The sequence below is a fragment of the Desulfobotulus mexicanus genome (assembly GCF_006175995.1).
Classification (GTDB): Bacteria; Desulfobacterota; Desulfobacteria; order Desulfobacterales; family ASO4-4; genus Desulfobotulus; species Desulfobotulus mexicanus.
Genome location: NZ_VDMB01000017.1, coordinates 1 through 57,671, shown reverse-complemented (window position 1 = coordinate 57,671; position 57,671 = coordinate 1). Strand labels below are relative to the sequence as shown.

46 protein-coding genes and 4 tRNA genes (1 of these 50 running past the window's edge) are annotated in these 57,671 nt (G+C 49.1%); 38 read left to right on the top strand and 12 right to left on the bottom strand.

Features of this window, described 5'->3' with window-relative positions; genetic code table 11:
• The 5 genes from FIM25_RS12480 to FIM25_RS12455 all read left to right on the top strand — a co-directional run.
• Nucleotides 1–629, top strand: partial view of a protein adenylyltransferase SelO gene (locus FIM25_RS12480; RefSeq protein ID WP_139449827.1) — the final stretch only. The gene continues 841 nt to the left of window position 1, outside the view; the window shows 629 of its 1,470 coding nt (coding positions 842–1,470); its start codon lies beyond the left edge, outside the window; its stop codon occupies nucleotides 627–629.
• Between the two features lie 426 nt (nucleotides 630–1,055).
• Nucleotides 1,056–2,060, top strand: coding sequence for a methyltransferase (locus FIM25_RS12470; RefSeq protein ID WP_139449824.1), 1,005 nt, complete (start codon nucleotides 1,056–1,058; stop codon nucleotides 2,058–2,060).
• 87 nt (nucleotides 2,061–2,147) lie between these two features.
• Nucleotides 2,148–2,585: a nucleoside deaminase gene (locus FIM25_RS12465; RefSeq protein ID WP_139449822.1), complete on the top strand. Its 438-nt coding sequence runs from the start codon at nucleotides 2,148–2,150 to the stop codon at nucleotides 2,583–2,585.
• 129 nt (nucleotides 2,586–2,714) lie between these two features.
• Nucleotides 2,715–4,562, top strand: a complete 1,848-nt coding sequence (locus FIM25_RS12460; RefSeq protein ID WP_179953349.1) for a bacteriohemerythrin — start codon at nucleotides 2,715–2,717, stop codon at nucleotides 4,560–4,562.
• A gap of 234 nt (nucleotides 4,563–4,796) precedes the next feature.
• Nucleotides 4,797–5,849: a linear amide C-N hydrolase gene (locus FIM25_RS12455; RefSeq protein WP_139449818.1), complete on the top strand. Its 1,053-nt coding sequence runs from the start codon at nucleotides 4,797–4,799 to the stop codon at nucleotides 5,847–5,849.
• Between the two features lie 2 nt (nucleotides 5,850–5,851).
• On the opposite strand, the gene FIM25_RS12450 is transcribed toward FIM25_RS12455, so the two are convergent.
• From FIM25_RS12450 to FIM25_RS12440, 3 genes are all read right to left on the bottom strand, one after another.
• Nucleotides 5,852–9,154: an amino acid adenylation domain-containing protein gene (locus tag FIM25_RS12450; protein WP_246052181.1), complete on the bottom strand. Its 3,303-nt coding sequence runs from the start codon at nucleotides 9,152–9,154 to the stop codon at nucleotides 5,852–5,854.
• Between the two features lie 219 nt (nucleotides 9,155–9,373).
• The gene (locus tag FIM25_RS12445; RefSeq protein WP_139449813.1) at nucleotides 9,374–9,811 is read right to left on the bottom strand and encodes a transposase; all 438 of its coding nucleotides are present in this window, start codon (nucleotides 9,809–9,811) and stop codon (nucleotides 9,374–9,376) included.
• A 186-nt stretch (nucleotides 9,812–9,997) separates the two neighbouring features.
• On the bottom strand, nucleotides 9,998–10,993 hold the full coding sequence (locus FIM25_RS12440) for an IS701 family transposase (RefSeq protein ID WP_139446294.1): 996 nt from the start codon (nucleotides 10,991–10,993) through the stop codon (nucleotides 9,998–10,000).
• A gap of 70 nt (nucleotides 10,994–11,063) precedes the next feature.
• Between FIM25_RS12440 and FIM25_RS12435 the strand changes: the two genes are divergently transcribed.
• Nucleotides 11,064–12,011, top strand: coding sequence for an FGGY-family carbohydrate kinase (locus FIM25_RS12435; RefSeq protein WP_139449811.1), 948 nt, complete (start codon nucleotides 11,064–11,066; stop codon nucleotides 12,009–12,011).
• An 81-nt stretch (nucleotides 12,012–12,092) separates the two neighbouring features.
• On the opposite strand, the gene FIM25_RS12430 is transcribed toward FIM25_RS12435, so the two are convergent.
• The 3 genes from FIM25_RS12430 to FIM25_RS12420 form a co-directional block, all read right to left on the bottom strand.
• A tRNA-Gly gene (locus FIM25_RS12430) sits at nucleotides 12,093–12,167 on the bottom strand.
• A 32-nt stretch (nucleotides 12,168–12,199) separates the two neighbouring features.
• Nucleotides 12,200–12,274, bottom strand: a tRNA-Gly gene (locus FIM25_RS12425).
• A 40-nt stretch (nucleotides 12,275–12,314) separates the two neighbouring features.
• Nucleotides 12,315–12,391: transfer RNA gene (locus FIM25_RS12420), tRNA-Arg, on the bottom strand.
• Nucleotides 12,392–12,679: 288 nt separating this feature from the next.
• Here FIM25_RS12420 and FIM25_RS12415 point away from each other — a divergent pair.
• From FIM25_RS12415 to FIM25_RS12340, 16 genes are all read left to right on the top strand, one after another.
• On the top strand, nucleotides 12,680–13,618 hold the full coding sequence (locus FIM25_RS12415) for a sigma-70 family RNA polymerase sigma factor (RefSeq protein ID WP_139449810.1): 939 nt from the start codon (nucleotides 12,680–12,682) through the stop codon (nucleotides 13,616–13,618).
• A 101-nt stretch (nucleotides 13,619–13,719) separates the two neighbouring features.
• The gene (locus FIM25_RS12410) at nucleotides 13,720–15,702 is read left to right on the top strand and encodes a tetratricopeptide repeat protein (RefSeq protein ID WP_179953348.1); all 1,983 of its coding nucleotides are present in this window, start codon (nucleotides 13,720–13,722) and stop codon (nucleotides 15,700–15,702) included.
• Entirely contained in the window at nucleotides 15,699–16,469 is a 771-nt protein-coding gene (locus FIM25_RS12405) for an outer membrane lipoprotein LolB (RefSeq protein ID WP_139449806.1), read from the top strand. Before FIM25_RS12410 ends, FIM25_RS12405 begins: the two co-directional genes overlap by 4 nt.
• Nucleotides 16,470–16,700: 231 nt before the next feature.
• Nucleotides 16,701–17,528: an Mrp/NBP35 family ATP-binding protein gene (locus tag FIM25_RS12400; protein ID WP_139449804.1), complete on the top strand. Its 828-nt coding sequence runs from the start codon at nucleotides 16,701–16,703 to the stop codon at nucleotides 17,526–17,528.
• A gap of 57 nt (nucleotides 17,529–17,585) precedes the next feature.
• Nucleotides 17,586–17,891: a transcriptional regulator gene (locus tag FIM25_RS12395; RefSeq protein WP_139449801.1), complete on the top strand. Its 306-nt coding sequence runs from the start codon at nucleotides 17,586–17,588 to the stop codon at nucleotides 17,889–17,891.
• Nucleotides 17,888–20,083, top strand: a complete 2,196-nt coding sequence (locus FIM25_RS12390; protein WP_139449799.1) for a hypothetical protein — start codon at nucleotides 17,888–17,890, stop codon at nucleotides 20,081–20,083. Before FIM25_RS12395 ends, FIM25_RS12390 begins: the two co-directional genes overlap by 4 nt.
• A 66-nt stretch (nucleotides 20,084–20,149) precedes the next feature.
• Nucleotides 20,150–20,929, top strand: coding sequence for a substrate-binding periplasmic protein (locus FIM25_RS12385; RefSeq protein WP_179953347.1), 780 nt, complete (start codon nucleotides 20,150–20,152; stop codon nucleotides 20,927–20,929).
• Entirely contained in the window at nucleotides 20,926–22,926 is a 2,001-nt protein-coding gene (locus FIM25_RS12380; protein WP_139449795.1) for a PAS domain-containing sensor histidine kinase, read from the top strand. The genes FIM25_RS12385 and FIM25_RS12380 overlap by 4 nt, the downstream gene beginning before the upstream one ends.
• Nucleotides 22,923–23,678 carry an IclR family transcriptional regulator gene (locus FIM25_RS12375; protein ID WP_139449793.1) on the top strand — a complete coding sequence of 252 codons (756 nt, stop codon included), beginning with the start codon at nucleotides 22,923–22,925 and terminating at the stop codon, nucleotides 23,676–23,678. The genes FIM25_RS12380 and FIM25_RS12375 overlap by 4 nt, the downstream gene beginning before the upstream one ends.
• Before the next feature lie 370 nt (nucleotides 23,679–24,048).
• A complete protein-coding gene (gene parE / locus FIM25_RS12370) occupies nucleotides 24,049–25,989 on the top strand; it encodes a DNA topoisomerase IV subunit B (RefSeq protein ID WP_139449789.1) in 1,941 nt (646 codons plus the stop codon).
• On the top strand, nucleotides 25,986–28,265 hold the full coding sequence (parC, locus tag FIM25_RS12365; RefSeq protein ID WP_139449787.1) for a DNA topoisomerase IV subunit A: 2,280 nt from the start codon (nucleotides 25,986–25,988) through the stop codon (nucleotides 28,263–28,265). Before parE ends, parC begins: the two co-directional genes overlap by 4 nt.
• A gap of 54 nt (nucleotides 28,266–28,319) precedes the next feature.
• The gene (locus tag FIM25_RS12360) at nucleotides 28,320–30,512 is read left to right on the top strand and encodes a DUF4388 domain-containing protein (RefSeq protein ID WP_139449784.1); all 2,193 of its coding nucleotides are present in this window, start codon (nucleotides 28,320–28,322) and stop codon (nucleotides 30,510–30,512) included.
• Between the two features lie 201 nt (nucleotides 30,513–30,713).
• A complete protein-coding gene (locus tag FIM25_RS12355) occupies nucleotides 30,714–32,735 on the top strand; it encodes a DNA translocase FtsK (RefSeq protein WP_139449781.1) in 2,022 nt (673 codons plus the stop codon).
• Complete coding sequence (locus FIM25_RS12350; protein WP_139449779.1) at nucleotides 32,735–33,784, top strand: Smr/MutS family protein; 1,050 nt, start codon at nucleotides 32,735–32,737, stop codon at nucleotides 33,782–33,784. Before FIM25_RS12355 ends, FIM25_RS12350 begins: the two co-directional genes overlap by 1 nt.
• 91 nt (nucleotides 33,785–33,875) lie before the next feature.
• Nucleotides 33,876–34,493 (top strand): tyrosine-type recombinase/integrase, encoded by a 618-nt coding sequence (locus FIM25_RS12345; protein ID WP_139449777.1) that lies wholly within the window; start codon nucleotides 33,876–33,878, stop codon nucleotides 34,491–34,493.
• 322 nt (nucleotides 34,494–34,815) lie between these two features.
• Nucleotides 34,816–36,267 (top strand): SGNH/GDSL hydrolase family protein, encoded by a 1,452-nt coding sequence (locus FIM25_RS12340; protein WP_139449775.1) that lies wholly within the window; start codon nucleotides 34,816–34,818, stop codon nucleotides 36,265–36,267.
• A gap of 133 nt (nucleotides 36,268–36,400) precedes the next feature.
• On the opposite strand, the gene FIM25_RS12335 is transcribed toward FIM25_RS12340, so the two are convergent.
• The 3 genes from FIM25_RS12335 to FIM25_RS12325 form a co-directional block, all read right to left on the bottom strand.
• A tRNA-Gly gene (locus tag FIM25_RS12335) sits at nucleotides 36,401–36,475 on the bottom strand.
• Nucleotides 36,476–36,565: 90 nt separating this feature from the next.
• On the bottom strand, nucleotides 36,566–36,772 hold the full coding sequence (locus FIM25_RS12330) for an FmdB family zinc ribbon protein (RefSeq protein WP_139449773.1): 207 nt from the start codon (nucleotides 36,770–36,772) through the stop codon (nucleotides 36,566–36,568).
• Between the two features lie 74 nt (nucleotides 36,773–36,846).
• Complete coding sequence (locus FIM25_RS12325; protein ID WP_139449771.1) at nucleotides 36,847–37,461, bottom strand: CDP-alcohol phosphatidyltransferase family protein; 615 nt, start codon at nucleotides 37,459–37,461, stop codon at nucleotides 36,847–36,849.
• 319 nt (nucleotides 37,462–37,780) lie between these two features.
• Here FIM25_RS12325 and FIM25_RS12320 point away from each other — a divergent pair, with 319 nt between their 5' ends.
• The 8 genes from FIM25_RS12320 to FIM25_RS12285 all read left to right on the top strand — a co-directional run bounded on the left by FIM25_RS12320 (nucleotide 37,781) and on the right by FIM25_RS12285 (nucleotide 44,583).
• Nucleotides 37,781–38,770 carry a DUF2804 domain-containing protein gene (locus FIM25_RS12320; protein ID WP_139449769.1) on the top strand — a complete coding sequence of 330 codons (990 nt, stop codon included), beginning with the start codon at nucleotides 37,781–37,783 and terminating at the stop codon, nucleotides 38,768–38,770.
• Between the two features lie 128 nt (nucleotides 38,771–38,898).
• Nucleotides 38,899–39,339: a 30S ribosomal protein S6 gene (rpsF, locus tag FIM25_RS12315; RefSeq protein ID WP_179953346.1), complete on the top strand. Its 441-nt coding sequence runs from the start codon at nucleotides 38,899–38,901 to the stop codon at nucleotides 39,337–39,339.
• Between the two features lie 5 nt (nucleotides 39,340–39,344).
• The gene (rpsR, locus tag FIM25_RS12310; protein WP_139449765.1) at nucleotides 39,345–39,611 is read left to right on the top strand and encodes a 30S ribosomal protein S18; all 267 of its coding nucleotides are present in this window, start codon (nucleotides 39,345–39,347) and stop codon (nucleotides 39,609–39,611) included.
• A 23-nt stretch (nucleotides 39,612–39,634) separates the two neighbouring features.
• Entirely contained in the window at nucleotides 39,635–40,597 is a 963-nt protein-coding gene (locus FIM25_RS12305; RefSeq protein ID WP_139449763.1) for a DUF2232 domain-containing protein, read from the top strand.
• A 32-nt stretch (nucleotides 40,598–40,629) separates the two neighbouring features.
• A complete protein-coding gene (gene rplI / locus FIM25_RS12300) occupies nucleotides 40,630–41,076 on the top strand; it encodes a 50S ribosomal protein L9 (protein WP_139449761.1) in 447 nt (148 codons plus the stop codon).
• Between the two features lie 101 nt (nucleotides 41,077–41,177).
• A complete protein-coding gene (gene dnaB, locus FIM25_RS12295; RefSeq protein ID WP_139449759.1) occupies nucleotides 41,178–42,548 on the top strand; it encodes a replicative DNA helicase in 1,371 nt (456 codons plus the stop codon).
• Between the two features lie 13 nt (nucleotides 42,549–42,561).
• On the top strand, nucleotides 42,562–44,229 hold the full coding sequence (gene hflX / locus FIM25_RS12290) for a GTPase HflX (protein ID WP_139449757.1): 1,668 nt from the start codon (nucleotides 42,562–42,564) through the stop codon (nucleotides 44,227–44,229).
• Nucleotides 44,230–44,379: 150 nt separating this feature from the next.
• Nucleotides 44,380–44,583, top strand: a complete 204-nt coding sequence (locus FIM25_RS12285; protein WP_139449755.1) for a hypothetical protein — start codon at nucleotides 44,380–44,382, stop codon at nucleotides 44,581–44,583.
• A 69-nt stretch (nucleotides 44,584–44,652) separates the two neighbouring features.
• Here the strand turns inward: FIM25_RS12285 and FIM25_RS12280 are convergent, their stop codons facing one another.
• Complete coding sequence (locus FIM25_RS12280; RefSeq protein ID WP_139449753.1) at nucleotides 44,653–45,051, bottom strand: nuclear transport factor 2 family protein; 399 nt, start codon at nucleotides 45,049–45,051, stop codon at nucleotides 44,653–44,655.
• Between the two features lie 6 nt (nucleotides 45,052–45,057).
• Complete coding sequence (locus FIM25_RS12275) at nucleotides 45,058–46,533, bottom strand: methyl-accepting chemotaxis protein (RefSeq protein ID WP_139449750.1); 1,476 nt, start codon at nucleotides 46,531–46,533, stop codon at nucleotides 45,058–45,060.
• A 384-nt stretch (nucleotides 46,534–46,917) separates the two neighbouring features.
• Here FIM25_RS12275 and FIM25_RS12270 point away from each other — a divergent pair, with 384 nt between their 5' ends.
• From FIM25_RS12270 to FIM25_RS12245, 6 genes are all read left to right on the top strand, one after another.
• On the top strand, nucleotides 46,918–48,489 hold the full coding sequence (locus FIM25_RS12270; protein ID WP_139449748.1) for a PilZ domain-containing protein: 1,572 nt from the start codon (nucleotides 46,918–46,920) through the stop codon (nucleotides 48,487–48,489).
• Nucleotides 48,490–48,547: 58 nt separating this feature from the next.
• The gene (locus FIM25_RS12265) at nucleotides 48,548–49,987 is read left to right on the top strand and encodes a PP2C family protein-serine/threonine phosphatase (RefSeq protein WP_139449746.1); all 1,440 of its coding nucleotides are present in this window, start codon (nucleotides 48,548–48,550) and stop codon (nucleotides 49,985–49,987) included.
• A gap of 11 nt (nucleotides 49,988–49,998) precedes the next feature.
• Entirely contained in the window at nucleotides 49,999–50,550 is a 552-nt protein-coding gene (locus FIM25_RS12260) for an ATP-binding protein (RefSeq protein WP_179953345.1), read from the top strand.
• 69 nt (nucleotides 50,551–50,619) lie between these two features.
• Nucleotides 50,620–50,967 carry an STAS domain-containing protein gene (locus FIM25_RS12255; RefSeq protein WP_139449742.1) on the top strand — a complete coding sequence of 116 codons (348 nt, stop codon included), beginning with the start codon at nucleotides 50,620–50,622 and terminating at the stop codon, nucleotides 50,965–50,967.
• A 9-nt stretch (nucleotides 50,968–50,976) separates the two neighbouring features.
• A complete protein-coding gene (locus tag FIM25_RS12250; RefSeq protein ID WP_139449740.1) occupies nucleotides 50,977–53,544 on the top strand; it encodes a hybrid sensor histidine kinase/response regulator in 2,568 nt (855 codons plus the stop codon).
• Nucleotides 53,545–53,764: 220 nt separating this feature from the next.
• A complete protein-coding gene (locus tag FIM25_RS12245) occupies nucleotides 53,765–54,019 on the top strand; it encodes a hypothetical protein (protein ID WP_139449738.1) in 255 nt (84 codons plus the stop codon).
• Between the two features lie 89 nt (nucleotides 54,020–54,108).
• On the opposite strand, the gene ilvC is transcribed toward FIM25_RS12245, so the two are convergent.
• Nucleotides 54,109–55,575, bottom strand: a complete 1,467-nt coding sequence (ilvC, locus tag FIM25_RS12240; RefSeq protein WP_139449736.1) for a ketol-acid reductoisomerase — start codon at nucleotides 55,573–55,575, stop codon at nucleotides 54,109–54,111.
• A gap of 151 nt (nucleotides 55,576–55,726) precedes the next feature.
• Between ilvC and ilvY the strand changes: the two genes are divergently transcribed.
• Together ilvY and FIM25_RS12230 are read left to right on the top strand one after the other, a co-directional pair.
• A complete protein-coding gene (gene ilvY, locus FIM25_RS12235; RefSeq protein ID WP_139449734.1) occupies nucleotides 55,727–56,605 on the top strand; it encodes an HTH-type transcriptional activator IlvY in 879 nt (292 codons plus the stop codon).
• A 166-nt stretch (nucleotides 56,606–56,771) separates the two neighbouring features.
• The coding region (locus tag FIM25_RS12230; protein ID WP_139449731.1) for a transposase at nucleotides 56,772–57,671 on the top strand (900 nt) is incomplete at its 3' end.

Sequence of the window (57,671 nt, the reverse complement as noted above, 5' to 3'; positions counted from 1 at the left end):
AGGCAGGAAGATACGCCTATGCAAGGCAGCCGCAGATTGTCCACTGGAATCTGCTGCGTTTTGCGGAAAGTCTTCTGCCGCTTTTTTCTGATGAAGAACTGGAGCAGGCCAATGCTGTTCTCGGGGCCTTTCCCGATGTCTTCCAGCGCCACTGGCTTTTTGCTATGGGTCAGAAGCTCGGATTTTTTAAGGCAAGGGAAGGGGATGAAAAGCTGATTCAGTCTTTATTAAAGCTTATGCATACTCAGGGAGCTGATTTCACTTTAAGTTTCCGTAAGCTCTGCGATATTGCAGAAGACCCTGCAAGGGTATCCGGGTTCACGGCCCTTTTCAGGGAACCTGAGGCCTGCGGTCCATGGCTGGGGGACTGGCTGAATCGCCTGGATGCCGAAGACGGCGATGGCGTTCAGCGTGCCGCAGCCATGCGGAAGGTGAATCCTCTTTTCATTCCCCGTAACCACAGGGTGGAGGAAGTTATCCGGGCCGCAGAGGACAGGGGTGACTTCAAGCCCTTTGAAACCCTGCTCTATGTGCTGTCCCGGCCCTTTGATCCTCAGCCGGGTTTTGAAAATTATGCTGATCCACCGCAGCCCCATGAGCTTGTGCATCGGACTTTTTGCGGAACCTGAGGTGATGTGGGCGAATCATCTGCCCCTATGGATGGTTTTTACGACCCCTGTTTTGTAGGGGCACCCTTTACGGGTGCCCGCCACAATCGTAAAATATAGCCATTTAATTTCAATAATTTGTAACTGTTCAGCACGCTTTTTCATATCATACCTGCAAGACAGATGCACAGGCTCCAGGCTATTTGCCCGTGACGCAATCCGGCACTCAAGCTGAAAAGCTCAAGCCCTTTACGGGAGCAAAAGTGTTTAGGGATCTTGAGTGCCGGATTCGGGAGCTTCTTGCCGAAACGATTGCAATGTCACTTTCAAATAGACTCGGAGCCTTGCAACAGTACGAAGCTGCTGCAATGACAGCATTGGCAGTTCGAAATAAATTGTGCTGAATAATTACGAATCAAATCAAATGATTGAGAAAGGAGAACCATCATGACGGAATCTTCCTGGAATCCCGGCACTCTTCTGCGCCTTTCGGGCTCCTACTGGCAGGTCTGCACCCTGCATACGGGGGTGAAGCTGGAAATTTTTACCCTTCTTTCCAAAGGCCCTGCAAGTGCCAGAGATCTCTGCCATGCCATGAAGGGGGATCTCAGGGGAGTTGTGGCCCTGCTGGATGCCCTTTCTGCCATGGAGCTTCTTGAAAAAAAAGACAGCCTTTATGCCAACACCCCGGCTGCGGAGGCCTTTCTGGTGAAGGATGCCCCCGCCTATGTGGGTTACATGATTCTGCACCACCACTTTCTCATGGATTCCTGGAACCGCATGTCCGAGTCGGTTCTTTCGGGAAAACCCGTTGACAGCAGCCTTGACGGTGTTACGGAAGAAGCAGAGCGGGAAAGTTTTCTCATGGGGATGTTCAACATCGCTTCTGCCACCGCACCGGGCGTTGCAAAGGCCCTTGATCTTTCCGGATGCCGCCGTCTTCTGGATTTTGGCGGAGGGCCGGGAACCTTTGCCATTCATTTCTGTATGGAAAACAAGGATCTGACGGCAGATGTCTATGATCTGCCCACCACAAGACCCTTTGCGGAAAAAATCATTGCCCGCTATGGCCTTGAAGGGCGCATGGCTTTTAAAGATTTCAATTTTCACACGGACAGTGTGGCAGAACCGGAAGCTTTTGATGCTGTATGGATTTCCCACATTCTCCATGGGGAGAATCCGGAAGATGCCCAAAGGCTTGTTGTAAAGGCCATGTCAGCTTTAAAACCCGGAGGCCGCATTTTCATCCATGATTTCATCCTTGAAGATCTGCGCACAGCCCCGCTCTTTGCAGCTCTCTTCAGCATCAATATGTTAGTGGCAACGGATGGCGGACAATCCTATTCCGAGTCAGAAATCCGGGAGATGCTTGAAAACGCAGGGGCTTCTGAGATCCGTCGCCTGCCTTATAAAGGCCCCACAGAATCAGGTATTCTCATGGGCATAAAATGATCCGTTGCCCCCTTTTGAGGCATGGATTTTCTGGAAGACCCGACTCTTATAAAACCTGCCCTCTAATGGGTATAATGAAGGAAAAATATGGATAAATTTATGCAGGCAGCCTTCGATGAGGCTAAAAAAGGTCTGGAAGAGGGCGGAATTCCAATCGGTGCTGTTCTTGTGGTAAACGGAGAAATAAAAGGAAGGGGGTATAATCAGAGAGTACAGAAAGAAAGTGCTGTGTTACATGCGGAAATTGATTGTATTGAAAAAGCAGGAAGGCTTACTGCCAGAGATTATAAAAATTCTGTTTTGTACACAACCCTGTCCCCTTGTGATATGTGCAGCGGTGCAGCATTGCTGTATAAGATTCCAAAGATAGTTATAGGAGAAAATATCAATTTCAAAGGCGCAGAAGACTACCTTCAATCAAGGGGCATTGAGGTTGAAGTTTTAAATGATGAAAGCTGTATTTTGCAGATGAAAGATTTTATAAAAAAAAATTCTGCACTCTGGAACGAGGATATCGGCGAATAAAAAGCATATTCTCCCCCCTGTATCAGGCACTCTGCCACCTGTGCAGGCGTTGGTTTGGATGATTTTTTCGCAAAGGGACCGATGGCGGTTCTGTTTTTGTATAACCCTTCATGTCTGAGGCGGGTATTCATGGTTGCATCGCTGGTTAAAAAAAGTCTGGATGTTAAAATTGCAGGATCGCTCCTGCTGGTGGTGATTCTGGCCCTGATTTTTATGCTGTGGGCCTTTCGCAGTGTCCAGATCCATGACAGCACCCGCATTGCCGAAGCCATGGCAGCGCAGGTTCAGGCCATGGATTCCGTTTCTGTGAATGCGGATACCAGAGCCTTACTGGAAGGGCTTCAGAAGGATATCCGTGCCATTCCCCATACCCTTTCCCACGGGATGCTGGGGCGGATGGTTCTTGCTGCTGCAGCCAGCCTGCTCTTTGTCATGCTTGCCATGGGCTTTCTTTTCAATCGTATTTTTCTTACACCCGTCAGAGAACTGAATGCCAGCCTTCGCAAGGCCATCAAAGGAAAAGAGCGGGACCTCACCGTTCGAATGGGGCTTGTGAGAGAGGATGAAATCGGCAGCCTTTCGGCGGGATTTGATCTTTTTGTGGCCACCCTTGATGAAATCATCATGAGTGTCGGAGGAAAAACCCAGAGTATTGCTGCTGCATCCTCAGAGGTTGCCATGGTGTCTGCTGAAATGGAGGGGGAGGCATCGGACCTGCACCGCCGTTCCAATTCCGTGGCTGCGGCAGCAGAAGAAATGAACACCAGTATGCATACGGTGGCTGCGGCCAGCGAGGAAGCTTCCACCAATATTGCCATGGTGGCAGAAGCCGCTGCCCAGATGCAGGTCAATATTTCAGGAGTGGCGGGGAACTGCAGGGAAGCCCTTGAAATATCGACCCAGGCCAGAAATCAGGTGGATGTGGTTTCCGATAAGGTCGGCACGCTGGGTGCAGCGGCTCAGGAAATTGGCAATGTAACGGAGCTGATAACGGAAATTGCGGAGCAGACCAATCTTCTGGCCCTCAATGCCACCATAGAGGCGGCGCGTGCTGGCGAATACGGCAAGGGCTTTGCCGTTGTTGCCGGAGAAATCAAGAAGCTGGCGGATCAGACGGCGGATGCCACCCGCATTATCCGTGAAAAGATAGGGGGCATCCAGTCATCCACCCGTGAGACCGTAGAGGAGGTAGGAACCATCTCTCAGGTGATTTCTCAGGTGGATCAGATAGTCCACGAGATTGTTCTTTCCGTGGATGAGCAGTCATCAAGGGCATCGGAGGTGGCTGAAAACATTGATCAGGCTTCCATCGGTATCCGGGAAGTGAATGAGAATGTTGCCCAGAGCTCCCTTGTGGCATCGGAAATTGCAAGGGACATTGCAACCGTGGATACGGTGGCCGCAGAAATGTCCGGCCGGTCCAGCCATATGAGTATCAGCGCAAAGGATCTGGATCTTCTGGCTTCAAATCTCAGGGAAATGATCGCCGTTTTCAGGGTATCCAATAAAGAGAAGGCCGGAGGTCTTGACTCCGGACTGAAGGCGTCGGACATACCGGAGCTGATGCCATGGAGTTCACGCCTTGCCACATCCATCAAGACCATTGATGACCAGCACAGAGAACTTGTGCGCCTGATCAATCTTCTTCACAAGGCAATGCGGCTTCAAAAGGGGACCGCTGAGCTGGGAGGTATTCTCAAACAGCTTGCAGACTACACCGTAACCCATTTTGCCTATGAGGAAGAGCTTTTTGCCAGATACGGATACCCGGAAAGCCGGTCCCACAGTAAGGTTCACAGGGATCTTGTGGCAAGGGTTGTGGGGATTCAGAAGGATTTTGAGAGCGGAAAGGCGACGGTCACCATGGATCTCATGGATTTTCTCAAAGACTGGCTCAATACCCATATCTTAAAGACCGACATGGCCTATGTTCCCTTTCTCAAGGAAAAGATGGGTAAAACGGAGCTTAGGCTCTGATTGCTGACGGAAGGCCGTATTATACTCTGCGTGGTCATTCTTGATACATGGGGCAGTCTTGAAACGATACAGAAAACCCATTAATGTTTCACGGTTGACCGCTTGGAGTATATTATAAATCTGAGGAGCTTTCCTTTTACCCATTATCGAGCTTTTTTGAGTGTATGGCGCGCGGCAATTCCGCTGCCCTCCAATTGTGCCAGTGGGCTTTCCCCTTATGAAAGGAAAAATGCAATGAGAAAAATGATGAATCTGTGGGCTGCTTTGATGATCTTCAGCTCCCTTGCCCTTGCTGCTGATGCCTACGCCTGTACGCGGGTTGTATACATCGGACCCGAACAGACGGTCCTCACTGGAAGAACCATGGATTTTTCCATTGATATTCCTCCCAATTTGTGGCTCTTTCCCAGAGGCATGGAGCGGAGTGGTCAGGTGGGGCCGAATTCCCTCAAGTGGGTGTCCCGCTACGGCAGCATTGCTACCAGTTCATGGGATATTTCAACGCCGGACGGCATGAATGAAAAAGGACTGGTTGCCAATATGCTCTGGCTGGTTCAGTCTGAATACCCCCCTTTTGATAAGAAAGGAAGAAAAACAGGGCTGACCATTGCGGCATGGGCGCAGTATGTGCTCGATAATTTTGCCACGGTAAAGGAAGCCGTTGCATCTCTGGGGAAAGAGGCGTTTGTTGTTGTCACCGACTTTATTCCCGGAACGGACAAGTTTACCACGGTACATCTTTCCATATCCGATGCCTCTGGCGACAGTGCCATTCTTGAATATGTCGAGGGCAGACTGGTGATTCACCACGATTCCTCACATCAGGTAATGACCAATGATCCGCTGTTCAAGGATCAGCTGGCAATCAAAGGCTATTGGGAGAATATTCCCGGCACCATCTTCCTTCCCGGCAGCAACCGGGCAGCAGACCGTTTTGTGCGGGCGTCGTACTATATCAATGCAATCCCGCAAACCAGCAATCCTCACCTTGCCGTGGCCAGTGTGTTCAGCGTTATCCGTAATGTTTCGGTTCCCTATGGCATATCCACGGAAGGACAGCCCCATATTTCAAGTACCCGCTGGCGGGTTGTGGCGGATCAGAAACGCCTGATTTATTTTTTTGAAAACGTACTGACGCCAAACATTCTCTGGGTGGACATGAATCAGGTGGATTTTACGGCTGGAAAACCCGTCAGGAAGCTCCCTCTGGACGCAGGGCAGGTTTATGCCGGGAATGCCCTTGGGCATTTTATTGTATCCGAACCCTTTGAATTTCAGGGGCTGTGATTTTACACCGCCACAAAAAGCCTTTCCGCCTGATCATTCTTCCCTGAGGCTATTTCCAGCAGCATGAACCCAAGATCCGGGTCTTTTCGGATGAGACTGCGCATGTCTTCAAGGGATACGGAGAAGGCAAAGACAGGTTCTATGGCTTCCACCGTACTGCCTGCTCCGGGATTTCTGCCCGGTGGCAGGGCCTCTTCCCCTGTGCAGGCTCCGGGACCGGCTACCCGAACGGTGCCGATCCAGCCGCTGCGGTTGTGTCGGTAGGTTTCCACAATACCATCCATGACAAATCGCAGGGCATCTATGGGCTGGCCTTCGGTCTGAAGCCGATCTTCTCCGCCAAAGGATTCCGGTTTCATGCGGCAGGCCAGTGTAAAGAGACTTTCTTCCTTCAGGGAAGAGAAGGGGGCAAGTGCTTGCAGCATGCGTATGCGGTCTTTCAGGGCATGGCGGATAAAGCCCCTGAGATCATCTGGGCCCGGTGTTTTCCAGGTAAAGCCCAGAAGGGAAAGAATGTCTGCGGTGCGGTCCGCACGGATTTCTGCGGCAGTCTGGGCTGGATTCTGCAGCCAGTCCTGCCATCCCGAATGGAGCAGCAGGCGTTCCACGTATTCTTCAAAGCCCTTATGTCCCGCATGATCTGCCACAAAGGAAATGAAATCCCTAAAGGATGTGGCCTGGCAGGAAAGTTCCAGAGCCGGGTCGGCAAGGGCTGTGGAGAGTTGGAGCAGAAGGGGATTCTGGATGTGGAAGGTCTGGCCGGAAAGTCCCGGTCTGCCCATGAGAAGTACGATGGCCTTTGCCGCCTGATCCACAAAGGTCATGTTGCGGGTATCCATCATGTCCGGTGCGGCTCCAAGGTTCACATAGGCCCTCACCTGCTGGTAAAAGGCGTTGTCTTCCACATTGCGCTGCAGGGCCCCGGTAAGGGAATCGCAGGTAATGTTGCCTGCCCTGTAAATTCGGACGGCAAGCCCTTCCTTCCGGGCCCCATGCAGGAGTTTTTCCGCCTCAAATTTGGATTTTACATAGAAGTTATCGGCCCTTTGTCCCTTATCCAGATCCAGTTCAGAAAACAGCATGCGGCTGCGGCCTTCCACCTTGCCCGCTGCTATGGAAGTGGTGGAGACATGGTGCAGCTCCTTGTCCTTGCCTGTTTTGGCAAAATCCATGATATGGCGGACACTGTCCACATTGGCTTCCGCAAATTCCTCCCATGCACCATAATGGCGGGTGAGGGCAGCGGAATGCAGTATGGCATCCACGTCCATGGCAAGGGCCGTAAAGGAGGCTTCGTCCATGCCGAAATATCCTTTCTCCAGATCCGCAGGCAGCACCCTCAGTCTGTCTCCGGCAAGAAGGCTGATATCCTCCTGAAAACGCTGGTGATAGATGGAGGCAAGGCGTTTTCTTCCCTCTTCCGTAGATCCGGCCCTTATCAGGGCTGTGATGCGGGCGGATGTTTCCGAGAGGAGTTCTTTGAGAAGATCCACTCCCAGGGTACCCGTGGCCCCCGTGAGAAGCAGATGTTCCGGAAAACGGACGGTACGGGTATCCAGCATGGAGATGCGGCTTCTGGCTTCTGCGTAGCCTTGCTGTTCAGGGGCAAAGGCCGGGTCTTCGGGCAGGGGCCGGATCATCTCCTGAAGGCGCAGCAGACGGCTGGCCCTGCCASCGCTGACTTCCCTGAAACGTTTTGTCTGTTCTGCAAAGGACGGATGGGCAAAGATGTCCGATGCGGAAATGTCGAAATATTCGCTTAAACCCGCCAGAAGGGCGATGGCGCTGAGGGAATCTCCGCCGATTTCAAAGAAGGAATCAAGGGGGCTGAAGTTTCTGTGGCCCAGCACCTCTTCCCAGCAGGCAAGAATTTTTTTCTCCTTTTCCGTGCGGGCTTCAAGGGGCCCTGCGGTGGACGACGGKTCAGCCAGTTCCGGAGCAGGCAGTTTTTTGCGGTCAATCTTGCCGTTGACATTGAGGGGCATGGAATCAAGGCGCACAAAATGAACGGGAATCATGTATTCCGGCAGTACGGAGCGGAGATAGSYTTTCACGGTTTCGGAAGCCAGATTTTCCTTTGCCGTGAAATAAGCCACCAGCACCTTGTTGCCGGAACCTTCCTCCCGGGCTATGACCACACTTTCCAGCARTCCTTCCACCTCCTGCATGCGTCGGGCGATTTCGGCAGGCTCAATGCGGAATCCCCGGATTTTTACCTGAAAATCCAGCCGGTCCATGAATTCCACCACACCACTGCTGAGCCATCGGCCCCGGTCTCCGGTGCGGTACATGCGTTCTCCCGCTRCAAAGGGGTCCGGAACAAAGCMTTTTTCCGTAAGCTCCGGCCGGTTGTGGTAGCCCCTTGCCACACCGGCTCCTGCCACGCAGATTTCTCCGGGCATGCCGATGGGTGCCAGTCTGCCCCGGCTGTCCAGTATATACACCCGGTAGTTGGCCACGGGTGAGCCCACGGGTGGTCTTTCCATGACGGCGGGTACATCATAGCTGAGGCAGGCCATGGTGGTTTCGCTGGGGCCGTATTCATTGGTGAGCCTGTAGGSACCGATRCGGTAGCGGCTGAGGCGGTCGCCACCCACCACAAGGGTTTTCAGGGAGCGGCCCTCAACCATGCGCATGAACTGTTCCGCAAACTGGGTGGGGAAATGGGCATGGCTGATGTTTTCTGTCATGAAGTAGGCATCCAGTTCCGGCGGAGAAAGGCGGAGCTGTTCCGGGATGATGTGCAGGGTGCCACCAGCGGTGAGGGGGGCAAAAATCTGCACCACGGATACATCAAAGCTGAAGGCGGCAAAGGCGGCGGTGCTGGAATCTTTGCCTATGCCGTGGTGGGTGGCATACCAGTGGATGAAATTGACCATGGAATGGTGCTCTATGGCCACTCCCTTGGGTTGACCCGTTGAACCGGAGGTAAAGATGAGGTAGGCCAGCTGATGACCGCCCGCAGCCCTGCCGGGGTCCCTTGCTCCTTTTTCCATACCCGGCTGATCCATGGCCATACTTTCACCCGTAAAGCCAAAGGCCTGCAGGCTTTCCGAAGAACCCAGAAGAAAATCCGCCGCCGTATCTTCAAGGATAAAGTTTTTTCTTTCTTCAGGATACGCCGGATCAATGGCCACATAGGCGGCTCCGGCCCGGAGTGCGGCCAGCATGGCTGCCACGGCCCAGACGGATCGGTCCGCAGCCACAGCAACGATGCTGTTGGCTGGCAGGCCCTTTTCCAAAAGTTTTGCTGCCGCCGCATTGGCCCTCTTGTCAAGCTCTGCATAGGAACCCAAATCCTCCATCAAATTAATCCACACCCCTCCTGTGGTGTTTCGGGAGGCTTTTTTCAGCCCTCAACGGGGCGGTGAGGATTCAAAAATAATTATTTATGAGGAATAATTCTCAAATATGAGACGCAACACTCAGAAAAAATCAATACACAGATTTTTTTGGCGTAGCTATCCCTTTTGAGTYAACAATCTAAAAACTATTCTTCTGCCTTGGTACTGAGTCAGGCTGGTCTAAGCCTTTAAAAGGCTTAGTCTTTTTCTTATTTCCATCATCCAACCCACAGATCTTTTACATCGTATGATCAAGGCAGATGCCTTTTCATAGACATGGGCCGGGATATGAATCAGGTTAAAACGAATGATTTTCATCTTCTTCGTGAGCCAATTTTCCCCCAGAGCCAGCTTTTTCATGGCCACATGAAGATTCATCGATAGAATCATAATCCACCACCAGGCAGCATTTTCGCCCAGGTTGGAAGAGGGCAGGCGACCACCTGCAAAATCTTCTTTCATGGCTCGATGAATCTCTTCGCTTTCCCCACAGCGCTTGTAAAGCCACTGAATCAGTTTTTCTCCTTCCCAATCCATATTGGTTACAATACCGAAAATCTTATAATTTTTGCCATCCATTATTGTCGTTGGAAAAGGGTATTCTTTTTCTTCTTCCATGCCAGGGAATTCTCCTTGTTCCACGATAATTTCACGGGTTACAAGATATCGATACTCTCTACCATTCTTTTTATTGGCAATTTTATTGGGAACGAAACAGACCTCTGCCCATTCTTTGCCATTCCCGTCTTTACCCTTGTTTTCGGATTCGTACAGAGGCTTCCAGCCATTTTTAGGAATTAGGAGTTACGCAGTTGCCTCAAAAGTCCAAGCTGGGTGCTCCATATATTTCCTGACAGCATCCCTGATAATTCTGTATTTGAGTTCAAAACAGCTGAGGCCTGTCTTGAAACTGAAGACCGAAAAACGCAAGAATGTCCTTATTGCAAGTCCGATATGATTTCTTTGAGCTTTGGCAGCTCTTACATGAGAGCGTTCCACTCCACAGAACTGTTTAAGGTTACGATGATACTCTTCGATTTTCCATGAAAATTCAGACAGTTGAAGTCGCTTAAGATCATCCATATCAAGATGGTTTGTTGCCCAGTATTCAATTGTTCCATCTTTGCCTGTAATCCCAAAAAGCTTAATAAAACCGAACCCTTTAAGGTGAACCACTTTTCCTGTTTCAGTGGCGTGTACAGATGAAACAGGCACATTGGTTTTACCGTCAGGATTCACCAGGCGGTTGGATTTGAGCCGGGTCAGCCAATACCATCCATATTTTCGAATCACTTTGAGATTCTCAAGACCGGAATACCAACTGTCAAATAAAACGTATGATGGCTCAAATCCTTGATTTTTAGCTTTTAAAAGCATATCGGAGAAGTGATCATTTTTAGTTTTACCATCCTGTTCTTTATTATAAATCCTATAATCACAGGGGATGATACGATCACCGTCCGTCCATAAAAGCGTAATCAAATTAATGCCTTTTACAACGGCGTGGTGCTTTCCTGACCAATGCCTGGATACCAGCTCAATATGTTGAGCGTACAGTTTGTCCAGTGTTGAGTCGTCAAGAACCAGCACACCCTTTTTCAAAATAACGTGCTGAATTGCTTCATTACGAAGAGCCGATGCTGAAGGCGTAAGCCTGTGAAGAAGTCGATTGATGGAATCATGCGCAGGAGCATTTTTTTGCTCCTGTAAAACTCTCTCAACCTCTGTGCAGGTAAAAATTTTGGGACTTGCTGTCAAAAAAGCCATGTAATCATATTCAGAAAATTTTGGTGGATTCATAATCTTTAAACCTTAAATGGAACCGGTAAAAACATCAACTGCGTAACTCCTAAAATTAAAACTTTTTTTCATGCAAAAACCTAACCGGACACTACTGAATATACACGATAAAAAATGGGACCACGAACTTCTGTCCATCCTTGATATTCCTTCATCCATGCTGCCCAAAATCGTTCCGTCCTCGGGGGTATGCGGCCACAGCCTTCCGGAAACCTTATTCGGTCACATGCTGCCCATTGCAGGTATGGCAGGTGATCAGCAGGCAGCTCTTTTCGGTCAGGGCTGTCATACTCCGGGCATGGCCAAAAACACCTACGGTACTGGCTGTTTCATGCTTATGAACACAGGGGAAAAAGTCGTTGAAAGCAAAAGCGGCCTGCTTACCACCATTGCCTGGGAAATCGATGGCAAGGTACAGTATGCCCTCGAAGGTTCAGTTTTTGTGGCAGGCTCCGCCATTCAGTGGCTGAGGGATGGCCTGCGCATGTTCAGAAATGCCAAGGATTCCGAGAACTATGCCAAAAAAGTCGGGGATACCTCAGGCGTTTATGTGGTCCCTGCCTTTGTGGGTCTGGGAACGCCCCACTGGGATGCGGAAGCAAGGGGTGCTGTTTTTGGCCTCACACGGGGATGCAGCAAGGAGCATTTTATCAGGGCTACCCTGGAATCCCTTGCCTACCAGAGCCGGGATGTACTTCTGGCCATGGAAAAGGATGCTGGCATCTCCATTCCTGTACTTAAAGTGGACGGCGGAGCTGCGGAAAACAGCTTTCTCATGCAGTTTCAAAGTGATATTCTAGGAATTTGCGTAGAAAGACCTGCCTGCATAGAAACAACAGCCATGGGCGCTGCCCACTTGGCAGGCCTTGCGCTGGGATTCTGGAAAAACCCGGAAGACATTCACGAACAGGGAAAACGCCAGTGCTTTCTGCCCTCCATGGCAGATGAAGATGCAGCCAGACGATGCAGAGGGTGGGAAAAAGCAGTTAAAGCTGCCCGGATTTTCCGGCATGGTTAAAATATAAACAGCTGAAATATAATGAAGATCAGAAAATATAAAAAAGGCCACCTTTTTAAAGATGGCCCTTTATTATCATAATGGAGCGGGAAACGGGATTTGAACCCGCGACTTCAACCTTGGCAAGGTTGCACTCTACCACTGAGTTATTCCCGCATAAGGGGGGGGTAAAATAAAAAACAATTAAGTGGAGCGGGAAACGGGATTTGAACCCGCGACTTCAACCTTGGCAAGGTTGCACTCTACCACTGAGTTATTCCCGCCCATTTTAAAGGCTTTCAGAAGCTTTCTTTAAAAGGCACTTGGCGCGCCAGGGAAGATTCGAACTCCCGACCTACGGATTAGAAGTCCGTTGCTCTATCCAGCTGAGCTACTGGCGCTTAACGAAAAGACCTTTTAGCAGAGGGTTTCCACCTTGTCCAGAAAAAAGAGCCTGAATACAAAAAAAAGGTGATTTTTGAGGAATAACAAGTTACTCAAAAATTATAAAAACAAAATGATTGTTCATGAAAATACCCCTGCAAGGTTTACATCTTTATTCAGGCATGGGATGATATACTTTCCGGGAAAGCCCGAGGCTTTTGCCCCTTTATGAACCTGGATGACAGTCATCCCGGCAGCCCCGGAACGCATCAGCAAAGCTTAACCGACCATCTGGAAGTGCCACAATGACAGAAGATAAAAAAACACAAAAAAACACCACAAAAAAAAATCTGCCCGTTCCACGACAGGAAACAACCAGGGCCCTTGCCAAAATAGATCCTCTTCAGAGTTATCTTTCTGAAATCAGCCGCTATAAACTGCTGACCAGAGAAGAAGAGGTTGAGCTGGGACGCAGGGTACAGGAAGACAATGATCCCGAGGCCGCCTACATGCTCACCACAGCCAACCTGAGGCTTGTGGTTAAAATTGCCATGGAATTTCAACGGGTATGGATGCAGAACCTTCTGGATTTGATTCAGGAAGGTAACATCGGCCTGATGCAGGCAGTTCGTAAATTTGACCCATATAAAGGCGTCAAGTTTTCCTATTATGCATCCTTCTGGATCAAGGCCTATATTCTCAAATTCATCATGGATAACTGGCGTCTTGTCAAAATCGGAACGACCCAGGGCCAGCGCAAACTTTTCTTCAAACTGAAAAAAGAAAAACAGAACCTCATTGATCAGGGTTTTGACCCCAAACCCAAACTGCTGGCTGAACGTCTGGGGGTTTCCCAGAAGGAAGTCATTGACATGGATCAGCGCCTGGACTCATGGGATCTCTCACTGGATGCTCCGGTAAGGGATGACTCGGATACAGACCGCATGTCCTTTCTCGGATCCGATGCTGTTTCTGCAGAAGATGAGGTCGCACGCAAACAGATTGAAAACATGCTCCATGAAAAAATTGCTTCCTTCACATCCCAGCTGAACAAAAGAGAGCTTGAAATTTTTGAAAAACGGATTTTTTCCGATGAACCTGTCACCCTTCAGGAAATTGGTGAAACCTATGGTATTTCAAGGGAAAGGGTCCGACAGATTGAAACGGGAATCATCAAAAAAATGCAGGTCTATTTTCAAAAAGAACTTCCTGATTTTGATATCTACACATCGGACCTTTCCTGAAATACCTCAGTTATTCTGTTCCGGAAAGAAAAAAGGTCTGCGGTTATTAACCGCAGATCCCACACAATCAAAACCAAACTCCCATGAAAGCAAAGAGCTGTATGCAGACTTCTTCCTCAGCCCCAATCTTTGATCTGCAAACAAAATTTTCCATTAAAGGCAGCCTTTACCTTTGTCTGATAACACTCCTGCTATTCCTGCTGTCAGCCTGCGCATCCAGATCTCCCGGCCAGCAGGCGACAGAACCTGCCGCCCCGGTTTCACTAAACGAAACAGTGACCATCATCACTCCTGCACCCAGAGCATCGGAATCTCCCTACTATTATTACACAGAGGCGCAGATCCGACTGAACCGGAACCGACCTCTGGAGGCCATAGGATTTCTCAGGCAGGCAGCTGCACTGGACTCTGAATCCGCCTTTCTCCAGCGGGAACTGGCTGCCATCCTTGTACGCACAGGACAGCCCCAGGCTGCCCTGCAGGCCATCAGAAAGTCTCTGGAGCTGGACCCTGACGATCCGGAAACCCTTATCGTCCTTGCGGGCATACAGCAGATGCTGGAACAGGATATCAAAGAACTCATTCCCATCTATGAAAAAGTCATTGCGCTTGATCCGGACAGGGAGCGCATTTATCTGATTCTCGGAAATCTTTATCTGGCACAGAAGGAAACTGCAAAGGCTGAAACCGTTTACAGAAATCTCATTACACGGCATCCGGATAATTATGCAGGATATTATTATCTGGGCCAGCTCCTTGTACTCCTAGGAAGAGAAGATGAGGCCCTTGAAAGTTTTGATACTGTCATTGAAAAAGCCCCGAATCTTCTGGAGCCCTATCTGGAGCGTATCAAGATCCTGAGCCAGCGCCTGACCCGCTCCCTTTCCGTAGAAATCAAAAAAGGTGATACTCTGGATGCCCTCCTGGCAAAACATTCCGGCAGACCGACACCAGCCCTTCGCATACAGGTCATGGCTCTCAATCCCCAGCTTGAAGATACCAACCATCTGGAAAAGGGTAAGAAAATTCTTCTGCCCCCGAGAGAAAACAACCCCGAGGTCACGGCCATACAGCAGGCCTACACGGATCTTCTGACAATGAACCCGGAATCCGTTGAAATACGAATGGACTATGCCCTCTTTCTGTATCAGACCGGCAGGAATGATGCAGCCATGGAAGTCATGGCTCTCCTTAATCTGGATGAGACACGGGAAGAGGTGATCAGAAGAATTTTTTCCGTTTTTGCGGAAAACAAAAGATATAAAGATGCCATTTTTCTTCTGGAAGGACTCCGTAGCCAGGAACCTGAAAACGGAGAAATCAGCTATGCACTGGGTCTTGTACATGAAGAAATGGGAAACAGGGAAAAAGCCCGCAGCTTCTATGCTTCCATTGATCCTGCTAATCCCGTCTTCCGTAAAGCTGTCATTCACCTTGCCTACATTGACAGCCAGAGCGGCAACACAGACAAAGGTATCGAAATACTGGAAAAAGCCCATTCCATCAACCCAGATGATGCCACCCTGCGGCTCTACCTCGGAGCCTTTTATGAGGAGGCGGATCGCCTTGAAGATGCGGCCGATATTTTTATAGACAGCCTTGAAAAAGACCCGGAAGATCACCATATCCGCTACAGGCTGGGCGTTGTCCTTGACAGGATGGATAAAAAAGAGGAAGCCATGGAACAAATGGCAATCCTCATCGAACAAAACCCGGACCATGCCAATGCCCTGAACTATCTGGGCTACACCCTGACGGAGATGGAAATACGTCTGGATGAGGCCGAAGCCATGATCCGCAGGGCCATGGAGCTGAAACCCGGAGACGGTTATATCACAGACAGTATGGGATGGGTCTACTTCAAGCAGGGAAAGCCGGAGAAGGCCCTTCCCTACCTCGAAAAAGCCGCCCGGCTCCTACCGGAAGATCCGGTTATTCTGGATCACCTGGGCGACGCCTACCGCAGCCTCGGAAAAATTAATGCCGCTGTGGAGGCCTATAAAAAATCCCTTCAATTTAAGGATGATCCCGAAGTACGGGAAAAAATGGAAGCCCTTTCCCAAAAAACAGAGACACTTCCATGAAAAACCCTGATCTGCCTTCCCCTGCGGGATATCGTACCATCCGAACCATTGCAGCAATGACTTTCCTAATATGTATTACAGCATGCAGCATGCACAGGCCTGCTGCCATGGACCCTGAGAATCTTCCGGAAATCCTCAGGGCGGAACATAATATCCCTGAAAACTTCAAAGGACGGGCCATACTAACACTGCCTGATTCTCTGCCACCGGGGGGCAGCCTTCAGCTGGCCTATGCCGTATCCCTTAACAGGGGACTCCGCATGGCAGTACTTACACCCATGGGAGCACCTTTTCTGGAAATGACCGCAGCACCCGGCCATGTACATATCCGGGATATGGAATCGGGAAAACTGCAAAGGGCAAACTCCCTTGAAGCACTCACCCGCAGATTGCTGGGCATCCATCTGGATATGAACGAACTTTCCCTTCTGCTGTCAGGAGAAGTTCCCCTGCCTGAGTGGACAGCCGTAGTTTCAGAAGGCCCTTCCACCTTCCTCCTGATGAATGGCCGCCGCGCCCAGGCACGCCTTTTTCTGGATACCAGAGGGGATCTCCTGCGACTGGAACGACTGCAAAGAAACCATGTGGTCTATACCCTCACCTCCCTGCATACGAAACCCCGCATCTGGCAGATTGAAAACAAAGAGCACAGCCTGCGACTGCGCATCCGCCATGTTGAATCAGCATCACCCATGGACACCTCCCTTTTCCGCCTCAGTCTTTTACCCCCTTCATCTTTGAAAAAACTACAGCAAGCAAGCTTATGAGCATTATCTCAAAATTATTCTGTTGACGCTTTTAATGGGAGGCAATAAAACCCTTTCTGCCATGCATGCTTTTCTGCCATGGCAGATTAAGGCAGGAGAGTGCAAAAAATCTCTGTGCCATTTTATCGGCTTCTGAGGCACACCACAGCTGCTGCACGTGAGGATCGCTGGATTTTTCAGTCAAATCTGACCGAGATACTTAAAAATATAAGAAACGCAGGAGGAAACACCATGATTCACGAAAAAATGCCTGACCAGAAAAAAAAGAATCACGCCGAAGAAAAAGACGCCATGATGAAAGCATCCCTTGGCAGAATCCGCCATAAGCTTCTGGTCATGAGTGGTAAGGGCGGCGTTGGCAAAAGCTCAGTCGCCACCAACCTCGCCGTCTCCCTGGCAGAAAAAGGATTTAAAACCGGACTGATGGATGTGGATCTCCATGGCCCGAGCATTGCTCAGATGATGGGACTATCAGGGCTTCTGGATGTTTCCGAAACCAAGCAGCTCATTCCCGCCAATGGTGGCAAAAATCTCGGAGTTATTTCCATGCAGTCCCTGATGCAGGACAAGGATCAGGCTGTAATCTGGCGCGGTCCTGCCAAGTCCGGCATGATTCAGCAGTTCATTACTTCAGTGGAATGGGGAGATCTGGATTTTCTGATCATTGATGCCCCTCCGGGTACAGGAGATGAACCCCTGACCGTTGTACAGAGTGTGCCCGATGCCAAAGCCATTGTTGTTACAACGCCCCAGGAAGTGGCCCTTGCTGATGTACGCAAATCCATCAATTTCTGCAAAACCGTAAATCTGAAAATTGCAGGCCTTGTGGAAAATATGGGGCCCTTTGACTGCCCCCACTGCAATAAACGCATTGCCCTGTTCAAAACCGGTGGTGGTGAAACCACTGCAATGGCAACTGGTATTGCTTTTCTCGGCACTCTGCCCTACGATGCAAAGGTTGTGGATGCCTGTGATGAAGGAACTCCCATTGCACGCAAAGATTCCGGTTTTACAAGGGATCTGCAAAAGGTTATCCAGAAACTGATGGAACAGCTTTGAATCCGTGCGGGTCGTCCTTAAGACGGCCCGCCCCCCTGTAAAAACGGACAGATCAATATGGAAAACCACACCCCGAGGCAGAAAATCCGATCTCTGCTTCTCTCCCAACCCCATAACCTTCGGGATCTTTCCCTTGAACTCAGGCTGCCGGAAAAAGAAATTCTAAAAGAACTGCCCCATGTGGAAAAAAGTCTGAAGCCCATGAAGCTCAAGCTCAGCCAGATTCCTGCCCGGTGTCAGGGATGCGGATACACCTTTTCGGACAGAAAGCGCTTCTCAAAACCCGGCAAATGCCCGGACTGCCGTCAGACCTTTATAGAAGCAGCTTTTTTTTATATTGACCCAAAGGGAAAAGCGCCATGAAGTGCCTGAGACTCTCCTTCATAATTACAGGCATTATGCTTTTATCTGCCTGTGCCCACAGTCCCCTGCCCAAAAATGATCTCAGCCCGAACCGTCTTGCCCTGGACAACCTTCACCCCCTTCCCGCAGATATCCCCCTGCATCCTGAAGATATTCCCGGCAATGACAATGCCGCAAGGGCAGCCCTTTTCCATATCTCCGATGCCTCACCTGCAAGCTATGCATGGCGCATACTTTACAGAATCCCTGATTTTGAACAGCACCCCCTTTACAATGAACTGCTCGCCCGTCTTCTGCTCAGCCGGGATGAAGCAGAGGCTGCCCTGCATGTGGCAGATACACGCCTGGACTTAGAAGCCAGATTCAGGATCTACAAGGCCTGCCACAGCTATCTTGTGGATGTCGGTCAGGAAAAAAAAGCCGATACGCTTTTTTACAGACTGAAACAAAGCTTCCCTCGCAAGGAAAGAAACAGCATTTACTTTACGCTTCATATGATGGATTTTTACCAGATTAAGGGCCGGTACAAAGCTGCTGTAAAATATTTCAAAAAGGCGGAAAAACAAGTGAAACAGGGTATTGTACCGGATAAAAACCATCTGGATATCTTTCATAATCTCCGGCAGACCGCCCAGGTGGCAATACAGGAAAAGGATTATGAAACAGCCCTGAGCATTGCCTCTGCCATGGAAAGCATGATTGATTTTACACCTCTCTCCAGGCCTCTGCCCGGAACTGAAGAAGCTCAGGATATGAGCCATACCGTTTTCCTGGCCCGCGAAGACTGGTCCCAGCCAGGCACAGGACGCTCCATTGCAAAAATCTATATTCTCAGGATTTATTCTGAAACAGGAGAAAAAAATCAGGTTTTAAGATTATATCATGAGCTGATGAAAGAATGGCATGAAGCGCTTAAAGCCAGATATTCGGGGAAAAGCTTTGAAAGCCGCCTCACTTCCCTTGCAGAGGCCCTTTACACTGGAGGCTTTCAGGAAGAAGCCCTTGACATTATAAACCAGATCCCCAAAACTTTTCCCTTTGCCATCCATCCGGATTCCCGACTGAATCCTGAAACACAGATCATTTTACAGTCAGACCTGCGTCGCTATAATTTTCAGCGACCAAAAAGAATCAAACGAATCATAGCCCTTCGTATTGCAGCCCTTATGGGCCCTGAAATGAACGAGGAGCAGACCCTCTCATGGATAAAAACCGGTACAGACCCCTCCTGGTACAGGGATCTTCTTATCCGTGCCACCGAGACCCGCCTTGAAGCAGGCAAAAATGCAGAACTGTTTTTGTCCCGGCTGAATGAAATACAGAAAAAACACCATTATAAAGAACCCGCAGCCCTTGAAAACCGACGCATCATCAGGGCCCTTCTTCTGGCTGACAGAGAAGCTGAAGCCCAAACAAAACTGAAAGAAGAAATGCAGAAAATAGAAAAGGGCCTCTATGGAAGTGATAAAGCAGAGCAGCTCGCTGCCCTTGCAAGGATTTTTGTTGAAAAGGATTCGATCAGCGCAGAAAAAATACTCCTGAAAGCTCTGAGTTTATATGATGATACAGAAACAGAATCCGGGAAAATCGACAACAGCATTCAGCTGATGACAACGGCTGCCCGAAGGCTTAACAATGGGGACTTGCAAAATGAAATCCTGGAACTTCACAGAAAAAATCTGCTGGAAAATGTCTCCAGACATGCTACGGGACTTGGCAGAGACCGGCATCTGGAAAAACACTTTGCCGCCCTTTTACAGGCTGCCCGTACACGGCTTCTGTTTAATGTACGTGACAATATTACCCGTTCTTTGATATTGGAATGCGAAGAACTGATTTCCCATGTGGAAAACCCTGACCTTGCGTATCAGCTTAAATTCCGTACTGCGGAGTTATGGGGTTCCGGCGGATGGTTCCGGGATGCCTACAGAGTCATGGAAGGAGTTCCTGTAAGCGAAGAAATTTTTCCTTTTCTGATCACCCGGATGCGCCAGAACGTTCTTGGATACAACGCATTTTCAGGAAGTCAGACCGTACGCTTTGATACGGATGCCGATGGAAAGCCCGATTTCTTTTCGCCTCTGGCATCAGAGGATGCCATAAAGGCCACTGGACTCACAATGGATACGGACATGGACGGCGACGGTATTCCTGATACCATAGATCTGCGCCCATGGTTTCCCGATCCCTGATGGGCCAGCTCTTTTTTTATGCTGCAGACCTTGACCGGAGTGCAGTTTCTATCATCTGACTTTTTTATGATTTTTTCATTTTTTCGCAGACTTCTCTTACCCATAGCCCTTCTCACGACTTTCTGTCTGGGACAGGGAAATCTGCGTGCTGACATCCCCTATATTCTGGCTACAGACCCCATGCCCCCACTGGTAGAAGGCAGCTATGGTCCTGCCAGCCAGGGTCCCGCCATTGACCTTGTTTCTGAAGTCTTTTCCAGAACCGGTAACTCCATACAGGTTCTGATACACCCCTGGAACCGTGTACTGCGGATGCTGGATTTCGGCAGACTCGACGGTATTCTCCTTGTTCAGCATCAGGATGAGCTTAACGATCTGCTACTCTACTCCCTCCCTGTTTTTACCAGCCACACCATCATCTGTTACGACACACGAAAACATCCCAACTTCGAATATAAAGGCATTGAAAGCCTGAAAGGATACACCCTGGGACTGATTCCCGGCCATTCTCCTGGCATTGAAAAAAAAGCGGATTCTCATCAGCTTGATATTGAGAACCTTCCCAGCATTGAAGCGGGGCTGCGAACCCTGGGAGCCGGTCGCATTGATCTGCTAATCGGCAAGGAAATCAGCATCTCAGAACAAATGAAAGATATCCCCCAGTCCCATTTTTTCTCCATATGGCCCGTACCTCTGGAATCATGGGACATGCACATCGGTATTGCAAAGAACAGTCCGGCTTCGGCCCTTATTGGAGATATCAACAGGGCCATAGAAGAGATGAAAGCTGACGGAACCCTTGAACCCTATTTCACCATTACCCAGCCCGTCCGGGGGGAACCATGAAAAATTTTTCTCTGCATATGCGGCGCAGCCTGGCACTACGGCAGACCTTCTGGGTTCTTGCGCTGACAATGCTCACGGGCCTTATTACCAGCAGCGTACGAATGACCACGGACTACTACAGGGATCAGGAATTCCTGAAGGAACACATAGAGCAGCTTTTTATCATCAGCGAAGCCTCTGCGGCACAGTCCCTTTACCATCTGGATACAAGACAGGGAGAACGCATTGCAGAAGGCCTCTTCTCCCTTCCCATCATTGGCCGTGTCCGCCTTGTGGATGACTTCGGCATGGTTTTCGTACAAAGGGAGAGAGACCGGGCGGATCATGCCCTTACCCCACTCATGGTAAAAATCATTCAGCCTGCACCCTTCCGCCATGCCCTTGTTTTCTCCCCTGCAAATACGGCTGTGGGCTACATAGAAATTGAACTGGATGCCCATCCCATTTTCATGGAGCTCTTCCGGCGCTCTGCTCTGGCAATGATGATGGATGTCATCCAGTATCTGACTATGGCAGCAATCCTTGCCTATATTTTTTACCATACTCTGGGCCGGCCCCTGCTCCGCATGACAACTCAGATCTCCACCATTCATCCCTCCAGACCAGGAAAACAGAGAATTTTAATCCCCCATGGCAATGAAGAAAATGAGCTTGGGCAACTGGCGGAAACCGTCAACGAAATTCTCAGCAGACTACAGGCACTTAATCAGGAACTGGAACAGAGGGTGAAAGAAAGAACCGCCGATCTGAGCAGGGAGCGGGAACAGCTTCTCTCCATTTTTGACAGTATTGATGAAGTCATTTATGTCACAGATCCATCAAATCATGAAATTCTCTTTGTTAATCAGGCATTCAAGGAACTATGGGGAGATGCCACAGGAAAAAAATGCCATGAAATTATCCACGGCAATAATCTTCCCTGCATACATTGCACCACTCTTAATTTAGAGTCTGGCAAGCCTCATACCAAACCCCATGAGTTTTTCAATCCTGCAAGCCTGAACTGGTTCCGCCGTTTAAACAGGAGCATCCGCTGGCCAGATGGCCGCGTAGTCCGCTATGAAATGGCCTTTGATATCACCATGCAGAAGGAAGCTGAAAATATACTTAAAGAACGTAGTGATGAGCTTGAAAGAATTAACAAGGAACTGACAGATTCCATCAAAGCCCTGCAAAGTGCCAGAGAACAACTGGTTCAATCGGAAAAAATGGCCTCCCTTGGCTCCCTTGTGGCGGGCATTTCCCATGAAATAAACACGCCCATAGGCAACAGCATTACAGCAGCCACCTTTCTCGGGGAAAAAACCCTTAATATTCTAAATTTATTTTCTAAAAACGAACTGCGCCAGTCAGACTTCACATCATTTATGGATACGGCAAAGGAGGCCACTGAAATTCTTCAGGCAAACCTCCAGAGAGCTGCTGATCTCATTGCCAGCTTCAAACAGGTGGCCGTGGATCAAACCTCGAACCAGTGCAGACAATTCAAGCTCAAGGCCCATATTGAGGATACCCTGCTCAGCCTCAGCCCCAGACTGCGGCATACCTGCCAGAAAGTTATTATTAACTGTAGAAACGACCTGTTACTTTTTCAGAATCCCGGAGCCATTTCCCAGATTGCCACCAACCTCATCCTCAACTCCGTAACCCATGCCTTTGATCCGGATGATGAAGGAGAAATACATTTTGATATAAGTACAAGCGGTGATATAGTAGAAATTATTTACTGGGACAATGGCAGAGGTATTTCTCCCCAGACCCTCAGACACATCTTTGATCCCTTTTACACCACAGCCAGAGGAGAAGGCGGCACAGGACTTGGGATGCACATTACCTACAACCTTGTAACCCAGACCCTTAAAGGGACCATTTCCTGTGAAAGCCCTGAAAGTGGCGGAATACGATTTGTGATCCGCTTTCCCTTATCCATTGAACAACAACAGCCTGACGGTCTGAAAACCGTCACCCCGGAAAACCCTGGAGCAGATATTCCATGAGCATACAATCCGTTCAGCGTGCCCTCCGCATTCTTTCATTTTTTTCCAGTAAGAATCCCAGACTGGGCATAACCGATGTCAGCAAGCTGATGGGACTGCCTAAACCCACGGTACATGGCCTGATGCAGACCCTGCATGAAGAGGGTTTTCTGCAGCAGGATCCTGAAACCAGAAAATATGGTCTGGGTCTCAAAATTTATGAGCTGGGAACCTACCTTTCTGCCACCTTAAAAATCAATCAGGTGGGCATGGTCCCCACCCGCAGGCTGGCAGAATCCACACGGCGTATGGCAAGACTTGCCATATGGGACAGAAATGCAGCCCTTGTAACCCTTAACCTTTTTCCCCACTTCCATGCTGGTTTCCAGCATCATCTGGGACCGAGACTGCCTGCCTACTGCACGGCTCTGGGTAAGGTCATGCTGGCAGCTCTTCCTGAAGAAAAATACAATGAGTTTGTGGAAAATACTGACTTTATACCTTTCACACCCAGAACCCGTACGGAAAAAGGCCTTTTCAGGGAGGAAATAAGACAAATCCGCTTAACGGGTTTTGCAACGGAATCCGAAGAATACATGAACGGAATGAGCTGCATTGCTGCCCCCGTATGGGACAGTACCGGAGAGTGTGCCGGAGCAATAAGCATCTCCGACAGCCCGGCACTGCTTTCCGGGCCGGACCGTGACCATCACACAAGGGATCTTCTGGCAACGGCCATGGAAGTTTCAAGGGCCCTCGGTTATCTTCCCTGACTTTTCCCTTTGCCTCCTCCTTTTGTTATTATTCAGCACAGTTTATTCTGAACTGCCAATGCTGTAATTACAGCAGCTTCGTACTGGCACAAGGCTCTGTGGCTATTTGCAAGTGACATTGCAATCGTTTCGGCAAGAAGCTCTAAGAATAAAATTGCGTCACGGGCAAATAGCCTGGGGCCTGTGCATCTGTCTTGCAGGTATGGTACTTGGAAAACTGTGCTGAACTGTTACCTCCTTTTTTATTTTCCATAAAAAGACGGTTTTCGTTCCGGATGAATCTGAGGTATATATAAAACTTTGTTTCCGGCAGCAGGAGAAGCACTTCTCTGCTGCCCCAAAGTTTCAACAATGAGGTATCGGGATTTTCATGTTCGACAGAGCGGCACCGTCATCCACAGAATATACATCGGAATCCATAGAGGTTCTAAGGGGCCTCGACCCTGTAAGGCAGCGTCCCGGCATGTACACGGACACCCAGCGGCCCAACCATCTGGCCCAGGAGGTTATCGACAATGCCGTGGATGAAGCCATTGCAGGATTTGCAAAAAAAATCACCGTGACCCTGCACAAGGATCAGTCCCTCTCCGTGCTGGATGACGGCCGGGGGATGCCAGTAGACATGCATCCGGCAGAAGGCCTCACCGGCGTGGAGCTTATTCTGACACGCCTCCATGCTGGGGCCAAATTTTCCAGCAAAACCTACCGCTTTTCCGGTGGTCTGCACGGAGTGGGAGTTTCCGTTGTCAACGCCCTCTCCCGCCGTCTGGAAGTGGAAATCCGAAGGGATGGCAATCGCTACGGAATTGCCTTTGAACAGGGATACAGGGTAGAAGACCTTGCTCTCATAGACACGGTCAGCCGAAGAAATACAGGAACCCAGGTCAGATTCTGGCCGGAACCCCGATATTTTGATGCTCCAGATTTTTCCGTTACCAAACTACGCCATATATTAAGGGCCAAAGCCGTTCTCTGCCCCGGCCTTGAGGTAATTTTTTCCAATGAAATTGCTGGAACAAAGGAACACTGGCACTACGAAGACGGCCTCAGGGACTATCTGGACACCACACTGGGTATGCAGGAAAGGGTTCCCGAAGTACCCTTTACCGGCAGCCATGATACAGAAAATGAATCCGTTGAATGGGCTGCCACATGGATGGCCGAAGGTCCGGGTTCTGTGGGAGAAAGCTATGTAAACCTCATCCCCACCCCCCAGGGCGGTACCCATGTCAACGGTTTCCGATCCGGACTTCTGGCGGCCCTGAAAGAATTCTGTGAGTTCAGAAACCTTCTGCAGCGGGGAGTCAAGCTGGCACCGGAGGATGTGTGGGAATCCTGCTCCTTTGTCCTTTCTTTGAAAATGTCGGAACCACAGTTTTCCGGCCAGACCAAAGAGCGGCTTTCGTCCCGTCAGGCTGCCAGCTTTATTTCCACTGCAGTCAAGGATACCTTCAGCCTCTGGCTAAACCGCCACCCTGAAGTGGGAGAAGCCGTTGCCTCCATAGTCATACAGGCGGCCATGAAAAGACTGAAGGCTGCAAAGACAGTCTCCAGAAAAAAAATCACCGCAGGACCGGCCCTGCCCGGAAAACTTGCGGACTGCGTTTCCCATGAAAGCGGGAGAACGGAGCTTTTTCTGGTGGAAGGGGATTCTGCAGGAGGCTCTGCCAAGCAGGCCAGGGACAGACAGTTTCAGGCAGTCATGCCCCTTAGGGGAAAAATCCTCAACACCTGGGAGGTGGAATCGGGACAGGTCCTGGCATCAAAGGAAATCCACGACATCTCCGTTGCCATAGGCGTTGACCCTGCCTCAGACGACCTTTCCGGACTGAGATACGGTAAAGTCTGTATTCTGGCGGATGCGGACTCCGATGGTCTGCACATTGCCACTCTACTCTGCGCCCTCTTCATGCGACACTTCAGACCTCTGGTCGAAAAGGGACACGTCCATGTAGCCATGCCACCTCTGTTCCGCATTGACGCTGGCAAAGAAGTTTTTTATGCTCTGGATCAGTCGGAAAAAAAAGCCATTTTAGACCGGATTGCCAGGAAAAAAGGGAAAAAGACCACCATCAATGTGGTCCGTTTCAAGGGTCTTGGCGAAATGAACCCCATGCAGCTCAAGGAAACCACCATGGCTCCGGATACCCGCAGGCTGGTACGCCTTACCCTGGACAATAACAGCCGGACCTTTGATATGATGGATATGCTGCTGGCAAAAAAACGGTCCCAGGACCGCCGTGTATGGCTGGAAACCCATGGGGATAAAACCCTTGCAGAAAATACCGAAGAAGGGGAGATCCTTTCATGAGCGAAGACATCCTCACCCCCGATACCCTGGAAGACGATGAAGCCTTAAGCCTTGATGCCTTTACGGAAGCAGCCTACCTTGAATATGCCATGTATGTGATTCTGGACCGGGCCCTTCCCCACATAGGAGACGGCCTGAAACCCGTACAGCGGCGTATTGTCTACGCCATGAGCGAGCTTGGTCTCAAGGCTGCTGCCAAATATAAAAAATCCGCCCGTACCGTGGGTGATGTGCTGGGTAAATACCACCCCCACGGAGATGCCTCCTGCTATGAGGCCATGGTTCATCTTGCCCAGCCCTTCACCTGCCGCTACCCCCTTGTGGACGGTCAAGGCAACTGGGGTGCCCAGGATGATCCCAAAAGCTTTGCTGCCATGCGTTACACGGAATCCAAACTAACAGCCTATGCGGATCTGCTTCTTTCCGAGCTGGGTCAGGGCACCACGGAATGGATACCCAATTTTGACGGCACACTTTCGGAGCCCAGAGTCCTTCCGGCAAGGCTGCCCAATGTTCTCATCAACGGCGCATCCGGCATTGCAGTGGGCATGGCAACGGACATTCCTCCCCACAACCTTGGAGAAGTGGCTGCGGCCTGCATACACCTTATTGATAACCCGGATGCGGACACAGCTTCCCTATGCCAGTATATTCAGGGTCCGGATTTCCCCACGGGTGCGGAAATCATCACGCCCAGACAGGAAATACTTTCCATCTACGAATCCGGCCACGGCTCCATTAAAATGCGGGCGGTCTTTACGGTGGAAAACGGGGAAATCATTATCACAGCCCTGCCCCACCAGACCTCGGGTGCAAAAATTCTGGAACAGATCGCAAGCCAGATGCAGACCAAAAAAATCCCCATGGTGGTGGATCTCAGGGATGAGTCCGACCATGAAGATCCCGTGCGTCTTGTAATTGTCCTTAAAAGCCCGAAAACAGATGCCCAGTCCGTTATGGCTCATCTCTTTGCAACCACGGATCTGGAAAAGAACTGCCGGGTCAACATGAATCTCATCTCCATGGACAGAAAACCCGGAGTTCTGGGCTTAAAAAGTCTTCTTTCCCAATGGCTGGCCTTCCGTACACAAACCGTGCGTCAGCGTCTGGAACACAGACTGAATAAACTCAGAGAACGGCTGCATCTGCTGGAAGGTTTTCTTCTGGCCTGCCTGAACATTGATGAGGTCATAGCCATTATCCGCCATGAAGACAAACCAAAGCCCATCCTGATGGAACGCTTTGGCCTTACGGAAATTCAGGCGGAATACATTCTCGATACCCGTCTGCGGCAACTGGCAAGGCTGGAAGAAGTAAGACTTAAAGCCGAACAGGATGACTGTAAAGAAGAGGCCAGCCGCCTTGAGACACTTCTGGGTTCGGAAAAAAAACTGAAAAGTCTCATTAAAAAAGAGATTCTTCAGGATGCAAAACAGTTTAGCGATGAGCGCAGATCCCAGGTGGTTGCAAGGGAAGAGGCCCGCCCCCTGCGACAGGATGAACTGATGCCCGCAGAACCCCTAACCGTAATTCTTTCGGAAAAAGGCTGGGTTCGAGCAGCCAAAGGCCATGAGGTGGACGGCCATAGCCTTTCCTATAAATCCGGAGACGGCTTCCTTGATGCTGTCCGGGGCAAAAGTGATCAGCAGGCAGTTTTCATCGACTCTACGGGCAGATCCTACTCCCTTGCCGCCCATGGCCTGCCTTCGGCCAGAGGCTATGGAGAACCCATCAGCGGCCGCCTTAGTTTTCCTGTGGATGCCGTTCCCCTGTACCTGCTCATGGGCAACCCCGAAGACAGTTTTCTCGTGGCCAGCAATGCGGGCTATGGCTTCATTGCAAGGCTTGGGGATATGATGGCCAAAAACCGTGCAGGAAAAGCCTTCATTACCCTGACCCGGGAAGCCATTCCCTTAAAACCACTGAAACTCTCCAATATTCAAGACCTGCTTATTGCGGCCATAACCAATGAAGGACGCATGCTTGTTTTCCCCCTTGAGGATCTGCCCGTACTTCCCAGGGGAAAAGGAAATAAGATTATAAATATACTGGCCGCCAGAGCTGCCAGCGGAGAAGAAGTACTGAAGCATCTCATGGTACTCCCTCCGGAGACCAGTCTTGTTCTCTGGGCCGGAAAACGGAGCCTCACCCTGAAGCCGGGACAACTCGATCCTTTCAGGGGAGTACGGGGTCGCAGGGGACAACTGCTGCCCAGAGGATTCAGGAATGTCCAGTCCTTTGAGATTCTTCACCCGGAAAACAAAGAAGAGTCCTAAGACATAAAAGGCGAATCTTTATTCACAAAAACTTAAAGCACCCAGGGGCATTTTATGAGCTTATCTCCAGGCGGAAAAATTCAGGGCTTCAGCCTTCCTGCTTTCCTCCAGATGGTACAGATGGAAAAAACCACCTGCACACTCACGGTGAAGGGTAAAAAATCCCAGGGAGAAATCCATATCCGGGATGGTGAGGTCATTGATGCCAGTTACAGGGATCTGCCAGCACTGGATGCGGCCTATGAAATTCTCTGCCTCAAAGATCCTGTCATTCATATGCAAAGGGATTGTGCTGCCACTGAAAGAAAAATCCGTGTGCCCATGATGCACCTTCTGATGGAAGGGGCAAGGCTTCAGGATGAAAAGCTCCAGAACATCGGTGATGAAGAAGACGAAGAAGATGAAATCCCAGAGCTTGAAATTGAAGAAACTCCGGAACCGACAAGGCCTTTCCATCAGGACAGCGGAAGCGTTTTTGATGACGATGAAGATGACGAGCTGGCCGCACTTAGTGCCTATGAATTTTCTGACGATGAACTGCGTCAGGCTACCAATACGGATTTTACCCAAAACATTTCTCCAGAAGCATCAATGCAGCCCATCCGGATACAGGCCATGCAGTCGGCCGGAAAACAGTCCGAAAGACCTCCCAGCTCTTCCCATGCAGAAAAAACCGAAGATCCGAAGCCAGCCCCCAGATTCAGCAGGAAACGGCTTCTGATTCTTACCTTCACAACAATGGGATTTATTATTATCGCTGCTGCTGCTTCCTACTTTGGCTATGCCAGATATCAGCACAATACGGCCTACACAGAATTACAGGAATCCCTGTTGCGCATGGAACTGCCAGAACAGCAGGAAGTTCTTTTCAACCGCTTTCTCGATGCCTTTCCGGACAGCCCCCATGCCCAGGAAATTACCCACGCAAGGGGTCAGCTCCGGCAAAGCATACTGGAGAGGGACTACCTTGAGCTGATGAACGAAGAAAAACAGCTCTCTTCCAGTCCCGAAGACTTTGAAAAGGGCTTAAGGCTCTATGAGCGTTTTCTCATACGCCATCCTGACGGTCCAAGGGCAGATACGGTAAAAACCCTGCGAGAGGATCGCATCCTTGCCATGGCAAAGGATATGGCTGCCATGACAGAAGAAAACATTGCCGAAAGAAACTGGCTGCAGAGGGCAAGGGACTTTCAGCAGCGTTTTCCGGAAAACCCCGGCATGGCAGTTCTTGAAAAAAGCATAGAAGAAAGGGGAGACCAACGACTGGCATTTATTCTCGGACTTTCCGGCAAGAATAGAGAAACACGATCCCGTGCCATGGTCGCAGCCCGTGAATATATGGAAGATTTCCCTGAACACGCAGGTATGGAAAGGGCCCGTATCCATCTGAACAATCTTCTCCGGCAGCAGCGCATTGAGGATCTTCAGGCTTCCGCAGACAGGCTGAACAGCAATGAAGAAAGGCTGCGTTTTTTTGAAAGAACAAGGCGGGAAGAAAATGATCCACAAATTTTAACCTTTATCCGCCAGCGTATAGGGTTTCTGGAACAGAAAACAGCAGAAGACAGGATGTGGGAAAGTCTGCAGTCCGATCTAAAGCGCCCAGGCCTCAATGAAATGACCCGCATCTCGCTCCTCGACCGTTACCTCACCGAGTCCCCGCCGGAACATTACCGGAGTCAGGCCCAGGCCCTGCGGGACCAGATTATTAGAGAAAGAACAAGGCGTGAGCAGGAGTCCCTTGAAGAAAGAAGGCGTCAGGCGGCACTGGCCCTGCAACGTCAGCAGGCGGAAGAAAGGGCAAGGGCCGCAGAGGCCAGAGCCAGACTTGAAAATGCCACAAGGGAGATGAACCGGCGGCTTGCAGGAGTACAGCAGCGCTTTATAAATCTCAACAATGGCACGGTACAGGACAGGCAGACAGGAAAAATATGGATGCTGACGGATTCAGAAGCCCATACGGGCCAATGCCTTAATTTCCATGAAGCCAGAACCTTTGTACAAAACCTTAATCTAGGTGGTCACAGGGACTGGCGGCTGCCCAGAGAAAGTGAGCTGGCCCAGATATTTAAAAATCCTCCGGCTTACCCGCTTCCAGACCCCAACCGCTGGTACTGGAGTTCGGAACTTTTCAGCCGGGGCTATACCAATGAAGTCCGGGTAGTCACAGCAAGGGATGAAAGTGTTTTTCAAAGGCAGAGCCATGGGCCCGAAACCTGCGGCCATGCCTTTGCCATCAGGCCATGATTTCGTTTGCTAAGGGCCACATCTGTCAGTCAGACATGTATCCCGGTTGTTGACCGTGACGCAATCCGAAACGATTGCAATGTCACTCACAAACAGCCGGGATACCTTAGGGCTGAACTAAGCAGCTGAAATTAAAGCTCATGGATTTAAGAATAAAAAATACCTGACGCTTACCATTTTTTTGACACACACGGAGTATCCATGTCACAGGCAGAATCAGAAAAAATAATAACCATAGATATTTTCGGAACACCGCATAAAATCTGCGCCTCATCCGATGTGACTAACCCCGAATCCGTGCTGGCCATTCTAAAAACAGAACTGGCCCATGTACAAAGGGACTTTTCTCCAATCCAGAGTACCGTAGGCAATGAAAAACTGCTGCTCACTGCCGCCCTGAATCTGGCAGGAAAACTGATCAACTTGCAAAAAAAAGACCGGACCCTTAATGATTCCGCATACAGCCGTTTCCATGACATGCTGACCCGTCTGAATTCCGCAACGGGTAAAACAGGCCCTGAAATTGTTTTAACGGACAAAACAGAGCATCCGCTTACGGAAGCCGCATCAGCTCCACCCAAAACACCAGCTCCGGAAAAGACACCTGAGCAGCCCCCCCCTGCCAGCCCGGCCCATTCTGACCCAAAACCGGCAGAACAAGCCCCTGATACCATAAAAGACAAGGCATCTGTCCCTGAAAGACAGGAGAAAAAAATCCGGCCAGCATCTTCTTTACCGGAAAACAAGGCTCAAGCCCCTACCACCATTCCTCTGGAAAAGAAAAGGTATCAGCACAGTTCCTGGGAAATGCCCTCACCTGATTTTTTGACACCAAGGGACCCTTCTCCTCCAACTCAGGACAGGGCTGCCCTGGAAATGAAATCAGAAATACTTGAAAAAAAACTGGGCGATTTCGGTATCCGTGGTGAGGTGGTGCGCATTGTTCCGGGGCCTGTAATCACAACCTTTGAGTACCGCCCTGCACCCGGTATTAAAATCAGTAAGATTGTCAACCTTTCCGATGATCTGGCACTTGCCCTCTCAGCTTTGAGCATACGCATTGTTGCCCCCATCCCGGGAAAGGACGTCATCGGCATAGAAATTCCCAATCAGGACAGGGAAATGGTAAGACTGCGGGAAGTGATTGAGTCTCCCTCCTTCATGCAGCACCCATCCCGCCTGACCCTCTGCCTTGGAAAAGATATTGAAGGCCGACCCGTTGTCGCACCAATGGATCACATGCCCCATATCCTAATTGCAGGTGCCACGGGAACGGGAAAAAGTGTGGGACTCAACAGCATGATCACAAGCCTCCTTTACAAGGCAAGGCCCGATGAAGTAAAACTGCTGATGATTGATCCCAAACGCATTGAGCTTTCCTTTTACAATGACATCCCCCATCTCATCTCCCCTGTGGTCACAGATATGAAACTTGCCACCAATGCCCTGTACTGGGCCGTTCGGGAAATGGAGAGGCGTTACGGACTGCTGGCGGATCACAAAACCCGCAACATTACAGGTTACAATAAAAAAATGCGGGAAACAGGTCTGGATGCACCCCTGCCCTTTATCGTTATTATAATTGACGAGCTTGCGGATCTCATGATGGTAGCCTCCAGGGATGTGGAAGTGGCCCTGGCCAGACTGGCCCAGATGGCAAGGGCTGCGGGCATCCACCTCATCCTTGCCACCCAGAGACCTTCAGTGGATGTTCTCACCGGTGTTATCAAGGCCAATTTTCCCACACGCATCTCTTTTCAGGTGTCTTCGAAGATTGACTCCAGAACCATCATTGACAGCATGGGAGCAGAAAGCCTTCTGGGTAATGGAGACATGCTTTATGTACCACCCGGCACCTCCCGCATCCAGCGCATCCACGGAGCCTTTGTCACGGAAGAGGAACTGACCCGCATCACGGACTTCATCAAATCCCAGGGGGAACCTGAATATATTCAGGACATAACAGAATCGGATCATAAAGAAGCTCCCGACACCGAAGAAACCGAATATGATGATCGCTACGATGAAGCCGTGGATCTGGTTCTCCGTACCCGGCAGGCCTCCATTTCTGCGGTGCAGCGTCATCTGCGCATCGGTTACAACCGTGCGGCAAGAATCATAGAAACCATGGAAAAGGAAGGAATTCTGGGGCCTGCAGATGGTGCCAGACCCAGAGAAATCCTTTTGCCAGCACCCGATGAAACCAATGGAAGTTTTGCCTGATGAGTGTATTTGAAGGACTGCAGAGGCTGTTCAGCCAGATCCCTGCCAAAGATAAAAATCCCGAAAAAAAACTGACCCTGCAAGAAAAAAATAATGATACGGACACATCCTTTGTATCAGAAAAACCTGCAGCGCCTGTCTGCCAGAAGCCTGTGAAAAAAAACAGGCAGGGTATTCCCCTTATCGAAACCCCAGTGGAAGATCTGTTCAAAGATATGCAGCATCCGGAGTCCTCTCCACCCACCTCCGGGAGACTGATTCAAAAAAGACCTCTTTCAGGTGCTGAAAAAAAGGTTTTTAAAAAGCAGAAATCCGGAAAGAATAATCCATCCCGCTTAAACAGCAAGGGCCTTCCCATTCTGGATCAGGAAACGGATCTGCTGATACAGATGGAAGCAGCAAGACCATACTTATCCAGCAAGGGAGAAAAGTTACCCTCCCACATCAAAAAAAAAGTAACCATGGCTGCGGGAAAAAAAACCAAGCCCCTTCTAAAGGATAAAAACGGTATCCCGCTTTTAAAAAACCATACTGATTTCACTGAAGTTTTTACTGAAAACATAAAAGAGACTGCCAGAACTGAAACAAAAAAATCATCCCCAACGCCGGATGTCGCCCTGTGGAAAGACGATGCTTATGATGATTTTTCCAAAAGCCTAAGGTCAACCCTTGGCAATAAAACCGGCAATATCCTGCTGAAGGAAAAAAAGGCCGGATTTCCCGCTTCTGCACCCATAACGCTGAAAGAACGTCTACGCCGTTATCCTCCGCCCCAGGAAAACCTTGATCTCCATGGTTTTTCAGGTATTCAGGCCAGACTTAAAACGGAGATCTTTCTGCAGCAGGCAAAGGAAAAGGGGACTTTCACCGTAAGGATCATCCCAGGCAGGGGGCTGCACTCGGATGGCCCTGCTGTGCTGCCTGATATTGTGGATCAGAAAATCCGTGAGATGGAAGAAGAAGGTCTGGTCCTGTACTGGAAATGGGAAAACGAGAAAAAAGTACCCGGTGGCAGCGTTCTTGTCTACATCAAGCATTTTGACCCATAGTTTTTTTTAACAAATTTAAAAAAAGACTTGAAAACTGGTTGTGTTTTGGTCAATATCAGACAAAACTTAACCTTAAATGCAGGAGGTTCCCATGCAAACCCAGGAAATAGGTGATAATGAACCTTCAGACAATTTCCAGGAGCCGGATGCGGCGCAACAGGCCAAGGTCGAACCCATCCGGCGGCTCAGAGACATCAAAGCCATTAAGGTTCTCATCAAAGACAGTCCCCGCAACTCTGCCCTCTTCACACTGGGTATCAACACCCCTCTGATGCCCAACGAACTTCTCCACCTCAAAGTCCATCAGGTCAGAAACTTAAAGCCCGGAGATTCCGTCACCATCATTGATGACAAATACGAAAAAGCAAAAACCATCCCAGTCAACCGCATTTCCGTACTGGCCATACAGGCACTTCTGGAAACGGACACCTACGAAGACGAAGATTTTCTTTTCAAATCCCAGCGGGGAAATCTGGTGGTTCCCTCCCTGCACAGGCTGGTCACCAAATGGTGTAAAAGCATAGGGCTTCCCGGTAATTTCGGGTCCCACACCCTGAGAAAGACCTGGGGCTTTCACCAGAATCACAGCTATGGCGTAGATATTTCAAAACTGATGAAAATATTCAATCACAGCAGCCAGAAACAGACCAGAGAATACCTCTGCATTGAGGAGCCAGAGGAAACGGATATTTTCCTTAACGAGCTTTAAAAAAACAGAATTACAGCTTTATAAAAAGAAAAACATAAAAAAACTTCCATAAAAACAAAAACTTTTTTTAAGACTGAAAGCAGAATGCCCTTTCAAAGGAATTCTGCTTTCAGTTTCTCTTCCGAATTCTTTAAAAAAATCCCTTACAGCCTTCAGCATCAGGTCTCTGCCCTCATTCATTTTCATACAAAATTCTTTCCCATTACTGTGAAAATAGCTTGCCCTGCACCATGCTCCCATGTATAGTGATTCGCAACCTGAACAGCATTTCACAAAATCACAGACGTACACCCAAGAAAATCACCGACCAAAGGAGGAAACCGTGTTGAAATTTTCCAGAAAGAATTTATTGATCATCGGCCTTGCGGCCCTCTTCCTCTGCGCCATGGCATCCGGTGCCTGGGCAAAGACCTATTCTAATATCCTCGTTTTCGGGGATAGCTTGTCGGATGTAAATAATATGAATACCGTAACTGAAGGCGCTGCGCCTCCCAGATTCAGTGACGGCAAAGTATGGATTGAATTTCTGGCTGAAAAAATAGGGCTTGAAGATAAACTCATTAACAAGGCATATGGAGGGGCAAAAACAACAGGGCACTTAAATGAGCAATTTAACAGTTTCGGTTTTAAGGAACAGATTAAAGCCTATGCTTCAAATAATAGAATTGATCCAAATGCACTTTTAGCTATATGGATAGGCGGTAATGATTTGAATGCTCATCTTCCCATTATTAGCTACAATACCGCACAGGATGCTAGCAATCCAGCAAATAATGGACCATGGGTTAAAGAGGCCATAGCGGCTATCCAAAAGCAATGGATAGAAAGCGGAAAAGAACCGGGTGAGCTGCCCGCATATCTTGGATCTGATGAAGGTAAAGCCAAGATAACAGAAATGGTAAACGGGAAAATCCAGATGTACCTGAGAGATGAAATTGTACTGAATATTGTCCACGGTATTCAGGCATTAGAACGCTCAGGAGCCAAAAACTTCCTTATACTTAACATTCCCGACCTTGGAAAAACACCTCAAGCAATTGAAACTGCAAGAATTGCTGCATCAGGAGCCATAGCTCAGGCTGCCCAGGCAGGCAAGACCATGAGCCAGGAGCAGGTTGCTGGGATTATCAAAGAAACACTGGGAAACATATCCAAGCTTACTGCTGCCTTTAATGACGTTACTATGATTGCCCTTCAAAACCTTTTCAGTGCCATGGGCCCCAATGCTGAATACAATTATTACAATGCTTTCAAATTTATGAATCAGGCAATTGCTCAGGCTGACGAAACATCATTCCCGATGAATCAAAGCCAAAAATATGCACCTGAAACAATAGCAGAGCAGCTTCTAGCAAATAATGCGTGGCAGATGGTTATTGAATCAGCAATGGGATCACCAATCGAGTATCCTGATTATCAGACAAGCTGGTTAAAACTTAAAGGGAGTGTTGTACCTCCTGCCCTTCCCAAAATTGAAGCGCAAACACCTCCGAATCCCAACCCCGGAGAAGCAGCAAACTATATTTTCTTTGATACCATCCACCCCACCTCCAAAGCCCATGAACTCCTGGCAAAAGATGTTCTTGCCAAAATGCAAGCAAGCAAACTACCTGCCCCAGCAACCCCAGCCAAGGTAGACAGCGAGATTGCAGGCAGCCCCTGTTTCATTGATGCCGCAGCCACCAGCCAGAACACCTTCATGATCTTCATGGGTCTTATGGCTGGTCTTGGTATGATGATGATCATCATTCGTAAAAACCACAACAAGGGATAACACCCTACTTACAGTACAAAGATAAAATACCAAGCCCCTTTCCGAAAGACTCCGGAAAGGGGCTTACTTTTTTCACAGCCACTTTTAAGACAAAAAAAGCCCAGGCAAAATGCCTGAGCCCTTAATTTTATTGTGGAGCGGGAAACGGGACTTGAACCCGCGACCTTCAGCTTGGGAAGCTGACACTCTACCACTGAGTTATTCCCGCAACAAGACTCAGTCTTCTTAATGCATTGCCAGAAACAAATCAACTTAAAAAGATACATGAAAGCCAGCCCGGCCTTCTTTTTCAGATTTTTCAGCCGCCTCCCCCACCACCACATGATGGCGGTGCAAAGCCACCGCTTCCCCTGGGAACCCCCTCGGGGCGGATGGCAGCACAGGACATCAGCTTTTCCGTTTTACCCGAACCACAGGAAGGACATGCGGGTTTAGGATCTTTCAGACGCATCAGCATTTCAAAGGTATGATCACACTTCATACACCGGTATTCATAGATGGGCATAGAACATCTCCTTGCTTCTGCAGAACACACAATAATTTTTCACCACAGAACAGATAAAAAACCTTCCAGCTCTTTCATTTTTCATTGTCACGGGCAGAAGTAAGCCTGAAAAGCATCAGGCTTTCCAGAATACGCTGCCCGACTGTCACAACCACAAAAAAGGTAAATATCAGCGTCAGAAAAACACCTGCCCTTGGAAAGAGAATAATCAATGTAAAAAAAAGAAAACTTTCACTGCGTTCCGCAAGCCCAGGCTGATACCTGAAACTTTTCCTTGTATCTCCCGGAAGAAGTGCTCCGTGGAGAAGAAGAACAGTTACTGAAATCAAAAGTGCCGCCATAAGAAAGAGCATCACAAGACGCAGCTCCGGCCGTACCAGAACCAGAGCCAGAATAATGGACACCTCCACACATCGGTCTCCCAGAACATCAAGGAAAGCTCCCGTTGCAGAAGTCGTTCCCCTTCTTCGGGCAAGGGTGCCGTCCAGCACATCAAAAAGTCCGGAAAACCACAAAAAAACAACAGCCCAGATCGGCGAATATTCCATAAAAAGACAAAAAGCAGACAGCATACCAAGAACAAAGGCAAGGAAAGTAAGATGCATAGCCGTCATGCCACAGGCATGGAAGGGCTTCACCATAAGATTAAAGAGGGGCTGAATCAAAGGCCGCAAACGACTGTCAAGCATGATACTGACTCCGTTACGTTTTCAAAAAAACACTTCGCCCGGCAAAGTCTTAGCAACTATATTCGGGGATGAACCTGGCTGTGTTTCCCGGCAAAAAATCACATATGCTTTTTAAATATCATGTACGACACGATCCTTACCAGTCTAGCTCTTCCACCACCCAAAAAAAAGCTTTTTCCATTCAAAGGTTCCGTGCTACCCTTACTCAACTGTAAAAAAACATTCCAAAATGACCCATAAAAGGCTTGAAAAACAAGAACATACCCTTTGCAAAGTTGAAATCATACCACCTTTTGCAGCCTGAAATTCTGGAGTTTCCATGCCAACACCCATCATCTGCAAGAAAACAGGCAGGCCTGTGTATGGTCACCATGGCGGACCCGTCACCATAAACCGTAAGGACTTTCGCTTACTGTCCGCCATGGGAAAAGCTGTTCCCGGATGGCTCCCTCGATTAAAATACAGACAGTTCATGTTTTTTGGCATTTCAGACCAGGATTTTTTTGCAGGAGTAGCCCTTGCTGATCTTAACTTTGCACAACAGGCCTTTTTCTACGTCAGACCTGCCACAAGCCAGCCCTGGGTCAATGCCTCAGCCATGTCCCTTCTGCCCGCAAACTCCATGGACCCGGAATCGGAATTCCCGGATTTTTTCTTTCAAAAATCCGGTCTCACACTCCGTTTTCAAAAAAACCTCCTTGAAGCAAAATATAAAGATGCGCACCTGCAAATTCTTCTCGGAGAAAGCCCGTCCCCCCTACGCCTCTGCACCCGCACCGGCTGGCGCGGATGGACCTTTACCCGTAAGGCAGCATCCATCCCTGCCAGCGGAAGTTTCCGTTGCAGGGATGTCCACAAGGACCTGTCACAGGAAAGCTGCCGCGCCCTTACGGACAGAACCTGCGGCATCCTTCGGAGAGAAACCTTCTGGAACTGGGCCGCTGCCACAGGAATCCTTGCCGACGGACAGGAATTCGGGATGAATCTTGCCTGGGGTGTCAATGAAACCGGTTTCACGGAAAACCGCATCTGGATAAACGGCCAGCCCCTAAACCTTGGCCCTGTTATTTTCAAAGTTCCCGAAAAACGCAGCAGCGATCCATGGCAGATTCACAGCGAGGATAAAAGCCTCTGCCTCATCTTTCAACCTTCATGGACCAAATCCCAGCGGGTCAATGCTGGTCTTATAGCTACGGATTTTATCCAGAATACCGGAATCTTTTCCGGAAAGATTCAAATCAGGGGAGATTCACCCCTTATTTTGTCTGATATGCCCGGCTGGACGGAAGATCATTATGTAAGGTGGTAAAGCTCTTCTTGACATTCTTTCCCCTGCATAGTATCCAATCGTGATTTTGACCTGTCTTCTAAAGGGACAGGTTTTTCCTTGCTCCGGGCTGAAAAATGATCGGGGCTTTAAACTCGAAAGGAGTTTTCATGAGAAGATACGAAACCATTTTCATTCTGGATCCGGATATTTCCGAAGAAGTCCGGACCCAGGTCCTTGAACGCACCACCGGAATGATTGAAGCAACTGGTGGTCAGATCGCAAAAATTGACGAGTGGGGCAACCGTAAACTTGCCTACCCCATAGCAAAAAAAGTCCGGGGTCATTATATCCGTCTGGATTATCTGTGCGAAGGTGATCTTATTTTTGAAATGGAACGCACCTTCCGCCTGGATGACAAGGTCCTCAAATTTCTCACCGTCCTCCTTGACAAGTTCAGCAGCCTTGAAAAAATCGAAGCCGAAAACATTGCTGCTGAAAAAGCCGCTGCTGAGGCTGCGGCTGCTCTGGAAAATGCCAGAGACAGAGATGATGATGACGATGATGACGACGATGATGATGATGACCGTAATTATCACAGGAAGGACTGATATCCATGGTAAATCCCAGAGCAGCCAAAGTATCAAGAAAAAAGAAAAGACGCGTTTATCACCGCAGGAAAGTCTGTCGCTTCTGTGCGGATACCAAAATAAAAATTGAATACAAGGACCCCAAAGGTCTGAAATATTTTGTAACGGAGCGGGGCAAAATCATTCCCCGCAGAATCACAGGTACCTGCTCCAAACATCAGCGGCTTCTGACAACGGCAATTAAGCGTTCCCGTAATATTGCCCTGATGCCTTTTGTCGGTAACGTTGACTAAGCCACAAAGCTCAGGGAGTAAAAATGGTTAGGGATGGGGAAAAAGGGATTGATATAAAAAATCTGGCCGGTATTTTCATACTGGCCGGGTTTCTTGCCACTGCAGGTGTACTGCTGCCCTTTGTGGGCGTCTTTCCTGCCCTTTTTCTCCCTCTGCCCATGCTGATTCTGCGCTTGGAAAACCGGGAGCCGTTTCCTGCCCTTATCCTTGCTGCCCTGGTGCTGGGTATCCCGCTCCTTTTTACGGGCAGGATTACATCGGATCTGATTTTCTATGCAGGAATGCTTCTTTACGGCTTTGCCATGGGAGAGGGCTGGCGACAGGGAATCAGCAAAGAAGTCTTTGTTCTCAAAGGCCTTCTTATGGTTCTGGGTGCAGGATGTGCCGCCGTCATCTTACTTGCCATCGGTCAGGGCACGGGTCCCCTGGCGCTGATAGAACAGCATGTGGCTGCCAATCTGGCCATGACCCTTGAAATTTACCGCCAGATGGAAATGCCAGCAGAAACACTGGCGCTTTTTGAAGCAGCCATACCAAGGCTTGAATACACCCTGACCCGTCTGCTGCCTGCCATTGCCGCCTTTATTCTTATTTTTGCGGCCTGGCTGAATCTTCTGGCAGCAAGACCCATGGCCAGACACAGAAAAATTCAGGTTGCGGATCTCGGGCTTTTCAGAAACTGGGGTGTACCGCCCAATTATATATGGGGAATGATTTTTGCGGCCCTTATTCTTATGGTGCCCATCCCCCTTGTGCGTATTATGGGTGTCACCTGCCTGCTTGTGCTTTTGCCCATGTATTTTCTTCAGGGCATGGCCATTCTGGCATACTGGTTCCATCACCGGGCTGTACCCCCCATCATCAGAAACGCCCTTTATGCCCTGATGCTTATACAGCAGATCCTTTTTCTGGTTGTTCTGGTTATCGGTATTTTTGATACCTGGCTGAACTTCCGTAAACGCATAGAGAAGAAACCACAGCCCTGACAGATATCCTCACAGACCCATTGGAGGTTCATATGAAAGTTATTCTTAAAGAAACCATAGAGTCCCTCGGCATCATCGGATCCGAGGTGAACGTGGCGGACGGGTATGCACGCAACTACCTGCTCCCCCAGAGCAAGGCCATCCCTGCCACTCCCCAGAACCGCAAGGTTATGGAGCAGATGAAGGTCCGTGTTCAGGCCCAGATCGCCAAGGAAAGATCCATTGCCGAAGAACTGGCTGTCCGGCTCAACGAGATTTCCATCACTCTTTCTGCCAAAGTGGCCGATGAGGGCAAACTCTACGGATCTATAACTGTTCAGGACATTGTACGTGCCCTGCAGGAACAGAACGTTGAAGTAGAAAGACGTCAGCTTCTTCTTCCCGAACCCATCAAAGCCCTTGGCACCTACAAGGTACCTGTGCGGGTTTACAAGGGCGTTGAACCGGAAATTACAGTGGAAGTGGTTCCGGCTGCCTGATTGTCCCGATTTTTAAAAAAAACATCTTTATCAGGCGGAAAGCCCCATGGTTTTCCGCCTGATAATGTTTCGGGTAAGAGGCATATTCCAAAGAGGTATACATGGTTGAAAATTCCCCTGCTGTAACAGATCCACTCTTTTCCCGCACACCGCCCCACAGTCCCGAGGCGGAAACCTCCCTTTTAAGTGCCATTCTCATTGACAACGATGTCCTCATGGATATTGTGGATATTCTCAACCCTGAACATTTCTACCGGGCAGCCCACCAGAAAATCTACGGGGCAGCCATTTCCCTTTTTGCCAAAGGTCAACCTGCAGATCTGGTTACCGTTGCAAATGCTTTGCAGGATTCAGGACAGCTTGAAAATGTCGGGGGAGCCGCCGCACTGGCCCGCATTGTGGATACCATTCCCATTGCACCCAATGCCGTTGAATATGCAAAAATCATCCGGAACAAGGCATCCTTACGCAGGCTCATTGAACGGGCCACCCAGATTGTCGGCAAGTGTTTTTCCAATGCCGATGACGTGGATGGTGTCATAGACTTTGCCCAGAGTGTGATCTTTGAAATTGCGGAAAACAAAACCCGAAAAGCCTTTTCCCCCCTTCAGCAGCTCATAGATATAAATATTGATACCATTGAGCAGCAACAGGGCAGCCAGAAAGATATTACAGGCATCCCCACAGGCTACCGCAGGCTGGACCAGCTGACTTCCGGGCTACAAAACTCCGACCTTCTGATTCTTGCGGCAAGGCCTGCCATGGGAAAAACCTCCTTTGTGCTCAACCTTGCCAGAAACGCCGCCGTGGAAGCCGGTGTACCCGTGGCTATTTTCTCCCTGGAAATGAGCAAGGAGCAGCTTTCCATGCGCCTTCTCACCGCAGAAGCCCGCGTGGAATCAGGAAAGGTACGGGGCGGCTCCCTGTCTCCCGATGAATGGAACCGCATCAATACCGCCGCCTCCATCCTTTATGAAGCACCCATATACATAGATGATTCTCCGGATGTCTCTCCCATGGATATCCGTGCCAAAGCCAGACGCTTAAAGATGGAAAAGGGACTTGGACTTCTTATCATCGATTATTTGCAGCTGATGCGGGGCTCTTCCCATTCGGACAGAAGGGATCTGGAAATTGCAGAAATCTCAAGGTCTCTCAAAGGGCTTGCCAAGGAACTTAGCATTCCCGTTATCGCCCTTTCCCAGCTCAACCGCATGCTGGAGCAGAGGGCAGATAAGCGCCCCATGCTTTCGGACCTCAGGGAATCCGGCTCTCTGGAACAGGATGCTGATATTGTTATGTTCATCTACAGAGATGAAGTCTATAATAAAGATGAAAACAACCCCAACCGGGGAAAAGCGGAAATTATTCTGGCAAAACACAGAAACGGTGCCGTAGGAACGGCCCACATGGCCTTCCTGGGTGCCTATACACGCTTTGAAGACCTCGCCGCAGGCGAATACCCCCACTGATTGAAGGTATCCTATGCCCAGTGTATTCGGTAACACAGGCGGGTTAAAAACCCGACAAATCAAACAGCTGGAATCCCTTTATAATCAGAGGATTCCCCAGGACTGCATCCTCCCCGAAGATCTTGCAGAGGAAATCTGCGCCCTTTCCAGAACCATGAACCGCCAGCTCGGCCTTGCCATAGACAGGGGCGGCAAGGTAGTCCGGGTGATTGCAGGGGACGCAAAGGAAATTCTCATTCCGGATCTTTCGGATTTCAGAACAGCACCGGGACGGCTCAGGGGCATCCGCATCGTTCACACCCATATCAATGGTGAGGCTCTGACGGAAGATGACCTCACAGACCTTGCCCTCCTGCGCTTAGACCTCATCTGCGCCCTCTGCACTTCCCAGAGGGGAAACCTTGAAAAGGTGCATGTGGCCCACGTACTACCGGGCAATGACCGGGAACACCCCTGCCATGTTCTCCCCCCCGGCCATGGGGAACTTCTGGAAAACGACTGCCTGAATTTCATTCTGGAACTGGAAGATGAAATAGGCAGAACCGGCTCCCTGCGTGATGCCCCCAAGGGTGCGGAAAGGGCCATACTTGTGGGCGTTTCAAAGCTCAGCAAGGCGGAATCCGATGCCCATATGGCAGAGTTGAAGGAACTGGCGGAATCCTGTGGTGTCCATGTCATCGGTCACGTCACCCAGACCCGCCAGAAACCGGACCCCAAAACCCTTATGGGTCAGGGCAAACTGAAGGATCTCTACCTCATGGCCCTTCAGGATGCCGCCACCCTCATAATTTTCGATCAGGAACTCTCCCCTGCTCAGGTTAGAAACGTCAGCGACCGCATGGAACTCAAGGTCATGGACCGCACCCAGCTCATCCTTGACATCTTTGCCCGAAGGGCCAGAAGCAGGGAAGGCAAGCTACAGGTAGAACTCGCCCAGCTGAAATATCTTCAGCCGAGACTTTCCGACAAAAATACAGCCATGAGCAGGCTTACTGGCGGTATCGGCGGCAGGGGCCCCGGAGAAACCAAGCTTGAAATCAACCGGCGGCGGGTCAGGGAGCAGATTCTCAAACTGGAAAAAGCCGTGGAAGAAGTGCACAGCAACAGAAAACAGCAAAAAGCCCTGCGCAACCGTCAGGGGCTTCCGGTTTTTTCCATTGTGGGCTACACCAATGCTGGTAAATCCACCCTGCTCAATACCCTTACCCAAAGTAAAATTGAGGCAAAGGATCAGATGTTTGCCACCCTGGACCCCACCTCAAGGCGGCTGCGCTTCCCTGAAGATGTGGAAGTAATCATCACGGATACCGTTGGCTTTATCCGCAACCTGCCCAAAGAGCTGGTGGCGGCCTTCCGTGCCACACTGGAAGAACTGGAAAACGCAGATATCCTTCTCCATGTCATTGATGTCTCAAATCCTTCCTGGGAAAAACAGGTGGCCAGCGTGGAGACTGTCCTTGAAGAGCTGGATCTGACAGAAATTCCCCAGATAAGGGTATTCAATAAAATGGATCTGGCCGGGGAAGAAGAAATGGAAAAAGCTCTAAGACAATATCCGGGCATTGCCGTTTCTGCACTGGACAGGGCCAGCCTGCGTCCTCTCTTGGAAGAAATGCAGACCATGCTCTATTCCCATACCGGAGCAAAGCCTTTTAGCCAGAACGAAGATGAGCTACATTGACACTTAACGGTAAAAGGCCTATACCGGAGCCAGTGAAAAAACGGTTTTTTATGCTTGCCGTTTCACTATGACAGACATTTTTTATTTTATAGATGTGTATCTTAATAAATTCACATCCACACATTCGAAGTCCCATGGAGTCCGATACCCATGAAGCAAGCCCCGTATAAAGCAGGCAGACACGACGACACCCTTGAGTGCTACACCCGTTTTCGCATGGATGACCGTATATGCCGGGAATTCTGTGCCGTCCGTCTCCGCTGTCTCATTGCCCAGCAGCAGCAGCTGGAGGCCATCTTCCATAATGATGATATATTCTTCATGTCCGAAGAAAATCCCATGAACATGCAATAAATAAGGGGGCCAATAATGGCCCCCTCTGTATTTCATATAAGCCCTTATTAAGGGTCTGTCTTCAGTCTTCTAAATAAAACCCTTTTCCTTCAGACGTTTGCCCATTTCTTCGGCAAGGGCCATCAGCCCCGTAAGGGGACGTATAAAGACCTCGAAACGCTGAATCTTTCCTTCATCATTGAACTCAATCAGGTCAATACCCTTGACGGATTTTTCCCCCACATCGGCACTGAACTCCAAAGCCCAGTTGTTTCCCTGAACCAGCTCCCTGTGGTATGTAAAATTCTCAAAAACCTCTATCACCGTTCCCAGCATGACCATGGCTTCCATGCGTGTATTCTTAGGCTTCCATAAAGCAGGGGAATAAAACTGCACATCCTCTGCCAGCATGGATTCCAGTGCCTCAATGTTCCGGTTGAAAACCACATCATGCCATACCTCAAGTTTTTTTCTGCTGATTTCGTCCATTTTTTCCTATTCCTTCAGCTCACAGGTATCATTTAAGTCTTTGGCCATTGTTTCTAAGAAGACAGCGGATTTCACCATTTTTTCTATGTCTTCACGCATACGCTCCACCGCTTCACTCAGGGCCACCACATGATCTGCAACCTCATCGCTTCTCTGAGCGGAATCACCGATACGGGCAGCAATATCCTGAATAACCACGCTCTGCTGTTCCACAGCTGCCGCAATGGAGTCCTCCCCTTCCCGAATCTGGGAAATGGTAAGACTGATGGCCTTATTGCTCTGTACCACCTTTTCCACAGTGGCTTCATTACCGGAGATGTGGTTACGGATTTCTTCCGTTGCTTCCCTGGTTTTTCGGGACAGATCCTTGATTTCACCGGCCACAACGGCAAAGCCCTTACCCGCCTCTCCTGCACGGGCTGCTTCAATGGTGGCGTTCAGGGCTAAAAGATTGGTCTGTTCGGAAATTTCCTGAATCACCGCCGTCACATTACCGATACGACGACTGCTTTCGGAAAGATGATCAATCATTTCATTGGCCGAATCCGCCTCCTTCACGGCAGACCTTGCAACACCAGCCCCTTCATTCACCCGGTCCCGAACCTCTGTGATGGAAACGGAGGTTTCCTCCACTGAGCTTGCCATGACATGGAGAATTTCTTTAATATCCTGCGTAATTTCTTTAGCTTCCGATGAAATACGGTAGGTATGGGCAATTTCTTCCCCCATGCTGGCACTGCCTGCAGCCAAAGCCTTTGAAGCGTCAAGAAGATCGCAGGCATTGCGGGTTGTCCGCTCAAAAACCTCCTGCAGATTTTCCATATGCCGGGCCAGTTCAGCGGAAGATTTTGCCTGGGCTTCCATAGCCTTCTGCTGTTTCCCATCGGCCTCCTTCTGGGCAGCCATGGCCTTCACACGCATACGCTCAATCACATACATACATACGGCAATGGATGTCAGCTGCCTTACAAAATCTGCGAATCTCAACTCTGCCCGCTGTAGCGCATCCACATTAAAAACAGGAAAAACAATACCCATCTGTGGAGCGTAATTAAAAAAGAGAAGGGCCAATCCCATTGTAAGTGACCAGCCCACACAGGCCCAGAGTCCCTGAAAAACGGCCGCCAGCACGGGAAAAACCAAAAGCCAGTTCAGGGCACTGGACTCCATACCTCCGGTTCGCCAGATATAAAAAAGAAAATACCAGGCCAGAAGCGTCATCATGTAGGCGGCGGCCACCCTTGAAGAAAGGAGCATTTTCTGTAAAAAAGGGGCAAAAATAACACCGAACATTACAAAAAGAATGTTGGTTGCAAGGATACTCTCTCCCATCCGGAACCAGCGAATGGTTGTCAGCAGAAAAAGAGTTGCAGCAAAAAAGGTAAAAATCACAAGAAAAACCGCGACCCTTTTTTTCTCCGGATTATCCGAGAATTCTTCCGGAACAAAAAAATTCCAGAAAGCATCCTTATATGCACCCATCTGTCTCCCCCTTTATATACTCTGCCACCTGTTATTTTACAAAAATATAGCTGTAAAACCAATGGTTTTTATAATAAAGCCATCCACTTTTCCAACTTATGCACTTTCTTATAATGATACTTTGAAAATTTATGTTTTATTAGCAGAAATCCGAAGTAAGAACAAGGTTTCGAATCCATTACTTTTCCATGGAAGTAAATTCATATCATTATACCTTGTTTTTTTTGCTAAAAATAAGTTCATTTGCAAGCAGGCAGGCAAAAACCATTGATTTTAGAACCATCAGCTCCTAATATCATAAAATTAACTAAACACTTTTAAAAACCGTATACAGATTCTCAAAGCTTCCCATGACAGAGACATTCGGATAAAACGGGGGGATCCATGTACAGAATTTTCAAATCCGAAGAAAAAAACTGTCTTCTTTTAAGGATGCGGGGCCTTATCACAGAAGAAGAGGCCATCCGGCTGATTCAGGAACTCACCGCCAGTATGCGGTCAATGCGCAAAGACTTTGGCCTTTGTTTAGACATGAGGGAGTTAAGCCCAAGGACAGAAGACAATGCCGACTTTATGGTAAAAAGCGCCCTCCGAATCATGGCCATTAAAAAACCTGCCATGGTTGCCCGCATCGCCCTGCCCATTGCGCTGATGCGTATGGACAGAATTTATGCGGAAACACAGCTACCCGTTACCTTCAAGGTCAAAAATGCCACAAGCATGAAGGGTATGCTTGCCCTGCTCACCAACCACCGGCTGGAGGTCTCCAAGACTCTGGCAGAATGGATACTCACCCTTCCCGAAGATATTGAAAAAAATCTGCTTGGGGAAAATGATGCCCCTGCAAATAATAAAGACTCTCTGCCGGAAATGCCCCCCTTTATTCGCGGATTTTCCATCACCGGCAACCCAGTACGCCATGAACTGATCCGCATTGAGGTGGATACGGATCAGGATTTCTATGACACACCCTATACCTTTGAATTTGCCTACCGCAGGCAAAGCCCCTCAGCCACCTGGAACCTGATGCCCAAAACAGATAAAAATCATTCCAGAAACTGTCGGTTCGAGGATGCGGGAGAATATGAAATTTATATACGCATTACCCGCAACCAGAAAGACTTTACCAACCCTCTTTTAACGGAACTCCGTATCCCCATATATATATCACCGGTATCCCTTGAAAAACGCAGCCGGACACAGGCAAAAAAAGATACTGATTTTCCCGCCAAAGGCCAGAGATGCTTCCTGCTGCTCAACAAAAACACCACTGATCCTCATTTTTTAAAAACCATCATTTATGAAGTCAATATGGATACACAGATGGTGGTTATCGCCCAGACTTCCCCTGCCCTGAAAAGTCTTAAAAGTGTTGACTCCCTTGACCTTGTTTCCACGGATCAGAATCACCCGGAAGATGGCAGACCCGGCCTGCAGATCCTTTCCCTGGAAGCCCTTTCAAGGTATATTCTGCCCGATGGTCAGGCACGGGAAGCCCTGATGCTGCGCTTTACCCTTCCTATACGTCAGACCGGCCTGAGGAGCGAACGTAAGGCTTACCGCTGCTCCTGCCAGCCCTACACAAGCCTTATGGCCGGGAAAATCAGATTTAAAGATACGACCTTCACATCAAAAAACGATTTCAGATTCAACGATATCTCCATGACAGGTATCGGTCTGAAATTCCCTCCGGGCTACGAAACAAAACTGCCGGATACAGGCAACACCTTTCTTCTGGAACTCTTTTTTGAAGCTGTGGAAGGAACCCTTGCAGACATCCATATCAATGCAGAAATCAAGCTAGTAAGAAAAAAAACCGACAGCACCAATGAAGAAACCTCTGCAGGGTTCACCTTTTCACAACTGGATGCAGACCATGAAACCCTTCTGGCCCGTCACATCAATGCAATTCAGCTTCTGGAGCGCCAGCGCCTGCTAAATGAAAAACGGAGCTGATGCATCCGTAACCGTTTAGATCTGGTTATTAAAAAAACCACCAGGTCCGGAGTCCGCCATGGTTCGCCCCTTTTCCATATCCCTGAAGATTCCAGTAGTTTTTTTTCTCATTGCCCTCCTCATGACCCTGCTTTCTACGGTTTTCATGGTGATTCAGGATAGCAGACAGGCAATGAAAAACACGGAAAAGACCCTGGATCAGATTGAAGAAACCTACACAAAAGCCCTTGCCTCACTGATATGGAATATGGGCTCCGATGAAATACGACTGATGGCGGACGGTATTAACAATATTCCCGGTGTTATGCATGTAATAATCACAGATGACAAACAAAAAATTCTGGCGGAAAAGGGAGAAGAATCCATCTCAGGCCTGAGCCGGACCTATCCCCTTTACCAGCCAGAAGGCCTTGTTCCCTTCAGTATCGGTTCCCTGACGGTCACCATGGATCTGGATGCCCTCAACCGAAACATACGTTTCAGCGCCCTGCGTATTCTCACAGCAAGGGCCATCGACCTTATGCTCATGGGGCTTGTATTCCTTTGGATCATACATCGTCTTATCACCCGTCACCTGAAAACCATGGCAGGCTACACCCAGCAGATGAATCTGGACAGACTGGAAACCCCCTTGCATCTTCAGGGCAGAAAACCGGGTAATCCAGCCGATGAGCTGGACATTGTTGCGGACGCCATCAATACCATGCGGGTATCCATAGCAGAAACTCTGGAGCAGAAGGCTGAAAAGGCCCGCATGGAAGGGGAACTGAGGGCTGCGGCCAACATACAGAAAGTACTGCTACCCACCCATCCTCCGGACATTAAACTTCTGGATCTTGCCTTTTCCTTTGAACCGGCCCTTGAAGTCAGCGGCGACTACTTCGACTTCTTCCCTCTGGACGATCACCGCTTAGGCATTGTAATTGCCGATGCATCTGGCAAAGGCATTCCAGCAGCACTCATCGCCAATGCCGCACGGGTTCTCCTGATGGCCAACCCCCGGCAGCAGGACAGGCCGGAAGCACTTTTCAAAACCCTCAACCGCACCCTGCCCCAGACCATGGGCATGGGCCACTTTCTCACCATGAGCTATCTGCTGCTGGATACGGATCAAAGGGAACTAACCCTTGTATCCGCAGGACATGATCCTGTTTTTATAAAAAAAGCATCAGGAGAAATTCTGTCCCTCAAGCCACCTGGCTATCCTTTTTGCCGTTTGCATCAAAAAACATTTGACTTGAGACTGAAAAGCCTTACGCTATCATTTGAGCCCGGTGATACCATATTTGCCTATACAGACGGGCTCAGCGAAAGCCTTTCTCCTGAACAAATACCCTTTGGAGAGCAAGGCATCCGGAATGCGATGGCCGCCCCCCATACCAGCGCAGCAGACCTTATAAGGCATATGCAGAACCGTCTTTCGGACTTCTGCCAGCATATAGAACCCTGTGATGATGTAACCCTGGTGGCAGTCTGTTTCTGTAGGCAGCCACAATAAGGAGAATGGCCATGCATGACATACTTCCTTTGTTTCTGGAAGATCCTATGACCAGCCTTGCAAGCCAGGCAAAGGCATTAGGTATACCGGAAACGGATATACAGAGGATCTGCATGGAAACAGACTGTCGGCTGCGACTTGTTTTTCCCGCAGAAACCAGACAGCTAGAGCTTATAAGAAGACTTGCCCGAAACACGACAGAAAAAACTCCGGGACTGGATTCCGATGCTGCCTATGACATTGCCCTTGCCCTGGACGAGGCCTGTACCAATGTAATTTCCCATGCCTACGGCACCCATGATCCCAGTGCCTTAATAGAAGCCGAAATCCGCATTTCTTCAAAGGATGTGACCATCATCCTTACGGATCATGGTGTTCACGGACATAGCTTTCATCCTGACAAACTGCCTCCTCCGGATATAAAAGCCCTGTACACCAATCCAAAACCCGGCGGCCTTGGCTTCCATCTTATAAAAAAAATCATGGATGAACTTAGTTATGAAAAGGGACCGGACAATGCCAACAGGCTGACCATGAAACGCTATCTTTCCAGATCAGGATAGCCTCCCCTTATCTTTTTAACCCTGTCTCCCTGAACCCTCAACAATTCCCTTATTTTAGTGAGGCCAGCCATGCTTGACATACGAAGACAGAACTTAAATAATATTGAAACCATACACCTTCAGGGAATTCTAAATGCGGAAACCAGCCCTCTGCTGGAAGAAATTCTCCATGAATTATCCAAACAACCCCTCCCCATGATTCTTCTTTGCGTGGAAAATCTCGAATACATCAGCAGTGCAGGCATGGGATGTTTTATCGGAGCCATCGGCGGCATCCGTAAAAAAGGGGGAGACCTCCGCTTTGCAGGCATGCAGCCCCGGGTGAAACGGATTTTCACCCTTTTAGATATGGAAGATTTTTTTTCCCAATTCGATTCCATGGAAAAGGGACTGGCCAGTTTTTCAGACAAAAAATAAGAGACCACCATGAAACAGCCTCCCACCGAAATCTACCCACTGAACGATGCCATGGTACAGCTCATCGCTGAGCTTGGCCAGACGGCTTCCCCTGAAACTTTCCATCAGCTTCTTACTGACTTTATTCTGGAACATACAGGCCTTGAAACCTGGCTGGGCATCCATGAATACCCCCATGAAGGACATTTTGTTTTTTCCTGTGGCCTCAACCCTGCACCCTTTTCCTCCTTAAACATTGATCCTGAGAAATTGCCTTCTCTTTATTCCGGGCAAAGCCTGCTCATGGATCAGAAACCCGACCACAACCTTGCTGTCATGCCAGTTTTATTCGGAAAGAAAATCATTGCCATTCTGGCATCTCCATCCTCCTTCTTTGAAAAAATGCTCCTTGAAGCACCTTTTCTGCAACAGCTTGCAATACTGACTGGCCTTGTCATCCATCATTTTTTCATACGTCAGGATCTGGAAAAACGTAAAAACGAAATGGAACTGAAGGTCTTTGAGCTGGCTCTCCTGGAAGAAGTAGGGACCAGCCTGAGCCCGGAGCTGGATACGGTTACCATCGCTAAAAAACTGCTGCTTTGCGTTACTGGCTATCTCACGGCCACCTCTGCCTGTTTCTATCTTCAGAATGAAAAAAATATTTTTACACGTGTGGCACTTACAGGTACCTCAAAAAAATCCCTTCCCATGGAAATAGCGCTGCCCGAAGAACCCTCACCCAAAACATGGCCCCGGTTTATAGAAAAAGATCCTTACCAGCGTTCCTTTTTTTACCTTTTTCTGGACAACATGGGAATGGAGCTGCTTTTTCCCCTTATGGACGGAAAAAAAATAACAGCTTTTATAATGTTGGGACAGAGCGCAAAAAACCGTCTCCATTCAAAAGAAGAACTGAGCCTTGCCGCTGCCATGATTTCCCAGGCCCTGTCTCCCCTTAAAAATGCGGCCCTGTATACGGACCTGAAAAAAAATAACGAAGCACTGGGCAAATCCCTTGAATGCCTGAAAAAAGAAATAAAGGAAAAAGAGCAGGCCCAGGAAAAACTCCTTGAATATCAAGGTGTGGTGGCAGCATCTCAAGATCCTGTGGCCCTCATAGGTCAGGATCACTGCTTTGTCATGGTCAACCGGGCCTGTGCCCAGGCCTTTGGCACCGTACCTGAAAAACTTACAGGTAGAACCGTCACCTCTGTAACGGACACGGAACTTTTCCAACACAAGCTAAAAGACCCCCTGATGCGCTGCCTTGCCGGAGAAACCGTTCGTTTCCGTTTTTCGTGGTCCTTTCCTGAGTGGGGTCTGCGTCACATTGACGTAGCTGCCTACCCCTATCAGGACCCGCATAAGAAAAAAAGTGCCGCCATTTTCATCCTGCGGGATATCACTCAGATGCAGGAAATGGAAAACCGACTGCTCCAGTCCCAGAAAATGGAAGCCATAGGCACCCTTGCAGGTGGCATAGCCCATGATTTCAACAACATCCTTGCAGGTATCATGGGATACACGGAACTTTCCATGGCCAGACTGGAAAAGAATCACCAGGCAAGGACTTTTATGGAAAAAGCCGTTACCGCCTGCAAGAGGGCATCGGATCTGGTCAAACAGATCCTTTCCTTTTCCCGTGGAGACAGTGCCCACATCAATATGCGTCCCCTCTGCCTTACGGAAATAACCGAAGATGTGCTGAAACTGATGCGGGCCAGCCTACCTGCTCCTTTAGAAATCATCCTTGCTCAGAAATATTCACCGCTTCCCGTCCTCGGTAATGCCACCCAGCTTCATCAGGTCATCATGAACCTCTGCACCAATGCAGCCCATTCCATGCCGGATGGTGGCACCATCACCATCGGTCTGCACCGGATAGAGGCGGACCATCAGCTTATCTCCCTTAACCCTGCCTTCCGAAAAACCGCTTATGCGGAACTCATGGTGCAGGATAATGGCACCGGTATACCTGACTCTTATATTTCCCGAATCTTTGAACCCTTTTTCACCACCAAGGCTCAGGGCAAGGGTACAGGCATGGGCCTTTCCATCAGCCATGGCATAATTGGCAATCATGGGGGACTGATTCTTGTGGAAAGCCAGCCGGACAAGGGCAGTACCTTCCGGGTTTTTCTTCCTCTGCTTGAAGAAGGTTCAACAACACGCAGGAATGAACCCGTACCAGCCATGCCCAAAGGAGGCCGGGAACGCATTCTGCTTGTGGAGGATGAACCGGATCTGCTGCAGCTTTGTGCAGAAATTCTCTCTGGCCTTGGTTATGAAGTCCGGCCTGAGTCCAGACCGGAACATGCACTTAAGATATTTATGCAGAGTCCTGAAAATTTTGATCTGATTATTTCAGATCAGATGATGCCCCGTATGACAGGGGTGAATCTGGCACAGCATATGCTGGCCCTCAGGCCTGATATTCCTTTTTTACTCTGCTCAGGCTTCTCCGAAGCCCTCTCCCCGGACATACTTGAAAACATGGGCATACAGAGTTTTCTAATGAAACCCTTCACCCGCAGCCAACTGGCCACAGCCGTCCGTCATCTGCTGGACGGATGCCACCTGCAGACACATACCTGAAAATGAAAAGCCTCCTCCTTTACATCCTTATAAGAGATGCTTAATTTAGCTGGAATTATTTAGGCCCTTATGGGACCGCTTTGATGGAATGGAATACTGTTCTGCCACAAACCCTGACTCAGGTTATAATGGCAGAACCTATACCAGCAGCACATTTACCCTTATGATAGAATTCTGGCTCTTCAGCACCTTTAAACAAGAGATTCAGGCAGGAGAAAAAATGATCTACGATACCTTAAATGAACTTCTGGAAGCCCGCTTCAGTCAGAAAGCCCCCGAAGATCCCGTTGTTTTTATCTATGATGAAGATCTTTCACAACTGGAAGAACTTCTCACACCTGGACCTGACGGCGAGCGCATCTTCAATGCTCCCCTCGTATTTCAAAAAGCCGCACAGCTTGGCTACTGGTGCGAAGCGGACTGGGATGAAAAGGGCGGCGGTTTTGTCTTTGCCCTTGCAAACCGGGTAAACTGATACCCTGACAGTATAAGAAAAAGAAAACCCCCGAACAGGCTCTTCTGCCAGTCCGGGGGTTTTCTATTTTACATTATTTTTAACCAAAATCAGATGGCTTTCATGCTGGTCATGTAGTTACGCAGGGTCCGGCCGATTTCTTCCACAGGATGATTGCGAATGGCCTCATTAATGGCAATGAGCTTCTTATTGTCCACGGCATTGCCGGTAAAGGTTATTCCTTTACCGATCACGTCAGTATCAATTTTTGCCATAAAATCCTTCAGCAGGGGAACACAGGCCTGGGTGAAAAGGTAGTTGCCGTATTCCGCAGTATCGGAAATAACAACATTCATTTCATAAAGCTTGTTCCGGGCAATGGTATTGGCAATCAGCGGTGTTTCATGGAGAGACTCATAGTAGGCGGATTCCGGCTGCATACCTGCTTCGGTCATGATCTCAAAGGCAAGTTCCACACCGGCTTTTACCATGGCAATCATAAGAATACCCTTATCAAAATACTCCTGCTCGGGAATGTCCGCTTCCTGAACGGGGCATTTTTCAAAGGCGGATTCACCGGTTTCCGCACGCCACTTAAGAAGATTGCTGTCGTTATTTGCCCAGTCCTTCATCATGTTCTCAGAAAAAGCACCCTCAAGGATATCGTCCATGTGCTTTTCATAAAGGGGCTTCATGATGTTTTTCAGTTCTTCGGCCAGCTCAAAGGCTTTTACCTTTTCAGGGTTGGTAAGCCTGTCCATCATGTTGGTGATACCGCCATGCTTCAGGGCTTCGGTGGTCACTTCCCAGCCCTTCTGCACCAGTTTTGCGGCATAGGCCTTATCAACACCCTTTTCCACCATTTTATCAAAGCAGAGCAGAGAGCCGGTCTGGAGCATACCACAGAGAATGGTCTGCTCTCCCATGAGATCAGACTTTACTTCCGCAACAAAAGATGAATGCAGAACACCGGCGCGGTCGCCACCGGTACCGGCACAATAGGCCTTGGCAATTTCAAGACCATCGCCATTGGGATCATTTTCTTCATGGACGGCAATGAGGGTGGGAACACCAAAGCCGCGCACATATTCCGCACGGACTTCAGAACCCGGAGATTTGGGGGCCACCATAATGACAGTGATATCTTCACGGATTTTCATGCCCTCTTCCACAATGTTGAAACCATGGGAATAGGAAAGGCAGGCACCTTTTTTCATCAGGGGCATGACCCGGGAAACAACAGGGGTGTGATATTTATCCGGAGTAAGATTAAGTACCAGATCTCCCTTGGGAATCACATCTTCATAGGTGCCGTAATTAAAATTGTTTTCCGAAGCAAGCTTCCAGGGGAGCAGCTTTTCGGAAATTTCCTCATCCCGCAGGGCATAGGTTACATCAAGGCCGCTGTCTCTGAGATTCATGCCCTGATTAAAACCCTGGGCACCACAGCCCACGATCACAATTTTTTTGCCTTTAAGCTTTTCCACGCCGTTGAACTCGGAAGGATCCATAAAACGGCACTGTCCCAGCTGCTTGACTTTGTCACGAAAGGTAAGGGAAGAAAAATAATTTGTCATCTGCTTGCTCCTGCCTGAATAGGGGTTTGATCTGCAAAAGAATTCTTACAATATTTCAGGGACTGTATTGTATTTGCCACATTGCGTAAAGTGATTTAATAGAAAGCATAAGTTTCATTTTATGCAAGAATACCCTGATGGAGACAAACCCATGCACATAGAAGAACTGGAGCTGTTTCTCAGCCTTGCCAGAACCCGTCACTTTCAGAAAACAAGTGCCCAGAGCAATATCAGCCCTTCGGCCCTGTCCCGTGCCATTCAGCGGCTTGAAGGCCATGTGGGAGAAAAACTTTTTGAAAGAAACAACAGAAACGTTTCCCTTACACCGGCAGGCCTTGTGTTCCGAACCTACGCGGAACAGATACTGAAAACATGGAAAGAAGGCAAACAGGCCCTTTCCCTTGATCAGGGAATTGTTTCCGGAGAAATTACCATCTACTGCTCCGTAACGGCAGCCTATGGTATCCTTCCGGATATTCTGGACGGATTCAGAAACAAATTTCCCGAAGTGCACATCAAGCTGGCCACAGGCGATGCGGAAAGTGCACTGGAACAGCTTCAGAAAGGAGATACGGACATTGCCATTGCCGCCATCCCGGAAAATCTGCCCGAGCACATGCTCTCCATGGAGGTAGCCAAAACACCTCTGGTATGGATACGATCTAAAAAAAATGACTACCACACAGGCCCTGACTGGAATGACACCCCGCTGATTCTGCCCAAACAGGGCATTGCCAGAAAACGCTTTGACCGCTGGCGCAAGGAAATGGGAATCAAACCCCGCATCTACGCCCAGGTAACTGGTAATGAAGCCATCATTGCTATGGTCCATCTGGGCTGCGGCATCGGGCTGGTGCCGGAAATGGTGCTGGAAAAAAGTCCTTTCATGCACACCATTGATATTATGGAAATCCTGCCGCCCCTTGAGCCCTACTTCATAGGCATCTGCGCCAATAAAAAAAGCCTTGGCAACGTTGTCACAAAGGCCTTCTGGGACACGGCCCGGAACTATTCCCGGGCGCAGTCCTGAACATATGGCAAAACTGTAGCAATAATAAAAATGGTGATGGACTCGCAAAAAAAACAAAATTCCATAACCTTTTAAATTTGTTGTTTTTATGTGGTTTTGCTATTGATTCAAGGAGCCGTTTTTGTTATATATATCCTGTGATATTAATCTATTATAAGGATTTTGCATGATCTACGTTAAAGATCACAAACAGTACGACATGTTCAGCCCGTTTGAGCATCTTGGTCCAAAGAGGCTGGCTCTTCTGGAGTCATCATGGGCGCATCTGTTTCGTGAAGAAATCCTCCACAGACTTCCGGTCAAGAAACTGTTTCATCTCTTTGACGACGGGAAGGGTCGGCCTACCAAGGAACTCCATGCCATGCTCGGACTTGTTTTGTTACAGCAGATGGAGGATCTGACTGATGATCAGGCGATTCGGCAATATGCCCTTAATATCGAGTGGCACTATGCACTGAACATTACMGACCCTTCCGACTCCAGCTGCTATGTGGCTCACCGAACCCTTTGGGGCCTGAGGGATAAAATCGSGCAGCTTGGGCTTGAACAGGCACTTTTTGAAAATATCTCAGAGACACTGCAAAAWTTGTTCAGTCTGGATACATCAAAACAGCGCCTGGATTCGGTGCATATCTTTTCCAACATGGCCCACCTGGGACGGATCCGTTTATTTGTCAGAACTCACCGGAAGTTTCTCATCAATCTCAAACGACACCATCCTGATCTTTACCATTCCCTTGATGAGCTTGCCACCCGCTATGAAGCAAAAAATGATGGTCTGTTTGCTGTCAAGCCCAGCGATGCATCCCGCACCCTTGAGCAACTTGGCAACGACTGCTTTCTTCTGGTGGAACGGTTCAAAGATCATGAAGCCGTTGCTTCCATGGCCTCTTATAAGCTTTTGGTGCGGATGTTCGGCGAGCAATGTGTAGTCGAAAAGAATGATGACACCACGAAGGTGGTTATCAAACCCAGTAAAGAGGTATCGTCCCAGTCACTGCAAAACCCATCCGATCCGGATGCCACCTACTGCGGTCATAAGGGTAAAGGGTTCCAGGTACAGGTC

What these genes read in the sequence shown, in the direction of transcription:
- FIM25_RS12360 (WP_139449784.1), top strand. Translation starts at nt 28,320, where the DNA reads ATGAGCTTATCTCCAGGCGGAAAAATTCAGGGCTTCAGCCTTCCTGCT.
- FIM25_RS12400 (WP_139449804.1), top strand. Translation starts at nt 16,701, where the DNA reads ATGATTCACGAAAAAATGCCTGACCAGAAAAAAAAGAATCACGCCGAA.
- FIM25_RS12250 (WP_139449740.1), top strand. Translation starts at nt 50,977, where the DNA reads ATGAAACAGCCTCCCACCGAAATCTACCCACTGAACGATGCCATGGTA.
- rpsR (WP_139449765.1), top strand. Translation starts at nt 39,345, where the DNA reads ATGGTAAATCCCAGAGCAGCCAAAGTATCAAGAAAAAAGAAAAGACGC.
- FIM25_RS12415 (WP_139449810.1), top strand. Translation starts at nt 12,680, where the DNA reads ATGACAGAAGATAAAAAAACACAAAAAAACACCACAAAAAAAAATCTG.
- ilvY (WP_139449734.1), top strand. Translation starts at nt 55,727, where the DNA reads ATGCACATAGAAGAACTGGAGCTGTTTCTCAGCCTTGCCAGAACCCGT.
- FIM25_RS12440 (WP_139446294.1), bottom strand. Translation starts at nt 10,993, where the DNA reads ATGAATCCACCAAAATTTTCTGAATATGATTACATGGCTTTTTTGACA.
- FIM25_RS12455 (WP_139449818.1), top strand. Translation starts at nt 4,797, where the DNA reads ATGAGAAAAATGATGAATCTGTGGGCTGCTTTGATGATCTTCAGCTCC.
- FIM25_RS12465 (WP_139449822.1), top strand. Translation starts at nt 2,148, where the DNA reads ATGGATAAATTTATGCAGGCAGCCTTCGATGAGGCTAAAAAAGGTCTG.
- FIM25_RS12385 (WP_179953347.1), top strand. Translation starts at nt 20,150, where the DNA reads ATGATTTTTTCATTTTTTCGCAGACTTCTCTTACCCATAGCCCTTCTC.
- parC (WP_139449787.1), top strand. Translation starts at nt 25,986, where the DNA reads ATGAGCGAAGACATCCTCACCCCCGATACCCTGGAAGACGATGAAGCC.
- dnaB (WP_139449759.1), top strand. Translation starts at nt 41,178, where the DNA reads ATGGTTGAAAATTCCCCTGCTGTAACAGATCCACTCTTTTCCCGCACA.
- FIM25_RS12270 (WP_139449748.1), top strand. Translation starts at nt 46,918, where the DNA reads ATGTACAGAATTTTCAAATCCGAAGAAAAAAACTGTCTTCTTTTAAGG.
- FIM25_RS12395 (WP_139449801.1), top strand. Translation starts at nt 17,586, where the DNA reads ATGGAAAACCACACCCCGAGGCAGAAAATCCGATCTCTGCTTCTCTCC.
- FIM25_RS12460 (WP_179953349.1), top strand. Translation starts at nt 2,715, where the DNA reads ATGGTTGCATCGCTGGTTAAAAAAAGTCTGGATGTTAAAATTGCAGGA.
- FIM25_RS12380 (WP_139449795.1), top strand. Translation starts at nt 20,926, where the DNA reads ATGAAAAATTTTTCTCTGCATATGCGGCGCAGCCTGGCACTACGGCAG.
- FIM25_RS12445 (WP_139449813.1), bottom strand. Translation starts at nt 9,811, where the DNA reads ATGGAAGAAGAAAAAGAATACCCTTTTCCAACGACAATAATGGATGGC.
- FIM25_RS12325 (WP_139449771.1), bottom strand. Translation starts at nt 37,461, where the DNA reads ATGCTTGACAGTCGTTTGCGGCCTTTGATTCAGCCCCTCTTTAATCTT.
- FIM25_RS12410 (WP_179953348.1), top strand. Translation starts at nt 13,720, where the DNA reads ATGCAGACTTCTTCCTCAGCCCCAATCTTTGATCTGCAAACAAAATTT.
- FIM25_RS12255 (WP_139449742.1), top strand. Translation starts at nt 50,620, where the DNA reads ATGCTTGACATACGAAGACAGAACTTAAATAATATTGAAACCATACAC.
- FIM25_RS12355 (WP_139449781.1), top strand. Translation starts at nt 30,714, where the DNA reads ATGTCACAGGCAGAATCAGAAAAAATAATAACCATAGATATTTTCGGA.
- FIM25_RS12350 (WP_139449779.1), top strand. Translation starts at nt 32,735, where the DNA reads ATGAGTGTATTTGAAGGACTGCAGAGGCTGTTCAGCCAGATCCCTGCC.
- rplI (WP_139449761.1), top strand. Translation starts at nt 40,630, where the DNA reads ATGAAAGTTATTCTTAAAGAAACCATAGAGTCCCTCGGCATCATCGGA.
- FIM25_RS12375 (WP_139449793.1), top strand. Translation starts at nt 22,923, where the DNA reads ATGAGCATACAATCCGTTCAGCGTGCCCTCCGCATTCTTTCATTTTTT.
- hflX (WP_139449757.1), top strand. Translation starts at nt 42,562, where the DNA reads ATGCCCAGTGTATTCGGTAACACAGGCGGGTTAAAAACCCGACAAATC.
- FIM25_RS12285 (WP_139449755.1), top strand. Translation starts at nt 44,380, where the DNA reads ATGAAGCAAGCCCCGTATAAAGCAGGCAGACACGACGACACCCTTGAG.
- FIM25_RS12470 (WP_139449824.1), top strand. Translation starts at nt 1,056, where the DNA reads ATGACGGAATCTTCCTGGAATCCCGGCACTCTTCTGCGCCTTTCGGGC.
- FIM25_RS12320 (WP_139449769.1), top strand. Translation starts at nt 37,781, where the DNA reads ATGCCAACACCCATCATCTGCAAGAAAACAGGCAGGCCTGTGTATGGT.
- FIM25_RS12275 (WP_139449750.1), bottom strand. Translation starts at nt 46,533, where the DNA reads ATGGGTGCATATAAGGATGCTTTCTGGAATTTTTTTGTTCCGGAAGAA.
- FIM25_RS12390 (WP_139449799.1), top strand. Translation starts at nt 17,888, where the DNA reads ATGAAGTGCCTGAGACTCTCCTTCATAATTACAGGCATTATGCTTTTA.
- FIM25_RS12435 (WP_139449811.1), top strand. Translation starts at nt 11,064, where the DNA reads ATGCAAAAACCTAACCGGACACTACTGAATATACACGATAAAAAATGG.
- ilvC (WP_139449736.1), bottom strand. Translation starts at nt 55,575, where the DNA reads ATGACAAATTATTTTTCTTCCCTTACCTTTCGTGACAAAGTCAAGCAG.
- parE (WP_139449789.1), top strand. Translation starts at nt 24,049, where the DNA reads ATGTTCGACAGAGCGGCACCGTCATCCACAGAATATACATCGGAATCC.
- FIM25_RS12245 (WP_139449738.1), top strand. Translation starts at nt 53,765, where the DNA reads ATGATCTACGATACCTTAAATGAACTTCTGGAAGCCCGCTTCAGTCAG.
- rpsF (WP_179953346.1), top strand. Translation starts at nt 38,899, where the DNA reads ATGAGAAGATACGAAACCATTTTCATTCTGGATCCGGATATTTCCGAA.
- FIM25_RS12265 (WP_139449746.1), top strand. Translation starts at nt 48,548, where the DNA reads ATGGTTCGCCCCTTTTCCATATCCCTGAAGATTCCAGTAGTTTTTTTT.
- FIM25_RS12405 (WP_139449806.1), top strand. Translation starts at nt 15,699, where the DNA reads ATGAAAAACCCTGATCTGCCTTCCCCTGCGGGATATCGTACCATCCGA.
- FIM25_RS12305 (WP_139449763.1), top strand. Translation starts at nt 39,635, where the DNA reads ATGGTTAGGGATGGGGAAAAAGGGATTGATATAAAAAATCTGGCCGGT.
- FIM25_RS12280 (WP_139449753.1), bottom strand. Translation starts at nt 45,051, where the DNA reads ATGGACGAAATCAGCAGAAAAAAACTTGAGGTATGGCATGATGTGGTT.
- FIM25_RS12330 (WP_139449773.1), bottom strand. Translation starts at nt 36,772, where the DNA reads ATGCCCATCTATGAATACCGGTGTATGAAGTGTGATCATACCTTTGAA.
- FIM25_RS12345 (WP_139449777.1), top strand. Translation starts at nt 33,876, where the DNA reads ATGCAAACCCAGGAAATAGGTGATAATGAACCTTCAGACAATTTCCAG.
- FIM25_RS12260 (WP_179953345.1), top strand. Translation starts at nt 49,999, where the DNA reads ATGCATGACATACTTCCTTTGTTTCTGGAAGATCCTATGACCAGCCTT.